Source organism: Streptomyces sp. OZ13, assembly GCF_052068155.1.
In the GTDB taxonomy this organism is placed as follows: Bacteria; Actinomycetota; Actinomycetes; order Streptomycetales; family Streptomycetaceae; genus Streptomyces.
The window spans coordinates 112235-167729 of record NZ_JBQHCZ010000009.1; the positions used below are offsets into that span (position 1 = coordinate 112235).

The 55495-nt window shown below is 71.1% G+C and carries 53 protein-coding genes and 1 pseudogene (1 of these 54 only partly in view); 23 read left to right on the top strand and 31 right to left on the bottom strand.

The features are described from left to right. Positions 1-2: 2 nt before the first annotated feature. From ACTMTU_RS21040 to ACTMTU_RS21060, 5 genes are all read right to left on the bottom strand, one after another. Entirely contained in the window at positions 3-488 is a 486-nt protein-coding gene (locus ACTMTU_RS21040) for a hypothetical protein (RefSeq protein WP_441265041.1), read from the bottom strand. Between the two features lie 317 nt (positions 489-805). Next, positions 806-1108: a hypothetical protein gene (locus ACTMTU_RS21045; RefSeq protein WP_441265042.1), complete on the bottom strand. Its 303-nt coding sequence runs from the start codon at positions 1106-1108 to the stop codon at positions 806-808. Beyond that, on the bottom strand, positions 1105-1872 hold the full coding sequence (locus tag ACTMTU_RS21050; protein WP_441265043.1) for a GntR family transcriptional regulator: 768 nt from the start codon (positions 1870-1872) through the stop codon (positions 1105-1107). Before ACTMTU_RS21050 ends, ACTMTU_RS21045 begins: the two co-directional genes overlap by 4 nt. After that, positions 1869-2093: a hypothetical protein gene (locus tag ACTMTU_RS21055; RefSeq protein ID WP_441265044.1), complete on the bottom strand. Its 225-nt coding sequence runs from the start codon at positions 2091-2093 to the stop codon at positions 1869-1871. Before ACTMTU_RS21055 ends, ACTMTU_RS21050 begins: the two co-directional genes overlap by 4 nt. 532 nt (positions 2094-2625) lie before the next feature. After that, entirely contained in the window at positions 2626-2904 is a 279-nt protein-coding gene (locus ACTMTU_RS21060; RefSeq protein ID WP_441265045.1) for a hypothetical protein, read from the bottom strand. Between the two features lie 78 nt (positions 2905-2982). Here ACTMTU_RS21060 and ACTMTU_RS21065 point away from each other — a divergent pair, with 78 nt between their 5' ends. Continuing rightward, the gene (locus tag ACTMTU_RS21065) at positions 2983-3744 is read left to right on the top strand and encodes a GntR family transcriptional regulator (protein ID WP_441265046.1); all 762 of its coding nucleotides are present in this window, start codon (positions 2983-2985) and stop codon (positions 3742-3744) included. 1098 nt (positions 3745-4842) lie between these two features. On the opposite strand, the gene amaP is transcribed toward ACTMTU_RS21065, so the two are convergent. From amaP to ACTMTU_RS21090, 5 genes are read right to left on the bottom strand one after another with little or no spacing between them, the layout of a single operon-like run. Continuing rightward, positions 4843-5436: an alkaline shock response membrane anchor protein AmaP gene (amaP, locus tag ACTMTU_RS21070; protein WP_441265047.1), complete on the bottom strand. Its 594-nt coding sequence runs from the start codon at positions 5434-5436 to the stop codon at positions 4843-4845. 10 nt (positions 5437-5446) lie between these two features. After that, entirely contained in the window at positions 5447-6136 is a 690-nt protein-coding gene (locus ACTMTU_RS21075) for a DUF6286 domain-containing protein (RefSeq protein ID WP_441265048.1), read from the bottom strand. Next, positions 6133-6579 (bottom strand): Asp23/Gls24 family envelope stress response protein, encoded by a 447-nt coding sequence (locus ACTMTU_RS21080; protein WP_441265049.1) that lies wholly within the window; start codon positions 6577-6579, stop codon positions 6133-6135. Before ACTMTU_RS21080 ends, ACTMTU_RS21075 begins: the two co-directional genes overlap by 4 nt. Next, on the bottom strand, positions 6576-6803 hold the full coding sequence (locus tag ACTMTU_RS21085; protein ID WP_441265050.1) for a hypothetical protein: 228 nt from the start codon (positions 6801-6803) through the stop codon (positions 6576-6578). Before ACTMTU_RS21085 ends, ACTMTU_RS21080 begins: the two co-directional genes overlap by 4 nt. Before the next feature lie 36 nt (positions 6804-6839). Continuing rightward, positions 6840-7271 (bottom strand): Asp23/Gls24 family envelope stress response protein, encoded by a 432-nt coding sequence (locus ACTMTU_RS21090; RefSeq protein ID WP_441265051.1) that lies wholly within the window; start codon positions 7269-7271, stop codon positions 6840-6842. Positions 7272-7948: 677 nt separating this feature from the next. Here ACTMTU_RS21090 and ACTMTU_RS21095 point away from each other — a divergent pair. Beyond that, on the top strand, positions 7949-8278 hold the full coding sequence (locus ACTMTU_RS21095) for a hypothetical protein (protein ID WP_441265052.1): 330 nt from the start codon (positions 7949-7951) through the stop codon (positions 8276-8278). Between the two features lie 527 nt (positions 8279-8805). On the opposite strand, the gene ACTMTU_RS21100 is transcribed toward ACTMTU_RS21095, so the two are convergent. Continuing rightward, positions 8806-9495: an NAD(P)-dependent oxidoreductase gene (locus tag ACTMTU_RS21100; RefSeq protein WP_441265053.1), complete on the bottom strand. Its 690-nt coding sequence runs from the start codon at positions 9493-9495 to the stop codon at positions 8806-8808. Positions 9496-9723: 228 nt separating this feature from the next. Between ACTMTU_RS21100 and ACTMTU_RS21105 the strand changes: the two genes are divergently transcribed. Continuing rightward, entirely contained in the window at positions 9724-10623 is a 900-nt protein-coding gene (locus ACTMTU_RS21105) for a LysR family transcriptional regulator (RefSeq protein WP_441265208.1), read from the top strand. Between the two features lie 218 nt (positions 10624-10841). On the opposite strand, the pseudogene ACTMTU_RS21110 reads toward ACTMTU_RS21105, so the two are convergent. Continuing rightward, positions 10842-11258: pseudogene (locus ACTMTU_RS21110) on the bottom strand (3-phenylpropionate/cinnamic acid dioxygenase subunit beta). A gap of 462 nt (positions 11259-11720) precedes the next feature. On the opposite strand from ACTMTU_RS21110, the gene ACTMTU_RS21115 reads away from it, so the two are divergent. Both ACTMTU_RS21115 and ACTMTU_RS21120 read left to right on the top strand, forming a co-directional pair. Continuing rightward, on the top strand, positions 11721-11966 hold the full coding sequence (locus ACTMTU_RS21115; RefSeq protein ID WP_441265054.1) for a hypothetical protein: 246 nt from the start codon (positions 11721-11723) through the stop codon (positions 11964-11966). A gap of 98 nt (positions 11967-12064) precedes the next feature. Next, complete coding sequence (locus ACTMTU_RS21120) at positions 12065-12250, top strand: DUF1737 domain-containing protein (RefSeq protein WP_441265055.1); 186 nt, start codon at positions 12065-12067, stop codon at positions 12248-12250. A gap of 82 nt (positions 12251-12332) precedes the next feature. On the opposite strand, the gene ACTMTU_RS21125 is transcribed toward ACTMTU_RS21120, so the two are convergent. The 4 genes from ACTMTU_RS21125 to ACTMTU_RS21140 form a co-directional block, all read right to left on the bottom strand. Next, positions 12333-12773, bottom strand: coding sequence for a hypothetical protein (locus ACTMTU_RS21125; RefSeq protein WP_441265056.1), 441 nt, complete (start codon positions 12771-12773; stop codon positions 12333-12335). Between the two features lie 169 nt (positions 12774-12942). Further along, positions 12943-13893, bottom strand: a complete 951-nt coding sequence (locus tag ACTMTU_RS21130; protein WP_441265057.1) for an adhesin — start codon at positions 13891-13893, stop codon at positions 12943-12945. A 109-nt stretch (positions 13894-14002) separates the two neighbouring features. Then, positions 14003-15967: an MFS transporter gene (locus tag ACTMTU_RS21135; protein ID WP_441265058.1), complete on the bottom strand. Its 1965-nt coding sequence runs from the start codon at positions 15965-15967 to the stop codon at positions 14003-14005. Between the two features lie 168 nt (positions 15968-16135). Next, positions 16136-18676, bottom strand: a complete 2541-nt coding sequence (locus tag ACTMTU_RS21140) for a serine hydrolase (RefSeq protein ID WP_441265059.1) — start codon at positions 18674-18676, stop codon at positions 16136-16138. Between the two features lie 221 nt (positions 18677-18897). Here ACTMTU_RS21140 and ACTMTU_RS21145 point away from each other — a divergent pair, with 221 nt between their 5' ends. From ACTMTU_RS21145 to ACTMTU_RS21155, 3 genes are all read left to right on the top strand, one after another. After that, entirely contained in the window at positions 18898-19629 is a 732-nt protein-coding gene (locus ACTMTU_RS21145) for a GOLPH3/VPS74 family protein (RefSeq protein WP_159690978.1), read from the top strand. A 300-nt stretch (positions 19630-19929) separates the two neighbouring features. Further along, complete coding sequence (locus tag ACTMTU_RS21150) at positions 19930-20799, top strand: helix-turn-helix domain-containing protein (protein ID WP_441265060.1); 870 nt, start codon at positions 19930-19932, stop codon at positions 20797-20799. A 172-nt stretch (positions 20800-20971) separates the two neighbouring features. Further along, positions 20972-21181 carry a DUF397 domain-containing protein gene (locus ACTMTU_RS21155; protein ID WP_441265061.1) on the top strand — a complete coding sequence of 70 codons (210 nt, stop codon included), beginning with the start codon at positions 20972-20974 and terminating at the stop codon, positions 21179-21181. A gap of 139 nt (positions 21182-21320) precedes the next feature. On the opposite strand, the gene ACTMTU_RS21160 is transcribed toward ACTMTU_RS21155, so the two are convergent. Then, a complete protein-coding gene (locus ACTMTU_RS21160; RefSeq protein ID WP_441265062.1) occupies positions 21321-22202 on the bottom strand; it encodes a hypothetical protein in 882 nt (293 codons plus the stop codon). Positions 22203-22283: 81 nt separating this feature from the next. Between ACTMTU_RS21160 and ACTMTU_RS21165 the strand changes: the two genes are divergently transcribed. Beyond that, entirely contained in the window at positions 22284-23066 is a 783-nt protein-coding gene (locus tag ACTMTU_RS21165) for an SDR family oxidoreductase (RefSeq protein WP_441265063.1), read from the top strand. Between the two features lie 326 nt (positions 23067-23392). Then, positions 23393-24976: a sodium:solute symporter family protein gene (locus ACTMTU_RS21170; protein WP_441265064.1), complete on the top strand. Its 1584-nt coding sequence runs from the start codon at positions 23393-23395 to the stop codon at positions 24974-24976. A gap of 92 nt (positions 24977-25068) precedes the next feature. Here the strand turns inward: ACTMTU_RS21170 and ACTMTU_RS21175 are convergent, their stop codons facing one another. Both ACTMTU_RS21175 and ACTMTU_RS21180 read right to left on the bottom strand, forming a co-directional pair. Continuing rightward, complete coding sequence (locus tag ACTMTU_RS21175; protein WP_441265065.1) at positions 25069-26199, bottom strand: ADP-ribosylglycohydrolase family protein; 1131 nt, start codon at positions 26197-26199, stop codon at positions 25069-25071. A 359-nt stretch (positions 26200-26558) separates the two neighbouring features. Next, positions 26559-29153 (bottom strand): bifunctional FO biosynthesis protein CofGH, encoded by a 2595-nt coding sequence (locus ACTMTU_RS21180; protein WP_441265066.1) that lies wholly within the window; start codon positions 29151-29153, stop codon positions 26559-26561. Between the two features lie 130 nt (positions 29154-29283). Between ACTMTU_RS21180 and ACTMTU_RS21185 the strand changes: the two genes are divergently transcribed. Further along, entirely contained in the window at positions 29284-29937 is a 654-nt protein-coding gene (locus ACTMTU_RS21185; RefSeq protein WP_441265067.1) for a hypothetical protein, read from the top strand. A 155-nt stretch (positions 29938-30092) separates the two neighbouring features. Beyond that, entirely contained in the window at positions 30093-30566 is a 474-nt protein-coding gene (locus ACTMTU_RS21190; protein ID WP_441265068.1) for a carboxymuconolactone decarboxylase family protein, read from the top strand. A 143-nt stretch (positions 30567-30709) separates the two neighbouring features. Here the strand turns inward: ACTMTU_RS21190 and ACTMTU_RS21195 are convergent, their stop codons facing one another. Beyond that, positions 30710-31162: an ATP-binding protein gene (locus ACTMTU_RS21195; protein WP_441265069.1), complete on the bottom strand. Its 453-nt coding sequence runs from the start codon at positions 31160-31162 to the stop codon at positions 30710-30712. A gap of 137 nt (positions 31163-31299) precedes the next feature. Between ACTMTU_RS21195 and ACTMTU_RS21200 the strand changes: the two genes are divergently transcribed. The 3 genes from ACTMTU_RS21200 to ACTMTU_RS21210 all read left to right on the top strand — a co-directional run bounded on the left by ACTMTU_RS21200 (position 31300) and on the right by ACTMTU_RS21210 (position 33557). Next, positions 31300-32166, top strand: a complete 867-nt coding sequence (locus ACTMTU_RS21200; RefSeq protein WP_441265070.1) for a helix-turn-helix domain-containing protein — start codon at positions 31300-31302, stop codon at positions 32164-32166. Continuing rightward, on the top strand, positions 32163-32360 hold the full coding sequence (locus ACTMTU_RS21205; RefSeq protein ID WP_441265071.1) for a DUF397 domain-containing protein: 198 nt from the start codon (positions 32163-32165) through the stop codon (positions 32358-32360). The genes ACTMTU_RS21200 and ACTMTU_RS21205 overlap by 4 nt, the downstream gene beginning before the upstream one ends. Before the next feature lie 333 nt (positions 32361-32693). Further along, a complete protein-coding gene (locus tag ACTMTU_RS21210; protein ID WP_441265072.1) occupies positions 32694-33557 on the top strand; it encodes a helix-turn-helix domain-containing protein in 864 nt (287 codons plus the stop codon). An 89-nt stretch (positions 33558-33646) separates the two neighbouring features. On the opposite strand, the gene ACTMTU_RS21215 is transcribed toward ACTMTU_RS21210, so the two are convergent. Then, positions 33647-34474: an LLM class F420-dependent oxidoreductase gene (locus ACTMTU_RS21215; RefSeq protein ID WP_441265073.1), complete on the bottom strand. Its 828-nt coding sequence runs from the start codon at positions 34472-34474 to the stop codon at positions 33647-33649. A 247-nt stretch (positions 34475-34721) separates the two neighbouring features. Between ACTMTU_RS21215 and ACTMTU_RS21220 the strand changes: the two genes are divergently transcribed. After that, on the top strand, positions 34722-36206 hold the full coding sequence (locus tag ACTMTU_RS21220; protein WP_441265074.1) for a CehA/McbA family metallohydrolase: 1485 nt from the start codon (positions 34722-34724) through the stop codon (positions 36204-36206). A gap of 129 nt (positions 36207-36335) precedes the next feature. After that, positions 36336-36710 (top strand): VOC family protein, encoded by a 375-nt coding sequence (locus ACTMTU_RS21225; protein ID WP_441265075.1) that lies wholly within the window; start codon positions 36336-36338, stop codon positions 36708-36710. Positions 36711-37065: 355 nt separating this feature from the next. Here ACTMTU_RS21225 and ACTMTU_RS21230 read toward each other — a convergent pair whose 3' ends face one another. The 10 genes from ACTMTU_RS21230 to ACTMTU_RS21275 form a co-directional block, all read right to left on the bottom strand. Beyond that, positions 37066-37437, bottom strand: a complete 372-nt coding sequence (locus tag ACTMTU_RS21230; RefSeq protein WP_441265076.1) for a hypothetical protein — start codon at positions 37435-37437, stop codon at positions 37066-37068. A gap of 148 nt (positions 37438-37585) precedes the next feature. Next, positions 37586-39139, bottom strand: coding sequence for an APC family permease (locus ACTMTU_RS21235; RefSeq protein WP_441265077.1), 1554 nt, complete (start codon positions 39137-39139; stop codon positions 37586-37588). Between the two features lie 283 nt (positions 39140-39422). After that, positions 39423-40892, bottom strand: a complete 1470-nt coding sequence (locus tag ACTMTU_RS21240) for an aldehyde dehydrogenase family protein (RefSeq protein WP_441265078.1) — start codon at positions 40890-40892, stop codon at positions 39423-39425. Continuing rightward, entirely contained in the window at positions 40889-42637 is a 1749-nt protein-coding gene (locus ACTMTU_RS21245; RefSeq protein ID WP_441265079.1) for an N-acyl-D-amino-acid deacylase family protein, read from the bottom strand. The genes ACTMTU_RS21240 and ACTMTU_RS21245 overlap by 4 nt, the downstream gene beginning before the upstream one ends. Positions 42638-43197: 560 nt before the next feature. Then, complete coding sequence (locus ACTMTU_RS21250; RefSeq protein ID WP_441265080.1) at positions 43198-44322, bottom strand: LLM class flavin-dependent oxidoreductase; 1125 nt, start codon at positions 44320-44322, stop codon at positions 43198-43200. A 126-nt stretch (positions 44323-44448) separates the two neighbouring features. Beyond that, positions 44449-45201 (bottom strand): SDR family NAD(P)-dependent oxidoreductase, encoded by a 753-nt coding sequence (locus ACTMTU_RS21255; protein WP_441265081.1) that lies wholly within the window; start codon positions 45199-45201, stop codon positions 44449-44451. Between the two features lie 14 nt (positions 45202-45215). Continuing rightward, positions 45216-46136, bottom strand: coding sequence for a TIGR03619 family F420-dependent LLM class oxidoreductase (locus ACTMTU_RS21260; RefSeq protein WP_441265082.1), 921 nt, complete (start codon positions 46134-46136; stop codon positions 45216-45218). Positions 46137-46228: 92 nt separating this feature from the next. Next, positions 46229-46642: a PaaI family thioesterase gene (locus tag ACTMTU_RS21265; RefSeq protein WP_441265083.1), complete on the bottom strand. Its 414-nt coding sequence runs from the start codon at positions 46640-46642 to the stop codon at positions 46229-46231. A 130-nt stretch (positions 46643-46772) separates the two neighbouring features. Further along, positions 46773-47297 (bottom strand): GNAT family N-acetyltransferase, encoded by a 525-nt coding sequence (locus tag ACTMTU_RS21270; RefSeq protein ID WP_441265084.1) that lies wholly within the window; start codon positions 47295-47297, stop codon positions 46773-46775. Between the two features lie 89 nt (positions 47298-47386). After that, on the bottom strand, positions 47387-48607 hold the full coding sequence (locus ACTMTU_RS21275) for an amidohydrolase family protein (protein WP_441265085.1): 1221 nt from the start codon (positions 48605-48607) through the stop codon (positions 47387-47389). A 221-nt stretch (positions 48608-48828) separates the two neighbouring features. Here ACTMTU_RS21275 and ACTMTU_RS21280 point away from each other — a divergent pair, with 221 nt between their 5' ends. The 6 genes from ACTMTU_RS21280 to ACTMTU_RS21305 all read left to right on the top strand — a co-directional run. Further along, entirely contained in the window at positions 48829-49629 is an 801-nt protein-coding gene (locus tag ACTMTU_RS21280) for a polysaccharide deacetylase family protein (RefSeq protein ID WP_441265086.1), read from the top strand. 122 nt (positions 49630-49751) lie between these two features. Further along, positions 49752-52697, top strand: coding sequence for a BTAD domain-containing putative transcriptional regulator (locus ACTMTU_RS21285; protein WP_441265087.1), 2946 nt, complete (start codon positions 49752-49754; stop codon positions 52695-52697). A gap of 262 nt (positions 52698-52959) precedes the next feature. Continuing rightward, on the top strand, positions 52960-53184 hold the full coding sequence (locus ACTMTU_RS21290) for a sigma-like protein (protein ID WP_441265088.1): 225 nt from the start codon (positions 52960-52962) through the stop codon (positions 53182-53184). A gap of 260 nt (positions 53185-53444) precedes the next feature. Continuing rightward, complete coding sequence (locus ACTMTU_RS21295; protein ID WP_441265089.1) at positions 53445-54941, top strand: ATP-binding protein; 1497 nt, start codon at positions 53445-53447, stop codon at positions 54939-54941. Next, positions 54938-55360 (top strand): roadblock/LC7 domain-containing protein, encoded by a 423-nt coding sequence (locus ACTMTU_RS21300; protein ID WP_189468935.1) that lies wholly within the window; start codon positions 54938-54940, stop codon positions 55358-55360. The genes ACTMTU_RS21295 and ACTMTU_RS21300 overlap by 4 nt, the downstream gene beginning before the upstream one ends. Continuing rightward, a protein-coding gene (locus tag ACTMTU_RS21305; protein ID WP_441265090.1) for a DUF742 domain-containing protein crosses the window boundary here: on the top strand, positions 55357-55495 show its beginning. It continues 221 nt past the right edge of the window; 139 of the gene's 360 nt are visible here — the first part of the coding sequence; its start codon is at positions 55357-55359; the stop codon falls past the right edge of the window. The genes ACTMTU_RS21300 and ACTMTU_RS21305 overlap by 4 nt, the downstream gene beginning before the upstream one ends.

A 55495-nucleotide genomic window follows, 5' to 3' on the forward strand; every position in this document is an offset into this window, starting at 1 on the left:
GGTTACTTCATTACCGGCAGGAGATAAATGCCTGCAAGCGCCCACATGATGATTATCGAGGCGAGAATGAACAGCAATACATACGTTTCGTACCAGCGCAGAAAATTGTTCGACTTTGGGCGCTTGCGAAATCCTGGCGCCACCATTTCGTCGACCACATCGCATTCTTCGTTTCGATAATCGAGCCAAGCTATCGCGCCCACGATTATCAGCGTGCTAGTGAAAGCGGCTACCACGGTAGTCAGCGTCAACAGGCCGATAACGCCGTTGCGGGCTACGTCTGCCTCAATTTCCCATTTTCTGTACCCGACAAAGAGAGTCAGAGATGCCCCTACCAGTGCGGTAGCAAGCGCCTGATAGATCGCCAGAAAGCGATATGCATTTTCATTCACAGCATGAATCTGCTGCAGAATGTATCTATATCTTTCCAGCGCAAACTCGCGCCGCGTTGCTCTCTCGTCTGCTCTCGCCTGATCCGACGTTTCCATCGATCCCCCTGCTGATAGCAACTGCTAGGCATGGTAGGGCAGTTCGTAGGCTGATGCCCCTACATCGGGCTATCTGGTGCGTTGACGCGCGGGTCTGACCCCACGGCCCAGCTCGCCTCAGGGCAGGCGAGGGTACGCCCGATGCAACGTCGTGCAGGACGCACTATGAGGGAGACGGTTTGTGTAATGCCTAGTGCGTCGTCTGTTCGTGGGGCGCCGACGGCTTGCATGAGGAAGCGGGGAAGGACCGGATGTACTCCGAACCTCCCCCGCTTGGGTTGAGGAGCGTGGCAGAGGACGGGTGCGTTCGTCCCCCGTCAGGATCGGTTGGGTGTGTTCATCGTGTGGGGGTGCCTGCGGCTTGTCGCGACGCGGAGGGTGTCGGCGAGAGCGCTCGTCAGTTCGTTGGCCAGGAGGCGGAGGTGGCCCGGGGTCGCGTGCTTGTCGCGGAGGGTTGTGGTCGCATGGTCGAGGACTTCGGCCGCCATGCCGAGTTGGATGGATTCGATGCTGTCGGCCAGGCGGGACATGTAGCCGCGCGGGTCGTCGGTGCTGAGGTAGCAGGGCTTGCCCTCAGGGCCCGTCCAGGGCAGGAGTCGGAGGTGGACCGGCTCGGTCATGGTCGGGGCTGCCTCTCGTCGGCGTTGTCCAGGAGGTGGCTGGTGAAGACCGCGTTGACGCGGTCGGCGGGGAAGACCAGTTGGGCCGCTTCGACGATGAGGCCGGTTGCGTCCGTCGTGGTGCGTGTGATGACGAGGACCGTTGTCGTGGGACGGACGTGGAGCGTCGAGGCTTCGTCCGGGGTGGGGAGGCGGGAGCAGACGGTTTCGCGGACTTCCGCCGGTGGAGGGGTCAGGACGGCGAAGCGTGCGGCCGGCCCCTGGTGTGGGGCGTTGTCGGCGACCAGGCCGAGAGCGTCGGGTGGCGACGCCGTGTCGTGGGGGATGTAGGTGCGTGCGAGGCCGTGGGGTACCTCCCCGTCGTAGGTGATGCAGAGGATTTCCGTCAGGGCGGTGCCGGCCGGTCGGGCCAGCAGTGCGGCCGGGTGCTCCGTCGTGCCGGTTGTCTTTGTGGTGCGGATGGTGACGCGCTGGGCCGCGTCGGCAGCGGTGCGCGGGTCCAGCGTTCCCCAGCCGCCGACGTACGTGGTTCTCCGCAGCGGTCGGCGGACGTAGTTCCCCCGGCCGTGGATCTTCTCGATCAGGCCCTCTGCCTGAAGGGTGCCGAGAGCGTTCCGCAGCGTCGCCGTGCTGACGCCGTAGCGCGTGGCCAGTTCGGTTTCGGCGGGCAGGCGTTGGCCCGCCTGAAGCTGCCTGGTGGTGATCTGCGACCGGAGGTCGTCGGCAATGCCGTGCGCCCGTGAGACGTGCATGGGGGTGGTCACCGCCTTCTCGTCATCCGTACGGCGACGAAGTGGGTTCGCACGTGGATGGTCAGGAGTTCTCCGGTGTCGAAGAGGAGCTGCTTCGCACCGTGAGGCAGCTGAAAGAGGTCCTGCACCCGGCAGACGCGGCCGCCGATGTGGAGGATGTCGCCGCGTCGGACGGTGGCCGATGTGATCTCTACGGTCGAGGCCATCTCGTGGGCCGGTGCCCGTTCCCTCATTGCCCCACCTCTGTCCGTGCCGACCGGCCGGCTGCGAAGTGGCAGGTGCAGTCGCAGGTCTCGAAGACGACCGGGAGATCGGGCGAGGCGACGGCTGCGGAGGATGTCCTGCAGGTGAGGTGGGTGCCGATCCGGCAGGACGGCGAGCGATAGAGGGCCGGTGAGAAGCGCGTGACCCCGAGCCGTCGAGGAGGAGGCAGGGAGGTCATCAGCATGCTCCCGCAAGTGCCGACCAGGCGGCAGAGGCCGGGAGGTGGGGTGCGACGACCGTTGGGCGGAGGCATGTGCGCTTGTCCCAAGCCAGAACGTACGGGCGGACGAGCGCGGTCTCCTCGCCCGTGATCAGGCCGGTGTGGTCGGCATGACACGGGTGATGGAGGTGCGGGGCCGGACTGTCGGCCGGCGCCATGGGCAGCGAGGCGGCCGAGAGGCGGGAGGGGGCTAACGGGCGGCGGTGCCTGCCCTGGTGTGCGCCTCGCGCTCTCGCGTGGGCGAGGGCGCGGCGGATACGGTTGAGCATGCTGTTCAGCTCCTATCGCTGATGGCCCGGTCCCCCGACATCGCCCGTCGTGGGGACCGATTCGCGTAAGACGGCCCAGAGGGTGCGGCCGTGCTTGCTGGTGGCGAGGAGGCCGAAGCGGTCAGCCTCAGCGACCACGCCCAAGACCTCCCGCCATGACTCGGCGGAGAGCGCGTCCGGCACGTCCGCCACGACCGTCGTATGCCGGGCGTGCTCTTCCACGCGGGTGGAGAGCCCGAGGGCGGACAGCCGGACGGCGAGGGCCACCGCGGTCGATCCCGAAGCGGGCACAGGGCAGCCTCCGTCACCGGCGATCACTTTGAGTAAAGCTAGTTAACTAGATTAGAGCTAGTGGACTAGATTTTCCATATGCCTGAGCAGCCGCCATACCTGCGCATCGCCGACGAACTTCGGCAGCGCATCGCGGAGCACGTGTGGGAGCCGGGTGACCGCCTGCCCTCACGCGCCCAGATCGGCCAGGAGTACGGCGTGGGCGACAACGTGGTCCGCCGCGCGCAGGAGTTGCTGATCTCCCAAGGCGTGCTGGAGGGCCGTGCCGGGTCAGGCACTTACGTGGCCGAGCCCAGGCAACGGGTGCGGATGGTGCGCTCGGCGGCGCGGGAGCAGCCCGACAGGTCGCCGTTCCGTACCGACATGAAGGCTGTCGGGCGGGCCGGGGGCTGGGAGAGTCGGACCGATGCGAAGGTGCCGGCGCCGGCGGAGATCGCTACACGGCTCGGGATCGCCGAGGGCGAGCTGTGCGTGCGGACGACGTACGAGTTCCTCGCCGACGGGCGCCCGGTGCAACTGTCGACGAGCTGGGAGCCCTACGAGCTCACCGGTGGAACGCTCGTCGTCCTTCCCGAGGGTGGGCCGCATGCCGGGGCCGGCGTCGTGAACCGGATGGCCGAGATCGGCATCACCGTCAGCCATGCCGTTGAGCAGCCGGAGCCCAGGCAGGCGACCGCCGAGGAAGCAACGTTGCTCGGCATCCAGAAGGCCGCACTCGTCACGCACATCCGGAGGACGTACTACAGCGACCAGGGGAGGCCGGTGGAGACCGCGGACATCGTCGTTCCCGCCGCCCTCTGCGAGATCGTTTACGAAATCCCCATTGGCCGGGAAAGGTGAGAGGGGGGTGGGGTCCGAGCCAAGGATCCCGAGGCGTGCAAGCTCAGGGGACCCCTCCTTTGCCACCCCCCCTTGGCCGTCGCGTTCCGTACGGAAACACCGAACCGGCTCAACCGTGCCGATGACGCTACAACCAAGCACCGACAGCCGCGGAGAGTGGATTCGCAGCATGAGTGACCGGTCCCTCCCCTGCCCCGACTGCGGCCGGCCCATGGAGTGGAAGGGACTCGTTCTGAGCAGGCGCCAGGAGGACGACATGCGAGTTTGCCGTTCCGTGTGGCGCTGTCAGGACCGGACTCTCTGGTGGCGCTGGGCCGACCGCGCGGAAGAACCTTTGGAGCTGTGCCCGTTCCCGCGCCTCGTCCGCTGACATCACCAACTGACATCAACGGCACCGCACGCAGGCGGTGTCAGGAGGTCGTCGTCAGCGACTCCGGCCTCCCTCCGGCCCCTGACAGGCCCCGTACGATCGAACTCCTAAAGCGGGTGTCGCAGGTTCGAATCCTGCCGGGGGCACAGCACTAAGGGCCGGCTCAGGAGGGGTTCCCTCCCAGGCTGGCCCTTCGTCGTGTCGGGGGTTGTGCCACAAGCGTGCCAGTACGCACCAACGGTCGGAAGCATCCGCAGCCGACAATGGGCCCAGATGAGCATGATCGCCACGTGAGTGACCGCCGCTCACGAACGCCGCGAAATGCGGGAGATCCGTACGACGAGGCGAAGTTGTTCAACCGGTGATGGGTGCCCGGCTCAGCCCCTGGAGCACGCCCCCAGGAGACAACTGAGTCTCGCAACGTCTCGTATCCGGCATCGACCTCATCCGGGTTCAAGCCTGCCTCTTGCGCCTGGCTACGCAGGTCAGCAAGGTCGATGCATCCCTAAGCGCCTGCTTCGCAGCCTCGGCGTCCTGATGCTGCAGCCGCTTGGCCGGCTTCCTGCTGACCACGCCTCCCCAGGTACCACCCTCCGCCGGCTCCACCTGCAATTCCGCGGCCCCACCAGGGTGGAGGCGACGCCCACCCACCCCAGGGCTCGCTCGGGTTCCAGGATTGGGCGCCTCGCAGCCGATACCTCCATGCGGCTTGGCCCAGGGGGTCCTGGCTAGGTGGCGCGTTCGGCGCGGTGGCGGGCTTCCCGGAGTCGGACCTTCGAGGGGAGGCGGTCCAGGCCGGCCGAGTCTCGTGCGTGGGGGAGTGTGTCGCGGCTCAGTTGCCCCAGAGTCCGCGCCGGGTCCGCGTGAGGCTCCAACAGCAGCCGTACGCGTGCGGTCGGAGCGGTACGTCGGCCCGTCAGCCGGACATGAGCCCGCGAGACCCCGTCCAGGGCTTGTGCCTCTTCCTCAATGACCCTCTCCAGCGTGCGGCCGCTGAGTCGGGCCGCGGCGCCGTCTTCGCTGTCGACGAGGACACGGTCCAGGTGGTGTCTGCGTTGCGTAATGAGCCACCACAGCAGCAGGGCCAGCAGCACGGCGAGCACCGCGATCACGGTCGGCCACCACCAGCCTTCGTCCCGCCACCGGGTGCGTCCCCAGGCACCCAGCACCACATCGTCCGGCCCACGGAAGGGCCACCAGCCCGGCACGTCGAAATCCCAGTGGCGCTGCAGGTCCAGTGCGCCCAGCAGCACGCCGCCGCCCAGGGCGAACAGTCCGAGGCCGAGAAGCCCGAGCAGCACCCGGTTCACCGTCTTGAGCATCAGGATCACCTCAGCCCTTCTTGGGGCGCCGGACGCGCACGGCCAGTGTGGGTTGCCGGGCCAGGCCCAAAGACGTCACGGCTTCGCCCAGCTCGGCGTCCAGGTCCCCGCGGACCTCCTCAAGATCGCGGAAATGGGCTCGTGCCCGGGCTTTGACCTTCCGGCGGCCGACATCGACCTGCGCCGACTGGACACCGGGCACCTGCATGGCCCGGTCGCGAAGAACCAGGGCGGCCGCACGGCGGTCGAGCCCGGCTCGGACATCCTCTGTCCCGGGGACACCGGTGGGCTGCCGCATGGGCAGCAGCCTGCGCAGCCCCGGCGTCACCGCCAGCAGGAAAAGCCACAGGCCGAGGGCCATCGCCACCGCGGCCCCGACGATCATCCAGACGTCGTCCAGGGGCCGTGTGGCCAGTTCCTCGGCGAGCCGCCGCCGCCAACGCATCGCATTCCGGCCTGCCCGCACCGCGACCACGTCGTACAGGAGAAATCCGACGGCCGCGGCGGACAGCAGAGCTACCAAGGCTGCGGGAATCCGCCGCGACGACCAGAAACGGTGCGCCGACCGGCCTGATCCGTCGATCACCTTCGTAGCGCCCTCGGCCGCCCCCGGGGTGCCGTCGGCGGACGGAGCCTTCTGTCCCGGACCGGAGGAGAGGTCGCTGTCACCGGTCGGCTGCCGCGAGGCGTTCGCCCTCATCGCACCCTCTCCTGGTCCGTGTGACGCGTATGCGCCGAGTGCAGTTGCTCGACCGATACCGCGAGGTCGGACACCTCCATGCCGGCCCATGCCCTGATCCGCTCGGTGACCTCCCGGCGCACCGCGGCGCACTGCGCCCCGATGTCGGACGGATAGCCGAGCTCGACGGTGATCCGCAGCCGTGCCTCGCCGAGCGCCGCCTGCCCTCCGGCGGCGGACTCGGCGTCCCGTCCTGCGCTGGTCCGTTCCGGCGCCCGCCGCACGGATGTGATCACGCGTGGCGTCCGGCGGCCGGGTGGTACGTGGTCGGCCGACTCGGCGAACCGGCTCAGCGCCTCGCGCGCCACCCGGGCCGCGATCTTCGCGACGACCCGTTCGGCGACGGCGGTCGCCCCGCGCTCCCCGAGAGGGACGCCCGGACGCTCATCGGCTTCCCCGCTCACCGCCGCCAGTCTCCCCGAGCCTGTCGCCGGTCGTCGCGGATCCGATCCTGCCGGTCCCGGCGGCGGACGAAGTCGCCCGGTTCGAGATCACCCTCCATGAACCGCCCGATGACGAGACCGACGAGGCCCAACCCCAGCACCAGCAGGAAAGCCCAGAAGTCACCGAAATACGCGGCGAAACCCAGCACCATTCCGACCATCAAGCCCACCACGGCCCTGCTCATTTCGCGCTCCTTCACTCAAGCGGGCTGCCGCCCCGGCTACTGGATCCGCTGCCGCTCCTCCCCTTCGTCCTCCTCGTCGGGCAGCTTCACGTCGCTGACCATGATGTTGACTTCCACGACTTCCCGACCCGCCATCCGCTCCACCGCGGAGATCACGTTCTCCCGCACCGCGGCGGCCACGTCCGTGATCGAGACGCCGTAGTCGACGACGAGCTCCAGATCGATGGCCGCCTGCAGCTCTCCGACCTCGACACTGACCCCGCGCGTGGCGGATTTGCCGCCGCCGGCGCCGGGCATCCGCTCCCGCATGGATCCCATCGAGCGGGCGAATCCGCTGCCCAGGGCATAGACGCCGCGTACGTCCCGTGCCGCCATTCCTGCGATCTTCTCCACCACCACATCGGCGATGGTCGTCCGGCCGCGAGAACCGGGCGCAGCGCCGAGCCTGACGCCGGTGTTCTCAGTCATCGGGATATTCCTCCCTCGCGAGGCCACAGAGCACCCATTACTCGGATTATAGTCTTTAGTACCTTTTGCCCGATTATGGAGCGTGGGACGGGGTGGTCCGACGAGTGGCCTGAGGCCCCTGCCCCGAGCTCTCGCGGACACTCCGGGCAGAGCGCCGCGGGAAGAGAACCGCGGCCGTGGAGAAGAAGGGTGAGAGGCCAGTGACCCAGGCGTGGACGCAGGCAGTACGAAGCCAGCTTGACCTGGGCCGGCTGCTCCCGCTCGGCGGGCCCCACGACGGGACGTGGATCACGGAGCAAGCGGCCGTCGAGGTCCTCGGGCGCACTGCCGCCGAGGTCCCCGGTGTCCGACTGGAGTCCCTGCGCATCGGGTCGGCGCCGCTCCAACCCGTGTCCGTGCCAGCCGTCCGTCCGCCGGCCAGCGCGCTACCGCCTGGCCCACTCACCATCGAGGCCGCCTTCACCGCATCCCTCGTGCGGCCGCTGCCGGAGACCGCCGACGAATTGAGGAGCACACTGCTGGGCGCGGCCACTGAGCGGCTCGGGCTGGCCACGGTGACGGCTGACATGCGCGTAACGGATCTCCATGAGGTCCCGGAGGCAGGCGTGACGTCTCGGACCGCGGCGACGGCCATGAGGCCCACGCCGGAAGCTGCGGCCACGCGGAGCTCGCCCCCGGTGACCGGAACAGGGTCCATGCGGGGACTCGTCGGGGAGCTGGCGGACGTCGCAGCGGGTGTGCCGGGCGTCGCCCACCTCACCGCCGTGCTGGGCAGCCGCCCGGTCAGGGTGGAGGACCATGATGATCCACCCGGCCGACACATCGAGGTTCACCTCGCGGTCGGCCCCGGACACCATCCATTGCAGGTCGCCCGCGCCGTCCGGGAGGCGGTGGCCGAGGCAGCCACCACTGGCACCCCGGGCCCGGTCACCGTCGCCGTCCTCATCACGGAAACCGCGGCCTGGCGACAGACCTCGCCGGTCACCGTGATGAGTGCCCCTCAGTGATCAGCCAGCCCCCTTCACCGGCCGTCCCCGGTTCTTTCCCGAAAGTGCGCGGACCGCTCCGCCAGCCCCGTCCTGCCACGGTGTGAGACCTGCCTGGCAGGGAACCCGCGGATCGGAAGGACGATGGCACGGGAAGTTGGCCGGCAAGTACGGTGCACTCATGGCGTCCGATTCCCCGCCCCTGTGTCCCGAGTGCGGCCGGCCGATGCGATTCGGGGCGTTCGCGCTCAGCCGGCGGGAGGACGACGACAAGCGCGTCTGTCGCAGTGTGTGGGGCTGTCCCCAACGCCACATCTGGTGGCAGTGGGCCGATCGGCCGGAGAGTCCGCCGGAGCTTTGCCCGTACCCCGACCTCTTCGGCGGCTGACATCGGTCGTTGACAACTCAGCTACAACCTAAGCGCCGAGGCGACAGGAGGCGGGAAACGCGTCCTGCTCGATGACCTGCCATTGAGCGACATGATCAGTCGCCGCCGGCCGACGCCGTGGCCGGTCCGGTTGCGAGCGGCAGCATGCCCGGCGACCGGCTCACGCCGGTGGGTGTTCGCCGTGGTGGACGACCGTGATGAGGTGGTCGGGGCCGGGGGTCTCGAGTTCGTCGAGCACGGCGACGGCCAGGTCCTCGGCGCTGATCCAGGAGCGGCCGTCGGCGCCTATGAGCAAGGTGTCGGTGCCGCGCCGATAGCGGCCGGTCCGTTCGCCTGGTTCGAGGAGGGCCGGGGGACTCAGGTAGACGCAATCGGCCGCGGCATGGGCCTGGCAGGTTCGCAGCTGAGCGATTCCGGCGGCGGCGACGGCCTTGATATCGGCAGGCACGTACGCCGGGTTGTCGGCGACCAGCAGTTCGCGGTCCCCGGGGCTGCGCAACGCGCCGGCGCCGCCGACCACGAAGACGCGGATCCCGAGCTGTGCGGCGATGTCCAGCACCGTACGGGTGGCGCCGGCCAGGAACTCCTCATCGACCGGCATGGTCCGCACGGTCAGCACGACGGCGTCCGCGGCACCGCGGGAAGCGGAGCCTGCGAGCGCTTCGCGCAGAGCGTCCGAGTCGTTCGCGTCGGCCGCGATCGGCGTCACGCTCGGGCTCCTCGGGTCCTCACTCGCGGGTTTCCGGGACAGGGCGAGCACCTGGTGTCCGCGTGCGCCCGCCTCGTCGACCACCCGCCTGCCGACCATCCCGGTGGCGCCCAGTACGGCGATCGTCATGCCTGTCTTCATCGGGTCCGTCCTTCTCGTATGTGGTCGGCGCGCATCGGGTCTTCTCGGATCCGGCTTCGGCCGGTGGACCGCGTCCCACTCGTCCCGACGGTTTCGGGCATGGCGCTGAACCGCGAGCAACGCGGCCCGGGCGGGAAGAGGTGGGCATGTGATGAAGTCTCAGACCCGCCTCATCAATGAGTCCAACACATGCTTGTCATCGCAGCCATGAACCAGAACGATGACGAGGTGGACCTTCAGCAGATGCGCTACGTCGTCGCCGTGGCCGAAACCGGTAACTTCACCCGGGCCGCCGAGCGTTGCTTCGTGGTGCAGTCGTCGCTCAGTCACCGGATCGCCGGCCTGGAACGGGAGCTCGGCGTCAGGCTGTTCGCCCGGTCCAGCCGCCGCGTCGAGCTGACCGCTGCGGGAGCGGCGTTCGTCGCCGGCGCACGCGATTGCCTGGCCGCCGCCGACCGCGCTGCTGCCGACGCCGCCGCCGCGACCGGCTTGGTACGCGGCCGGCTCGCCGTGGGCGTGATCGTGACGACGGCCGCCGTGGATGTACCGGAGCTGCTGCGGCGGTACCGCGCCCTGCACCCGGACGTCCACGTCGCCCTCCGTTCCGGACGCAGCGATGAACTGGCGGCGGCGGTCAAGAACGGCGACCTGGACATCGCCTTCCTCGGCATGCCGGAGAGCGAACGGCCTTCCGGCGTGGAGTGCGTTGTTCTCGCTCATGACGAGCACGTGCTGGTGGTGCCGGCCGGACACCGACTGGCGGGCGTTTCCCGGGTCACGTTGCGGGAGATCGCGGAAGAGACGTTCGTGGACTTCGTGAGCGGGACGCCCGCGCGGGCCCAGTCCGATCAGGCGTTCGCCGCCGCGAGCCTGGTTCGCCAGGTCGCGTACGAGGTCGGCGTCGTGGAGCTGATCACCAGGCTGGTCGGGCGCGGGCTCGGCATCGCGCTGCTGCCGTCGGCGTTCATCCGGCCGCGGGCCGCCGACGACCCGGAACTGGCGCTGGTTCCGGTGGTCGACGGGCCTCACCGCATCGAGTACCTGGCGTGGAGCCGCTTCAACCCGAGCCCGGCCACCCGAGCGATGCTCGACGTCCTCGGGGTCGGGCCGCGGGCGACAGCATCCTGACCCGCGACCGCTTTTTCACGAGTGGCCTCCGCCTTCGCATCCGCCGCACAGGGCGGGCCGGTTGCCGGGGTCCGCGCGGTGGCCTGTCGGATCGACAGCCGCGGCGGCTTTCCAGAACTCGCGGACAGCCGACTCACCGGGCGGCGGACAGGCCAGCAGTCTGTCCGCCGCCCGGTGAGCGGGGCGGCGGTCCGGACCAGACGGACGTCGGACGGACGTCAGACGAAGATCGAGAGGTTCTTCGCCATGAGGACGGACTGGTCGAGCAGGAGCCGGCGGCTCACCACGCGCCAGCCGTCCTCGGTGCGCCGCAGCGTGTCGCGGCGGCGGCCGACGAGGAAGTCGGTCTCGTCGGCGACGCGGTTGCGCTACACCAGGAACCGGCAGCTGACGCGCACCTCGGGCAGCTCGACGTGATCGAGGCGCACGTTCGTGACCAGGTGCGAGACGCGGGAGACCGGCTCCTCCGCCCAGTGCTTGCCGGTGGCGAGCTGGGCGACGCGGAGTTCGGCTGTGTGCTTGTCCTCGTCGAACCACTGGACCTCGCCGGGGCGGGTGTTCTCCCGCTCGGCGACGTCGTCGTACTGGACGTTGAGCCGCAGCGGGACGCTGTAGTGGTAGTCGTCCGCCAGCAGGCCGAGCCACTCCTAGTAGCGGCGCTCGTCCAGCAGGTCGGCCTCCCGGTAGAGGAAGTCGGAGACTTCCCGCTCCAGGAGCAACTGCTCGATGAGCTTTTCGTCGATGGCCATGGGCCCTCCCTCGGTGGTCAGTTGTCCTCTTCGCGGCGGCCGATCTCAGGGACCGCCTCCTGGGAGATCCCGCCGGCCCGGTCGTCGACCTTGGCCAGCTGGTTCCGCCCTCAGCGCAGCCTTCGCGGTGAGCTCCCTGGCGCGCCGGGGACGGGAACGACGGGCGGAACCGGAGCCGGCTCCGAACCCCCGCCAGGCCGCCGAGGACACCGAGGACACGAACGATTCCGAGGGCGCCGAGGACGCCGAGGACACCATGGCCGACCAGTCCGAGGCCGACCACATGTTCTTCGCCTCGCTGAGCCGCGAGGCCTGGGCGGTTTCCCTCGCTACCTCGCCGCCTTCTTCGTGGCCCTGTACGTGTTCGGCCTGTATGTCGCCGCGGCGGTCTTCACCGTCGTCTACCTGCGGTTCCAGGCCAAGTCCTCCTGGCTGTTCTCCGGGCTGTACGCGGCCGTCCTGGTCGCGGCCGTCCACGCCCTGTTCGGACTCGTCCTGACACCGGTGCCTCCGCCGAGGACGGCCACGAGGTCGGTCTGGCGGGGGAGACCGTCCGCGTACATCGACCTGCTCGAGGAGGCCTACGGCCGGTGAGCTGACGGGCGGTCCGAAGCCGCGACGCCACCCGACCACCGCGGGGGCCGTACGGGATGCCGTACGGCCCCCGCGCGGGCTTTGGGATGCTTGGGTCCATGAGCACACCTCCCGACGGTCTGCCCGTCTATCGCGTTCTGACAGGTCCCGACGACGCGGCGTTCTGCCGTCGCGTCAGTGAGGCACTCGAGCTGGGGTACCGGCTGCATGAAGGGCCGGCCGTCACGTTCAACGGTGACCGGGTCGTCGTGGCCCAGGCCGTGGTCTGGCCGGCGGAACGGTAGGAGGGGCGCAGCCCCGGGGCGACGACCGGGGCGTCCGGGATGTTCGGGGCGTTCGGGGCGTTCGGGGCCGGGGAAGGCCCCGTCACCAGTCGCAATCGTCGTCGCGGTCCCAGCGGCCCCCGCCCGGATGGTCGCGGTCGTCGCGGCAGTCGTCGCGGTCGCGCCAGGTCTGGGACGGGGTGGGGGTGGGCGTCGGCGTGGCGGCCGTGGTGGCGGGGGACGACGGCGACGAGGCGACCAGGGCCGACGCCGTCGCCGGGGCCGGGGAGGCGACCGGCGAAGAGACCGGGGAGGAGACGGGGGACGAGGACGGCCGCGTCCCCGCGGCGGTCGAAGGATTCGGGGTGCTCGGGGTGGGCGACGGGACGTCCGTCGGTGTGATCAGGTTGGGGCGTCCGCCGACTTCGACGTCGGCCACGGGAGCGGGCTCCCCCACGGTTTCGCCGCTGTCGTCCCCGAGCATCAGCATCGCGCCGCCGAGCAGCGCGCCCGCGCCGAGCACGGCGCAGAGGCCGAGCAGCACCTTGGGGCGTGACGGGGCCCGGTGACGCCCTGGTGTCCGAGCGCCGGGCGCCGCGCACGCCTCGCACGCGCGTCCGTTGGGTCTGCATCCCTCACAAAGCATGACGGACACTATGCAGCACTGCCGTACCCGCCCGCAGGCAAGGGGTCTCTTCGTTCCGCGAGGGGGCTCACGCGCGGCACTCGGCCCGCATCTGCGCCGCCGCGTGGTGCGCTCCGCCGCGGCCGTCGCCGCCCACGTCCTCGCCCCTGTCGACGAGTTGGACGGTCAGCCGCTGGTCGTGGACCGGCACCTTCTCGACGACGAGGCCGCTGCCCCGCAGTTCGGTCTGGTCGATCTCGAAGACCTTCACCACGCTGCCCGGATCGTCCGGGTCCGACAGCACGTGATAGGTGGTGGGCCGGCCCGCCACGTCGCGGTCGCGTCCGCTGTCGGGTACGACGACGGCGACCGAGCACGTGTCGTAGCCGCTGCCGACGTACCAGGACCAGGTCCCCCGCCCGTCTCCGTCCTTGGTGCTCCTGCCGGACATGGGGACCGCCGTGAAGCTGCCGTCACAGCCGTCGCCCCGGTGGCCGCCGGAGCTGACGGTGTACCAGCCGCTGTCGCCGTCGCTGAAGCGGTTCTCCTCCCGGTAGAGCCCGCCTCCCGTGCAACCGGGCCCGGCCCAGGCGGAGTACGCGGGTCCCCGGGCCTGCTCGGGCGGCCGGACCTTCGCGGGTGGCTTCGGGGTGGCGCGCACGGGCGGCGGGGAGCCCGCGTCGCTCGGCGGGTCCGCGGGGGCGATGCGCTGCGGCGCGCCGCCCAGGTCGCCGATGTCGCCCGCGCCGGGGGCCGGGCCGTCGCCGGATGCTTCCGAGGCCTGCGAGGTGTTCCCGAACAGGTCCGCGGCAGAGACGGTCAGGGCGGCCACCGCCACCACGACGGCCCCTGCCAGCAGGAGTCTGTTCCTGCGGGAGGCCAGGAACAGGCGTCCCGGCAGGGCCCTTCCCGTCGACCGTCCGGGGCCGGGGTGCCCGGCCGACTCGCGCCTGGCCGTCTCACCGGCCTTCCCGCACCTCGGGCAGTTCATTCCCGGGAGGGCCTGTGTGCCGTCGCCGCCGCATTGTTCGCACGCCATGTATTCGCACCTGCATCAGTGGACCGACCGATCGGTATGCCGAGCGCGTCCACTATGCACGAGCAGCGGAGGGTGAGGTAGGTGTTAACGCGGGTAAGGGCGAAAGGATCTAGCGGAGTTCGTCAGGGCAGGGAGTACCGCGGGGGAACTGGTACGGGGCGGCGAGCCGGTAGGTGCCGGGCCGCGGGGCGAGGAGTTCGGTCCACTCGTCGCCCTCCGTGTCCTCCTCCGCCTTCAGCAGACAGCCGTTGGTGTTGACGAAAGTCCTGGGTCCGTCCTCGCGGGCCTGTGACTCCGGCGTCTCCTGCGGGCCTTCGACGCCCTTGCCCTCGTCGTCCACGAGACTCAGCCACGGAGAGTAGGGGACGCGGATCAGCACCCGGCCGGCGTTCTTCACATGGATGGTCAGCTCGCCCGCGCCCGCATGGTCCACGGTCGCCGGCGGTTCCGCCATCGGCGTCGGGTTCTCGACCGCGAACAGCTGCCAGTTGGCGTCGCCCCAGATACGGGTCAGATAAGGCTGGCCCGCGCGGACGAGCTCCGCCTCCTGCTCGGCTCCGCTCGAGTCCGGCGCCCCCTTCGGCAGCACCACGTAATGCACCGCCCACCGGTGGAGCCATTCGCGGTAGTCCGCGGAGGTGAGGACGTTCTCCTTGTCGTAGAAGAGCGGGTTGCGCTTCATGTCGGCCTGACGGTTCCAGCCGCGGGCCAGGTTGACGTACGGGGCGAGGGCGGACGCCTCCCGGTGGCTGCTCGCCGGCACGACCTCGACCCGCCCGCGTTCGGCGTTCACCTCCTGGAGCCGGTTGACCAGCGGCGCGAGCTCGCGGTTCCAGGAAGCCGTCGGGGCCGTACGGACGATGTCGTCCACGCCCTTGTAGCCGATCCAGGTGTTCAGTCCGACGACGGCGATGACGACGGCGTACCACTTACGGGAAAGGGGCACGGTGTACGGCAGGGCGGCGAGCAGCACCACGCCCGCGAAGAGCATCGGCAGCCTGGACACGTTGGACCCGATCTGCGAGTCGATCGCCCAGGTCAGCAGCGTGCCGACGGCGTAGACCGCGGCGCCGGTGCGGACGGTGCGCCACTCCTTCGGTACGAGGAGGAGCACGAGGACGCCGTAGAGGAACGGGAGCGACGTCGACCCGATCGACATGGGCTGTGTGCCGGAGAACGGGAACAGCCACGCGGAGAGGGCCACGACGAGCACCGGCGTGAGGCCGATCGTGTACGCCCCCGGCCGGCGGCCGTTGAGGAACAGCGCCGCGGCCACCACGCCGAGGAACAGGCCCGCGACGGGGCTTGCCGCGGTGGCGAGACCGGCGAGCGGCGCGGCGACGGCGGCCTTCGCCCAGCGGTGGTGCCGCAGGCGGTGCGGCCAGCAGAAGACGGCGCCGACCGCGCCGAGCGCGAACATCATGCCGAGACCGAAGGTGACCCGGCCGGACAGCGCGTTGCACAGGAACGCGAAGACGCCCACGAGGGAGCACGCCACCGGGTTGCGCACGGCACGCACCCGGACCAGCATCAGCGCGGTCAGGGTGGCCGACACGGTGCCCGCGAGCATCATGGTCGTCCGCACGCCGAGGACCGACATCAGGTACGGGGAGACCACGCTGTACGAGACGGGGTGCATACCGCCGTACCAGGCGAGGTTGTACGCCGAGTCGGGGTGGCGGCCGACGAACTCGGCCCAGGCGTCCTGGGCCGCGATGTCGCCGCCGCTGTTGGCGAAGAAGAAGAACCAGAGCAGGTGCACGAAGGCGGCCGCGGCCGTCGCGAGGGCGACGGGGTGACGTGAGAGGCGGTCGCGTACGCCCACCGACCGGGTGGGAGCGGGAGTGGGGGCGGAGGTGGAGGTGGGGTTGGACGGGAGTCGTGGCTCCGGCAACTGCGGCTTCGACGGCGCATTCGACCTCGACTGCTGACGGAGCGGTATTCGCGGACCGGTGCCGATGGTGTTGTCGTCGGCGGCCGCGGAGCCGTCGACCGGCCGATCGCCGCTGGTTCCAGCCGTGTTCGTGCCGTGGGTGCTGCTGCCGTCCGTCCGTGTCGGCTCAGCGGTGGTCACTGCGGCTCTCCCCGTCCTGTCCTGCTGTCCGCCGTCGTCCTCCCGGCCGGCCGCGCCACGATGCTCGCTGTTCGCTTCTCGTTCCACAAGACGCTGCCCGGGCGCCCGAAGTTGCCCCGGGACGCTAGCACGCGGGCGCCCCGGTCTCCCGGGACGCCCGCGCGGCGGTCAGCCGAGGCGGGTGAGCTTGGCGCCGACGCCCGGCTCCGAGAGGTCCCGCTGCAGGGCGACAGGTGCGCTGACCTTGCCGACGCCCTCGCCCACGGACACCTGGCCGACGACCGTTCCGGCCTTCGCCGCGTGCGGGACCGCGCTGCCGTTCTCCGCGATCTCGATCTTCACCTGGAGACCGGCCCAGCCGACGGCCTTCAGGTCCTTGGTGGCGACGACGGGCGTACGGCCGCCGAGTCCGTCGTCGACGTGCCCGACGACGTCACCCTTCTTGACCACCGTGGCCGAGGTGACGGCCTCCTGGGCCGGCGGGATCAGGGCGATGCTGTAGTCGATCGCCTTCTCCAGCTTCTGCCACAGCTGAGGAGCGTCCTGCGCGCCCATCACTATCCCGACGATGCGCCGGACCTCACCGTCGACGACGGCGTTCGCGGACCAGAGCAGATTGCCGCCGGCCGGCGTGGACGAACCGGTCTTGATACCGCCGACACCGTCCATCAGCAGGGCCCGGTCGTTGTTGTTGCGGATCTTGCCGTCGATGCCCGGGATCTCGACCTGCGTCGTGTTCACGATCTCCCTGAACACGTCGTTCTCCATGACCGCCTTGCCGAGCTTGATCTGGTCCAGCGGGGTGGAGACGGTGGTGGCCTTGAGACCGCTCGGGTCGGTGTAGGTGCTGTTCGTCATGCCGAGTTCCTTGGCGGCGTCGTTCATCTTCTTGACGAACGCCTCCTCGGAGCCGGCGTCCCAGCGCGCCAGCAGACGGGCCGCGTTGTTCCCCGAGGGGATCATCAGCAGCTGGAGCATCTGCTTCTCGGTGAACTGCTGGCCTTCCTTGATGGGAGCCGTCGACTCGCTCTTCGCCTTCGACTCCTCCTCGGCCTTCTTGTCGACGGTGATCTTCGGGCCGACCTGCTTGCCGGTGATCGGATGGTCCCTGAGGATCACGTACGCCGTCATCGTCTTCGCGACGCTGGCGATGGGAGCGGGCTTCTGGGCGCCGTACTGACCGAGACTGCCGACGCCGACGACCTCGGCCGCGCCCTGGCCCTCCGCCGGCCACGGGAGTTCGAGCTTGCCGCCCTCGAAGCTGTAGGTCTCCTCCGCGGACAGCGCGAGCGTGGGGTCCGGAAGCGGACGCACGAGCTGTACGACCGCAAAGACGATCAGGAGGAGCAGGACCAGCGGCGTCCAGATCTTGACCCGTCGCACGACCGTGCGGACCGGCGTCGGCGGCGGCGGAGGCGTGTTCGTCAGCTCGGCGAGCAGGTCGAGCGGCGGCAGCGGCGGCAGCGGCTGCTGCCTGGTCCGCTCGGCCTCGGCGAGTGACGCGGGAGTCCCGGACGCGGCCGGGAGCGGCTGCGCCGGCGCGGGGGCGGGCGCGGACGGCGCGGGGGCCGCCGGTGCCGGCGCGGAAGACGCAGCGGCCTTGGGCGTCTTGGGCGCGGCGGCCGGGGGACGTACGTCGTCGCGGCGCAGCGGCACGAAGGTGCTGGTGCGCTCGGCGTCCGTCTCCGGCTGCGATGCCGGCTCGGGACGGGACTCCGGACGGGACTCGGGCTTCGCGGCGGGCGTGGCCCGCGGGGGCATCTTGAGGGCGGTGGTGGGCTGGTCGACGGCCGGACGCCGCAGCGCCTTGAACATGGTCGTCGGTTGGTCGACGCCGTGCCCGTCGGCCTCGGCGGGGGCGTCGGCTTCGCTCTTTGCTTCCGCACTGACCGGGGCTTCCGCTTCGCCGTCTTCGGCGTCTTGGCCGTCTTCGGCGTCGGGGCTCGTGCGCCCGGCCTCGTCCTCGTCCTGGCCGTCGCCGTCGACGTCCCCTGCCGACGAGCCGTCGGCGGACCGTTCCGCCGCCGGCGCATCGGTGTCGTCCGTGGCTGTAGCTGTGGCCGCGTCAGAAGCCTTCACGTCGGCAGGCTCGGCGCCGTCCGACGTGTCGGCGGCATCGGCCGTGGCGACCGCAGCCGCGTCCTCCGCCTCGTCGCCGTCGGGAGTGGCGTCGCTGGACGGGTCCTTGGCGGGCTCGTCGGCCGTGGCGGCCTCCGCGACGGGCTCCGTGGCGGACGACGCCTCCTCGGAGACCTCCGCGCTTCCCTCGGCCTCTTCCTCCTGCCGGACGCCCTCAGAGCCCTCCTCAGAGCCCTCCGAGTCCTCGGAAGCCTCGGGCTTCTTCGAGCCGTCGGAGTCCTCCGAGCCGTCCTCCGGTTCGTCCGCCGTCGCCACCCACGCCGCAACCGCGGCGCGCAGGCGTGCGTCATTGCCCGAAGGGGCCGCGTCCGGCTCCTCGGGCGGCGGCGTGGTCCTGAAGACGGCCGTCGCCTGGTCCACGGGGGCCGGGCGCTCCGTCGCCTCGTCCGTCGTCGTCGTGGAGGTGTCATGGCCGGAGCCCTGTCCCTGCACGGCGTCGCGCCCGGGAGATGGCCGGCGGAACACGGTGAGACGCGGATCGCGCTCCTCCTGAGTCGTCTCCCCCGACGACTTCCGCTGCTCCGACTTGTCGGGGGACTCGCCCGCCACCGTGCCTCCTCCATGAGTCATGTGCCATGCGCCATGCGTATGTCTTCACGAACACCAGGAACCGGCGGCCCGCCGACGGCCCGTGGTGTCCGAACCATCTACCAGTGTCCTGTGTGAGCGCTTGGCTCCCGTGCTAGACGAGAACGACATACCTATCGGTTCCCTAACAAAGCACCCAGGCGCCCTCGACAGACCAATGTGAGAGGGGTCACCCTGTCATTCATCCACGCGGGGAGGCATGGATGGGCAGGAGCCGCAGAACACTTCCGGAGGAGCTTCTGCTGCTCGCTCTGGACCCGGCAACGGGTACCACAGCGCAGCCGCAGTCGCTCGACCTCGGCCTGGCCGGGGCACAGCTAGTAGAGCTGGCTCTGGCAGGACGGATAGCCCCAGACGGGGATCGTATCGCCGTGGTGATGCCACGGCCGACAGGAGATCCGACCCTGGACTCCGCACTGGAGCTGCTGCGCAGACGCGGCAGTCCGGTACGGGCGGTCCACTGGATCGGCGGGCCCCGGCTGGGGCTGCGCCAGATTTACCTCTCGCATCTGGAGCGGTGCGGCATGGTGCATGCCGTTGCGGGCCAGATGTGCGGAGTTCTGCCGACGACTCGCTACCAGGCGACGGACACGGCGATCAGCCGGGACATCAGGGCCCGGCTGGACAGTGCGATCCGCACCGGTGTACCACCGGACCCGCGGACCGCGGCGCTTGCCGCACTGGCCCACGCGGTCGGACTCGGCAAGCACCTGTACCCGGGCAACGAAGGGCGTTCCTCGCGGTCCCGTCTGCGGGACCTCATCAGGCACGACCCGATGGGCGGCCTCGTCGCGCACGCGGTGATGGACGTCCAGAACGGTGTGGCCGCCCAGCCGCGCCGTGCCCAGCCGACGGCCCCCGCAGGCCGCCAGCCGGGACCCGTACCGATGCAGCCACGCCGCAGCAGCATGGCGGCACGTGTCGTCGCGCACTGAGCACGGCACCACAACACCGCACCACCCGACACCCCTTGAACGGCACCGCGGAACCGGGGCGCTGAAGCGCCGTAGCCGGAACCGCGGTGCCGCACAGCAGGACCGCCGCACCGTCGTCCCCAACGGCCGGTTCGGGAGCCGCAAGTGAACGCGCGGGGCAGCCAGGAGGCTGCCCCGCGCGTTCGTATGTGCAGCCGCGGCGTTCGCGCGTGTAGCCATTTGGCAGCGCAGCGACCACCATTGGTGGCAATCTGCTCAGCAGTAGATACGCACAGCTACACAGTCGGAGGTGCAGTACCCGTGGCGTCCAACGTCAATCCCACCGTCAGGAGACGCCGATTGGGGCAGGAGCTGCGCCGGCTCCGGGAGCTGAAGGGCATGACGGCGGAGGAGGTCGCGGAGCGCCTGCTCGTCTCCCAGTCGAAGATCAGCCGTCTGGAGAACGGCCGTCGCTCCATCAGCCAGCGCGACGTACGCGATCTGTGCGGGGTCTACGAGGTGGAGGACCACCGGATCGTCGACTCGCTGATGCAGATGGCCAAGGACTCCCGCCAGCAGGGCTGGTGGCACGCCTTCGGCGACATCCCGTACAGCGTGTACATCGGTCTGGAGACCGACGCGGCCAGCCTGCGGGTGTACGAGCCGCAGGTCGTTCCCGGTCTGCTCCAGACGCGGCAGTACGCGGAGGCACTCATCGCCGGTGCGCTGCCGGAGAGCGGCACCACCGACATCGAGAAGCGCGTCAGCGTCCGTCTGCGCCGCCAGGAGCGGATCAGGGACGCGGAGCACCCGCTGCGGATGTGGGCGGTGATCGACGAGGCGGCGCTGCGCCGGCAGGTCGGCGGCCGGCAGCTGATGCGCGAGCAGCTCGAGCACCTGGTGGAGCTGTCGCAGCAGCCCCACGTCACCGTGCAGGTCCTGCCGTTCGAGATGGGCGCGCACCCGGGCGTCAACGGTCAGTACGCGATCCTGGAGTTCCCGGACACCTCCGACTCGAGCGTCGTCTACATCGAGGGCGTGACCAGCGACCTGTACCTCGAGAAGGCCAACGACGTGCAGAAGTACAGCGTCATGTACGAGCACCTGCGCGCGCAGGCCCTGAACGTGGAGCAGACGCGTCAGTTCATCGCGTCGATCGCCAAGGAATACACGGAGGGAGACGCCGCCTGACCCAAGGCGGCGGAACGGTACACCAGAGGCACCGTGTGACGGAAGAGTCGCATGGAATATGCCATCCGGTCGAGTGAACGCCCGTCTCGCGCCCCTCTGTCGGCGAGTAGCGTCGATCACGCCAGCAAGAACGTTGGCTCGGATCACACCACTTGCCGGAAGCGGAGCGAACATGGCAATCCTTCAGGGCGCGACGGAGAGCTGGACGAAGTCCTCCTACTCCACGGGAAACGGCGCTTGTGTCGAGGTCAAGTCCCCTGTAGTCCACGCGATCTCGGTCCGGGACTCGAAAGTCCCCGCAGGCCCGACGATCACCTTCGTCCCCGACTCGTGGAACGCGTTCGTGAATGAAGTGGGCGACGGCGCGTTCGATCTCGGCTGAGCGCGTCGCCGCCCGCGGTACGAGCACGCGAAGACACGAGCGACACCCCGCACAAGACAGTACCGAGAGCCCTCTCGACTGGATCGCCGTCCCGGCCGAGGGGGCTCGGCCGTACCCCGGACCGCGTCGGCAGCGTGCCTCAGCGCAGATGGTCGACATAGCGGTCGGTCCCGGGGACGGTCGGCACGAAAGGCGCCACCAGCTCCACCCGTCCCAGCCCCGACTCCGCCACCGCCGTGTCCAGCCCGGCGAACGTGTCCTCCCACCGGTCCCTCGGGTCCTCCTCGAGGAACCACAGCAGCGTCAGTCGGCTGTCCACGCCCTCCACCTGCTTCACATAGGTCATCCGGTCCCCCGGCAGCGGTGTGGGCCGGAAGACCGTCACCATGGCGGCGCACGAGCCCGCCAGCCTCCTCGGCAGATGCTTCGCCCGCAGCCACCGCAGCAGTTCGGCCCGCCCGGCGGGGCCTTCGGCGTCGATGACCTCCAGCACCAGGCCGGCGTACGGATGGTCCAGCGCGTGCAGGTCGCGCGGGCCCGCGGCGCCGTCGCGGTAGACGGTGGCCTCGTGGTCCTGGAAGGCCGTGAAGACGTGCGTCCGCCGCTGGTGGACGCGCCCGTCGCGGCCCAGGCGCTTGTTGATGGCGACGGTCCATCTCATGTGATCGTCGTAGCGGCCCTCGGTGATCCAGTACGTCGAGAGGTAGCACCCGGCCGTCACCGGCTGCGCCACCGCCGACTTCTCCGGGTAGCGCAGCAGTTGCAGGTCCCGTGTCGCCACCCAGCGCCGGCCGGCGCTGATCCAGGGCATCGCCATCGCGCCCGCGTAGTAGTGGTCGTCCTCGTACCAGCGGTTGTACGCGTACTCGTGGCCCGGATGCGGCTCGACCATCGTGATCAGCGCGTGGCCGGGGCGCACCCCGTACGGGCCGACGGACGCCAGTTCCGCGTACATCTCGCTGCGCGTGTCCTCACCGCGAGTGCCGCGGTCGCCACCGTCGTCGGTCCTGTCCTCGCTCATGGCGCTCCCCTTCCTTCCTGGGCCGGACCGACCTACTCTGACGCTCCGTCAGGTAATCCGCCAGCCTCGGGAGGCACCGGGATGCTGCTTCGGGACAAGGTCGTCGTCGTGTCGGGCGTGGGCGCCGGGCTCGGTCTCCAGGTCGCGGCGGCGGTCGTCGAGGAGGGTGGCAGCGCCGTACTGGGCGCGCGCACGCAGGCGCACCTCGCGAAGACGGCCGGCGGGATCGACCCCGGGGGCGCCCGTACCGCGTACCGGGCCACCGACATCACCGACGAGACCCAGTGCGAGGCGCTGGCCGCGCTCGCCGTGGAGCGCTTCGGGCGGATCGACGCCGTGGTGCACGTCGCCGCCCTGGACAGTTCCTTCGGCGGCCTCCAGGACGCGGACTTCGCCACCTGGCAGCGCGTCCTGGACGTGAATCTCCTCGGCACGCTGCGGATGACGCGGGCGTGCCTGCCGGGACTGCGGGAGCGGGGAGGCTCCGTCGTGTTCATCGGCACACAGTCGGCTCTCGCCGCACCCTCACAGGTGCGGCAGGCCGCGTACGCGGCGTCCAAGGGAGCGCTGACGTCCGCGATGTACTCGCTGGCCCGGGAGCTCGGCCCCGACCGTGTCCGGGTGAACACCGTACTGCCCGGCTGGATGTGGGGGCCGCCGGTGCGGGCGTACGTCCGGTTCACGTCCGACGCCGAGGGAGTGGCGGAGGACGAGGTGCTCCGGCGGCTCACCGAGCGGACGGCCCTGCCCGACCTGGCCACGGACCGGGACGTCGCCCAGGCGGCGGTCTTCCTCGCCTCCGACCGCGCCCGGTCGATCACCGGCCAGTCGCTGCTCGTCAATGCCGGTGAGCTGATGCGGTAGTTCGAGGACCGGTTACCTCACCTCTTCCTGGCCGCACGGGACCCGCATCCCGTGCGGTCTCTTCTGTCTGTCGGACTCGACGAAGTGCCCGCTCATCGTGTGGCCCACGTCTCGTTCGCGACAACGCCCCTCAAGGTCAAGAACGAGTAAAAATCGTTCGCCTTACTGATCCTTGTTCACATTTATGACCGCCAGAGGCCTTGACCACCGCACGCGGCAGCCTGTTCAATCCGGGAAGTCCCCAACTCCCGCATGGGGGCGCCGCTCAACGGACGCAAAGACGAAGCGCGCTCCTCGTTCACAAGGCGGACCCCTCTGGAGGGGACATGAACAGTCTCGACTGGGCCGTGCTCATCGGCTACTTCGGCGTGATGGTCGCGATCGGCGTCTGGTCCCACAAACGCGTGGACAACGTCAGCGACTTCTTCACCGCCGGCGGCAAGATGCCGTGGTGGCTGTCCGGCATCTCGCACCACATGTCGGGCTACAGCGCGGTGATGTTCACCGGCTACGCGGCCATCGCCTACACCTACGGCGTCACCTCGTACGTCACCTGGTCCTTCCCCATCGCGATCGGCATCGCGATCGGTGCCAAGGTGTTCGCGCCGCGGCTCAACCGGGTGCGGTCGCGACTGCACGTCGCCTCGCCGCTGGAATACCTCAAGAACCGCTACAACCTGCCGACGCAGCAGGCGCTCGCCTGGTCCGGCGTACTGCTGAAGATCGTCGACGTCGGCGCGAAGTGGGCGGCCATCGCCACGCTCCTCTCCGTCTTCACCGGCGTCTCCCTCAACATGGGCATCCTGATCACCGGTGCGGTCACCGCCGTCTACTGCACCGTCGGTGGCCTGTGGGCCGATGCCCTCACCGAACTGGGCCAGTTCGTCATCCAGTTCGTCGCCGGTATCGCGATGCTCATCGCCGTCATGGCCGAGCTCGGCGGCTTCAGCAGCCTGTGGACCGTGTGGGACGAGCCCAAGCTGAAGGGCCACGCCGAGCCGCTCGCGGGCCCGTACATGATGGTGTTCCTGATCGCCTATCTCTTCATCAAGACCTTCGAGTACAACGGCGGCATGTGGAACCAGGCCCAGCGCTACATGGCCACCGACTCCGCGAAGTCCGCACAGCGCTCCGGCATCCTGTCCGCGGTGCTGTGGCTCGTCTGGCCGGCCGTCCTGTTCTTCCCCATGTGGGTCGCCCCGCTGCTCATCGAGACCGACGTACCCGCCGACAGCTACGCGCTGATGGCCGAACAGCTGCTGCCGCACGGTCTGCTGGGCCTGGTCATCGTCGGGTTCTTCTCCCACACCATGGCCATGTGCTCCTCCGACGCCAACGCGATCGCCGCGGTCGTCACCCGCGACATCATGCCCGCGGTGTCCCGCAAGGCCCGGGAGTGGGACACCCGCGTCGGCCTGCTCGCCGCCCGCTGGGCCACACTGCTCTTCCTCGGCCTGTCGATGGCGATCGCGACGCAGGTCAACTCGCCTTTCTTCGGCGACATCATCACCGTCGTCATCAAGTGGGTCGCCGGACTCATGGGCCCGATCGCCATTCCGCTGATGCTGGGCCTGCTCCCCTGGTTCCGCAAGAGCGGACCCACCGCCGCCCTGCTCAGCTGGGGCGTCGGACTGCTCGCCTTCTGGCTGGTCAACTACCCGATCAGCTGGAGCGTCGAGGGCGGTGTGCCGCTGCAGTACCAGGTCTCGGTGCCGCTGGTCGTCTCCCTGGTCCTCTACATCGTGATCGGCTGGATCAAGCCCGAGGACACCCCGGAACGCGACGAGGTCCTCGCCAAGATCAACGGCGACGACGAGGGCGGCACCGGTACCGCCCGGCTGATCCCGTCGCCGGCCGCGGCCGGCGACGCGGACGTCAAGGTGCTCGGCCGCGAGGGCGCCGACAGCTGAGGCGCGCCTCTTCACATGCACCGACCGTGCGAGAGCCCGGCTCCCGAGGAGGGGGGCCGGGCCCTCGTCGCTCCGGGAACGGGCGGAACGGCTCAGGTCAGCTCGGCCGCCGCCCGCGGATACCGCTGGATCCAGCCCGGCGCGGTCACCGTGGGGCTGTGCAGTGCCGGGCCCTGGGTCATCTCCATCGCGAAGTCGTCCGCGAGCTCGAGCAGCGTCGGACGGCCCTCCAGTTCGCACAGCCAGGCCGGCGGCAGCGCGGTCTCCCCATGCATCGCGCCCAGCAGCGCGCCGCACACCGTCCCGGTCACCTCGGACGGGCCGTCGTGATTGACGGCGAGACGCAGCCCGTGCCGGATGTCCTCGCCGACGAGGGCGCAGTAGACGGCGATCGCGAGGGCGTCCTCCGCCTGCCTGGCGTCGCCGAGGGACGCGATCCGCGCAGGGCTCGGGATGCCCTGCCGCACGGCGCCGAGAGCCTGCTTGAGCGCGTCCGTGACCGGCTGATGGCCCGGCCGGGACGCCAGCTGCGCCAGCGCCCGCTGCACCGAGCCGTCCAGCGTCTCGCCGCGCGCCAGACCGTGCACGATGACGGCGAACGCGCCGGCGGACAGGTACGCGGTCGGATGCCCGTGCGTCTGCGCCGCGCACTCCACGGCGAGCTGGCACACCAGCTGCGGCTCCCAGCCGACCAGCAGCCCGAACGGCGCGGAACGCACCAGCGCGCCCGCGTCACGGGCGGCCGGGTTCTTGGGGGTCTGGAGGGTGCCCATGTTCGCGTCGCCGAGGCCGGTGACGGTGTCACGGGGCGGGTTGCGGCGGCTGTAGAGCCACTCCTCGCGGGCGAGCCAGCCGTTGTCCTTGCGCCGCTCGTCGGGGCCCCAGTCGCGTTGCGTGGCGGCCCATCTCAGATACGCGCGGTGCACATCGGTGGGCGGGTGCCAGGCGCCGGTGTCACGGCGGACCTGGGCCCGTATCAGGCCGTCGACGGTGAAGAGCGTCAGCTGCGTGGCGGCCGTCACCGCGCCGCGGCGGCCGTTGACCGGCTCCAGGTCCGTCAGCCCGTCGGGGCCGTGGGCGGCGCGGATCTCCTCGATGGTGAGCCCACCGACGCCGGCGCCGAGCGCGTCGCCGATGGCACCGCCGAGCAGCGCGCCGCGCACCCTCGCGCGGAAGTCCTGCTGCTCGGCACGGCCCCACACGCCTGCGGCTGCTGCGCTCACCGCGCTCCTTCCCCGACGTCGTACGAACACTGCCCGGCCCAGCACTGTAATCGAACGGGAACGGCGTGCTCAGGGGGCGAGGACCGGTCCCGGCCGGGCCGTGCGCGGCTCGCACCGGTATGTCGCGGGACGAAGGCAGGCGCGGCGTACCGACCCGTATGCCCCGCCATGCCGGGCACCGGCGCGGGCGCGGCCCACGGCCGGTTTCGCGCGGGCGCGTCGGCGGTCGGACCCGGACCTCGGGCCGGGTCCGCCGACGACCGGCCCGACCGGTGGGCGGTCCGCCGGCGGTCCGTCCTCCCGTGGTCGGTCCGGTGGGCCGTCTGCCCGTGGTCGGTCCCGTAGGCCGTCCGCCGTGGTCAGTCCGGCAGCAGGGGCAGCAGCTCCGGCAGGTGCCCGTCGGACGCGCTCGCCGCCTGCCGGCGCTCGGCCGGGACCTCCCCGTACAGCGTCGTACGCGGCCGGGACGGCCGCCCCGCGGCCTCCGCGATGGCGGTCAGGTCGCGGACGGAGCGGTACGAGCCGTAACTGGAGCCCGCCATACGGGAGATGGTCTCCTCCATCAGCGTGCCGCCGAGGTCGTTGGCCCCCGAGCGGAGCATCTCCGCCGCGCCCTCCGCCCCCAGCTTCACCCAGCTCGTCTGGATGTTGGTGATGTGCGGATGCAGGAGGATGCGGGCCATCGCCGTGACGGCGCGGTTGTCGCGGGTGGTCGGGCCGGGCCTGGCGATGCCCGCCAGGTACACGGGTGCGTTGGTGTGGATGAACGGCAGGGTCACGAACTCCGTGAAGCCGCCGGTCTCCTGCTGGATGCGGGCGAGCGTACGGAAGTGGCCGAGCCAGTGGCGGGGCTGGTCCACATGCCCGTACATCATCGTGGACGAGGACCGGATGCCGAGCTCGTGCGCCGTCTTCACGACCTCGATCCAGGTCGCCGTCGGCAGCTTGCCCTTGGTGAGGACCCAGCGGACCTCGTCGTCGAGGATCTCGGCGGCGGTGCCGGGGATCGAGTCGAGGCCCGCCTCCTTCGCCGCCGTCAGCCACTCGCGGACGGACATGTTGGTGCGGCTGGCCCCGTTGACGACCTCCATCGGCGAGAAGGCGTGCACGTGCATGCCGGGGACGCGTTCCTTGACGGCCCGCGCGATGTCGAAATACGCGGTGCCGGGCAGGTCGGGGTGGATGCCGCCCTGCATGCACACCTCGACCGCGCCGACGTCCCACGCCTGCTGCGCCCGGTCCGCGACCTGGCTCAGCGAGAGGGTGTAGGCGTCGGCGTCGGTGCGCCGCTGGGCGAAGGCGCAGAAACGGCAGCCGGTGTAGCAGACGTTGGTGAAGTTGATGTTCCGCGTGACGATGTACGTGACGTCGTCGCCGACGACCGACCTGCGGAGCTCGTCGGCGATGCGGGTGAGCGCGTCCAGGGCCGGCCCGTCGGCGTGCAGCAGGGCCAGGGCCTCGTCGTCCGTGAGCCTGGTGGGGTCGTCGGCGGCCGTGGCCAGTGCGGCCATCACGTCGGTGTCGATGCGCTGCGGCACCATGCCGGGCGCGGCGGCCTCCCGCAGGGCGTCCCAGTCGCCGTAGACGGCGTCGAAGTCGTCACGCCGGTCGTGCGTACGGCCGTCGGTGTCGATGGTCCGGTGCAGATCGGTGCGCCCGGTGGCGGTGAAGCCCTCGTCGGGCTCCTGCCAGGGCAGCCCCGTGGGAGAGGCGTCGCTCTTCGCGAGGCCGGTCTCCGGGTCGGCGAGCGCCCGTACGTGCGGCAGCAGCCGCGGGTCGAGCCACGGCTCGCCGCGCTGCACGAATTCCGGGTAGACACAGAGCCGTTCGCGGAGCTCGAAGCCTTCGGCCGCCGACTTCTCGGCGAGCTCGTCGATCCGGGGCCAGGGCCGCTCGGGATTGACGTGGTCGGGGGTGAGCGGGGACACGCCGCCCCAGTCGTCGATCCCGGCGCGGATCAGCCGCGCGAACTCCTCGTCCACGAGGTTCGGCGGTGCCTGGAGGCAGGCGGAGGGCCCCATGATGTGGCGCGCGACCGCGACGGTCGCGACCAGCTCGTCCAGCTCGGCGTCCGGCATGCCCCGCATGGCCGTGTCCGGCTTGGCGCGGAAGTTCTGAAGGATCAGCTCCTGGATGCCGTGGTACGCCCGCGAGACGCGGCGCAGCGCGAACAGCGACTCGGCGCGCTCCTCGTACGTCTCGCCGATCCCGATCAGCAGCCCGCTGGTGAACGGCACGTTCGTCCGTCCCGCGTCCTCGAGGACGCGGAGCCGGACGGCGGGCTCCTTGTCGGGCGACCCGTAATGCGGCCCGCCCGGCTCGCTCCACAGCCGGGTCGCCGTCGTCTCCAGCATCATGCCCATCGACGGCGCGACGGGCTTCAGCCGCTGGAAGTCGGTCCAGGACATCACCCCGGGATTGAGGTGCGGGAGCAGCCCGGTCTCCTCGAGAATCCGGATGGCCATGGCCCGCACGTACGCGATCGTGTCGTCGTACCCGTGCGCGTCGAGCCACTCGCGGGCCTCGGGCCAGCGGTCCTCCGGCTTGTCACCGAGGGTGATCAGTGCTTCCTTGCAGCCCATTTCGGCGCCGCGCCGCGCGATGTCCAGCACCTCGTCGGGCGACATGAACATCCCGTGGCCGGCGCGGCGGAGCTTGCCGGGCACGGTCACGAAGGTGCAGTAGTGGCACTTGTCGCGGCACAGGCGGGTGAGCGGGACGAAGACGCTCTTCGAGTACGTGATGACCCCGGCCCTGCCGGCCGCCTCCAGCCCCGCGTCCCGGACCCTCGCCGCGGAGGCCGCGAGGTCCTCCAGGTCCTCACCGCGCGCCTGCAACAGCACGGCGGCCTCCGCGACATCGAGCGCGACCCCGTCCCTGGCCCGCTTGAGCGCCCGGCGCATCGCGTTCTCTGTCGGCCGTGCCGGATGGGGTCCGCCCTGGTGATCGGTCATGCGTCGAGCATACGAGCGGTCCCGGACAACCGGCCGGGGACGGTGCCCGGTCGGCTGAGTAGTCGTGCTCATCCGACTTGAGTCGGTTGACGGGTACGGCCGTGCCGGGCCTCCTCGTAGCGTCGTACCCGTGACCGAAGACCTCGCGCAGCCCCGCACCAGCACGTCCGCCGCCAAGTGGCTCGGCATCGCCCTGGCGACGATCGTCGGCATCCCCGTACTGCTGATCCTTGCCCTACTGGTGACGTACGGCGTGCAGCGCGCGACCCCCGAGGACTATCCGAAGGTCGCGCCGGAGACCATGGCGGACCGGGCGGGGGCCCGGTCCCAGGAGTCGTACGACGTCCTCGGCTTCGACGCGCAGCTCCCGTCGGGCGAGTTCAACTCCCTGTCGTCCGGCTACTGCTACCCGGACGGCCTGGAGAGCGTGGCCGATGAGCACGTCGACAACGCCTACGCCCTCTCCCACGAGTGGCGACTCACCGACGTCACGGAGTCGGAGGCGCTCCCCGCCATGCGCCGTCTGCGCGACCACCTCAAGGCTGAGGGCTGGGACATCGTCTCGTTCGACTCCACGCCGTCGGGCGACAACTGGACGCTGCGCACGGAACGCGACGGGGACGGCCGGCAGGTCTACGAGTGGTACGCGGACGGCGGCCGCTTCCACGGGGGCGTGCACGCGGAGTGCGCCTACCTCCCGACCCCGCCGACGGACCCGTACGCGAGCCCGGACGACGCGACGACGGGCCTGTCGGCCCCCACACTGCGACCGGCGTCGCGCTGACGGCCGGTGTCCCATGTGATGCTTCGCTGCCCGCAACGGTGAGGCGCGACAGCTCCAGCCAGGGCGTGACGCGGGTCACATCCGATCGTGTCACATCCTCGCCCGGTCGTTCCGTCGGAGAGGTGTAACCATCGGCAACGGCACAGGAGCTCACCATGGACGCTCGCTTGAACCTCTTCGCCAACCCGACCGCCCTCCAGTTCATCAAGCACCTCAACGCCGCGGGCAAGGTCGTCTCGGACTCGACGCTGCCCCACGCGACGCAGGAGCTGGTGAAGCTCCGCGCCAGCCAGATCAACGGCTGCGGCTTCTGCACCGACATGCACTCCAAGGACGCCGCGCACGCCGGGGAGACCTCGGTCCGCCTCAATCTGGTCGCGGCCTGGCGTGAGGCCACCGTGTTCACTGACGCCGAGCGTGCCGCCCTGGAGCTGACCGAGCAGGGCACCCGCATCGCCGACGCCGCCGGTGGTGTCACCGACGAGGCGTGGGCGAACGCCGCCAAGTTCTACGACGAGGAGCAACTCACCGCCCTGGTCTGCCTCATCGCCCTCATCAACACCTACAACCGCGCGAACGTGATCGTCCAGCAGCCCGCCGGCAGCTACCAGCCCGGCCAGTTCGGCTGACGACCAGCACACGGCCGGGAACGGCCGGTGCCGCCCCGTAGGAGAAGCAGCACCACCCGCCCCGGGCCGCCTCGTCGCAGCCCGGGGCGGACTTCGTCCGGGCCGCCGGCACGCCCGGCACCGCTTCCGAAGGCGATTACGATTCAGCCGGGCGTGGCCGGACCCGCTGCGTCGCGGGCGGCGACGGTCGCCCAGACCGTCTTGCCCACGCAGCGCGGCGTGACACCCCACGCGTCCGCCAGGGCCACGACCAGCAGCAGGCCGCGGCCCGACTCGGCGTCCGGGGTCGCCGGCTCGGGCACGAGGGGCGGGAGGCGCTCGGAGCGGGTGTCGGAGACCTCGATGCGCAGGATGCCCGGCTCCGACAGCAGCAGGCGCAGCTCGAAGTCGCGGCCCGGTACCTGCCCGTGTGTGGCCGCGTTCGCGGCCAGTTCGGCGACGATGTGGCCCACCGCCTCCGACGTCTCCGTGCCGTAGCCGTAACCCCAGTCCTCGAGCTGGTGCAGCGCCAGACGGCGAGCGAGGCGAGCACCGCGGCGGGTGGCAGTGAAGCGCTGGACGAACTCAGCCTTGCAGGTGGTCGTTTCCGTATTCACGTCACCGAGCGTGTCCGCCCCTGCCTACCCTGACCAGGGGTTGCCGGTCGACGGGGCGCAGTTGTGCGGGTGCGGGTGCCGTCGTGTACGGGTCGTCGGGAGTGACCCGACGGCGGCGAGCGAGAGGCAGGTCGGGCATGGCGGACGCGGATCGCGACGAACGGCCGGATCGGCCGGCCGAGGTGGACGGAACGACACACCTCTTCCGTGCCCTCGGGAAGCAGATCAAGGTGCTGCGCGAGGCCGCCGGGCTGAGCCAGAAGGAGCTGGGCGCGGCGACACACTGCGGGGAGGCGCTGATCTCCGCGATGGAGCGCGGCGTCCGGACGCCGCAGCCCGACTTCCTGGAGCGCGCGGACGACTTGCTGGACGCGCGGGGCGTGCTGAGGGCAGCGGTGCCGGACGTGCGGGAGGCGCAGACGAAGGCGCGGACCCGGCACCCGGAGTGGTACCGGAACTACGCCAAGCTGGAGGCGGAAGCCGTTCAGCTGTACGTATACAACAACCAGTCGGTGCCCGGGTTGCTGCAGACGGAGGCTTACGCGCGGGCGGTGTTCACGCAGTGGCGGCCACTTCTCGATGAGGCCACTATCGAGAAGCGGGTCACCGACCGCCTGGCACGCCAACAGGTCTTCACCCCATGGCCATCACCCACCTTCAGCTTCGTCATCGACGAGAGCGTGCTGCTCAGGCCGATCGGAGGCCGTCAGGTCCACCGGGAGCAACTGCGCAAACTGTCGGAGATGGGACAGCTCCGGACAGTGCAGTTACAGGTGATGCCGCTCGACCGCGAGGAGCAGCCAAGCTTGGACGGGCCTTTCACGCTGGTGACGCCGAAAGGGCAGTCCCAGGTGGCCTACCTGGAGACGCATACGTATCCGCGCCTCATCACTGGCCTGGAAGAGGTCCAAGTGCTCTCCGTACGCTATGGGATCATCCAATCGCAGGCCCTCCGGCCTGGTGAGTCCCTGGCCCTGATCGAGAAGATGCTGGGAGAGCGATGAACACCGAGCAGCAGCTCCACTGGTTCAAGTCCAGTTACAGCAGCGGCGGGGGCGGGGAGTGCGTCGAGATCGCTGACGGTCGCGGCACCGTCCACGTCCGCGATTCCAAGGATCCGGCCGGACCCCGGCTCGCCGTGCGCGCCTCCGCCTGGGCCGACTTCGTCGCGTTCACCGGGGCTGCTCCCACGCCCTGAGGAGCAGAAGCGCACCGACGGCGGAACACTCGCCCCCGCTGGGGGCGATTTGTCACGGTAGGGCCGGATCGGGGGTTCCCCGGTCCCGGTTCTCCTGGACCTCGACGCGCCCGCTTCAAAAGCTTTAAGAACCAGGGAAAGAACCTTCCCCACCCCAACCTCACCCCCGCTCACTCGGACGGGTGACGCACCCCAACTCAACTGGCGCATATGCCATGACGCGGTGCAAGCTCAGCCTCGACAACAGAACACGACCGCAGAAATGCGGCGGCCCCCGGCCGGGACTGGCATCCCGATCGAGGGCCTCACCAACGAGGAAGAGACACCTTCCACATGGCTGTACCGCAGCTTAACGCGCCCCTGTGCGCGTCGCCGCCCGTTCCCTCGGTCGGCATCCGGCACATCAACCTGCCGCACAACGAACGCTTCGTCGTGGTCGGCAATCACCTCGCCCAGCACGACCGTCTCTCACTGACCGCGATCGGGCTGTCCGTGCACATCCAGTCGCTGCGCACCGGGACGAGGATCTCGGTCAAGAAGCTCGCCGAGCGGTTCCCCGAGGGCGAGGACCGCATCTCGGACGCGCTCAACGAGCTGGAGCGGTACGGCTATCTGCGGCGTACGCGGGTGCGGCTGCCGTCCGGGCAGCTGATCACGACGACCGAGTCGTTCAACAACCCGCCCGCGATGCGGGTCCGTGTGCCGGGGCAGGCCGTGCCCGCCCCCGTACGGGAAGCGCCGCCGCCCCGGCCCACCGTGGAGCGACCCGCGCCGGAACCGGTCGCGTCCCGGCCGGCACCTCTGCGGCAACCGGCCGCTCCCGGCCCCGCGAGCCCCGTCCCCGCCGCGCTCCTCGCGGACCTGCGGCGTCACGATCCCCGGCTGCTGCTCTCGGAGCGGGACATCGGCCGCCTGGCTCCGGCCGTGGACGCCTGGCTCGAGCGCGGCGTCGCGCCCGACGCGGTACGGCGGACGCTGACGGCCGCGTTGCCCGCCGGCGAGCTGCACCGCCCGGCGGGTCTGCTCCGGCACCGGCTGACGGAGCTACTGCCGCCGCCGCTCCCGGCCGTCCCGCCCTCCGCACGTCGCCCGGACCCGTTCCAGACGTGCGACGCCTGCGACCTCGCGTTCCGCGCGCCCGAGCCGGGCCTGTGCGGCGGCTGCGCCCACGCAGCAGTCGACCTGACCGCCGCTTGACCGCAGCACGACGTGCCCTGATCGCCTTACCCCTCCGCAGCCCGGAGTCGCACCCGGCAGTCGAGCGTGCAGGGCCCTGACCGGCCTCGCTACAGATACTGCGCGTACTCGTCCAGCGCCCGCAGGACCTCCGGCTCGGCCGCCGGCGGGAGCTGGAGGACGACCTCCTCCACGCCCAGCTCCGCGTAGTGCGCCAGCTTCCCCGCGGAGGGGCGGACCGCGTACGGGACGACCTGGAGCGTCTTCGGGTCGCGGCCCGCCGACTCCCAGGCCGAGCGGAGCTGCGGCATCGTCTCCGTGAGGCCCCGGCCGCCGATCGGGAGCCAGCCGTCCGCATACTCCGTGATGTGGGAGAAGAGCTTCGGACCCGCCGCGCCGCCGACCAGGATGCGCGGGGCGCCGCCGGCCGGTTTGGGGAAGGCCGACGAAGGGCGGACCGAGCTGAACTCACCCTTGTAAGGAGTCGGTTCGGGCGCCCACAGCGCCCGCATGAGGCGCATCCGGTCCAGCGTGAGTTCGCGGCGCGTCGACCACTCGACCCCGTGGTCCGCCGCCTCCTCCTTGTTCCAGCCGAAGCCCACGCCGAGCGTGAAGCGGCCGCCGGAGACATGGTCCAGGGTCGCGATCTGCTTCGCCAGGTCGATGGGATCGTGCTGCGCGACCAGGGTGATGCCCGTGCCGAGGGCCAGCGTCGACGTCACCGCTGCGGCCTGCGCGAGCGCCACGAAGGGGTCCAGCGTGCGTCCGTACTCGCGGGGCAGCTCGCCGCCCGCGGGGTAGCCGGTGGTCCGCTCCACCGGGATGTGGGTGTGCTCGGGAACGTAGAGGCCGGCGAAGCCCCGCTGCTCCAGCTCGCGGGCCAGCCGCACCGGGCTGATCGTCTCGTCGGTCAGGAAGATGGTGGTCGAGATCCGCATGCGCCCAACGTATGCCGTCAGGGCCCGCACCGTCTCCGGTCATGACCGCGCCGTCCGTCGAACCCCTTCCCTTGGCCGCTCGTTCACGGCTGAATACCAGGGTTCGACCGCGAGGCCGCAAGCTGCATCACTCCTGTCCTTCTCGACACCCTGGGGAGCAGACGGCATGTGCAACGAGGAAGCGAACGACGAAGTACCAGCGGGACACGCAGCGCACGCAGAACACGCGGGACACGCAGGACACGCCATGGCGCGGCGCGGGCTGCTCGTGACCGGGGCCGCCGCCGCGCTTACGTTGGGGACCGTGAGCTTCGCGAGCGCCGCGCCGCGCGACGGCGGCCGGCGGACGGAGGTCGTACGCGGCACGCTGCCGCCGGGCTCCCCCGACTACGTCTACCTGCCGGTCGAAGTGCCGCGCGGGGTGCGGGAGATCCGCGTCTCGTACCGGTACGAGCGACCGGCGCAGCCGGCCGGGACGGCCGGCAACGCGCTCGACATCGGCATCTTCGACGAGCGCGGCACCGCCCTCGGCGGTGCCGGCTTCCGCGGCTGGTCGGGCGGCGCCCGGACGGAGTTCTTCATCCGCGCGGACGAGGCGACCCCCGGCTACATCCCCGGCCCGGTCCGCCCCGGCACCTGGCACATCGCGCTGGGCCCGTACACGGTCGCGCCGCAGGGCCTCCCGTACGAGGTGAGCGTCACGCTGACGTACGGCGAGCCGGCCCCTGCCACGGAGGTGGTCCACCCGCCCGAGCGGGCCAAGGGCCGCGGGCGTGCCTGGTACCGCGGCGACTGCCATCTCCACTCCTGGTACTCGGACGGCAGGCGCACTCCCGCCGAGATCGCCGCCCTCGCCCGCGCCGCCGGGCTGGACTTCATCAACTCGTCCGAGCACAACACCCACTCCGCGCACGCCCACTGGGCGGCGGAGGCCGGGGACGATCTGCTGATCCTTCTCGGGGAGGAGGTCACGACGCGCAACGGGCACGTGGTGGCGCTCGGTACCGATCCCGGCACGTTCATCGACTGGCGCTACCGTGCCCGCGACAACCGCTTCGGGCACTACGCCCGCGAGATCCGCCGGGCCGGCGGGCTGGTGGTCCCCGCCCATCCGCACGCCACCTGCATCGGCTGCAACTGGAAGTTCGGCTTCGGGGAGGCCGACGCTGTGGAGGTCTGGAACGGGCCCTACACGCCCGACGACGAGGTGTCGCTCGCCGACTGGGACAGCACGCTCGCGCTCGCCGCCCGTACCGGCAAGCGGTGGACCCCCGCCATGGGCAGCAGCGACGCGCACCGCGACCCCGACCCGGTCGGCACACCACAGACCGTCGTCCTCGCCGACGACCTGACCCGCGAGGCGATCCTCGACGGGATCAGGGCCGGGCGCAGTTACGTCGCGGAGTCCAAGGACGTCTCGCTCGCCTTCTCCGCGGCCGGCGGGCGCGGCCGGCACGCGGGCATCGGCGAGCGGCTCCCCGTGGACGACCGGGATCCGGTGACGGTACGGCTGGAGGTCGAGGGCGCGCCCGGCTGCACCGTCCGGTTAGTCACCGACCAGGGGGTGCTGCACTCGGCGGCGCTCCCGCCGGACGGGTCCGGGACGGTGGAGTGGCGCACGACCGCGCGGTACGCCACCTACGTACGCGCCGAGGTGCGTCACGCGCCCGTGATGCCGCCGATGCCGGGGGCGCTCGCCGCGTTCACCAACCCCGTTTTCCTGGGCGGTTGAGCCTGCGCAGGGCGGAGTGACGTCCGGGCCGCCGGCGGTGCGGGCGGCCCGGCCCCCGGACCCTATCGGCCGTCCCCGGCCGACGGAAAATGAAAGGTGCGGCCGGGGCCCGCGGCCTACGCTCCGGGCATGGGATCACTTGTGCGCCACATCACCATCGACTCCGCCGACGCCTACCGCCTCGCGACCTTCTGGGCCGCGGTGCTGGACGCGAAGGTCTCCGACGAGGACGCTCCCGGCGATCCGGAGGCGCTGGTCGAGTCGAAGAGCGGCGCTCTGCTGTTCGTCACCGTCCCCGAGAAGAAGACCCTGAAGAACCGTGTCCACCTCGACATCGTGCCGGCGGAAGGCACCCGCGACGAGGAGGTGGAGCGGCTGCTGGCGCTCGGGGCGACGCTCGTCGCCGACCACCGCGTGCCCGACGGGAGGGGCTGGGTGACGCTGGCGGACCCGGAGGGCAACGAGTTCTGCGTCGAGCGCGGCGCCGCCGAGCGCACGGCCTGACGGCTCAGCGGCCACGGGGGCGGCCCGGCCGCCGCGACCCCCCGGCCCGGCCGCCGTGGCCGCCCCCGGCCCGCCGAGTGGCCGCAGGGGGCCGGACCTCGCGCCGCGCCCGGATCGCCGCAGGGCCGCATGGCCGCCGCCCGGCCGCTGCCGCGCGCCCACCGCCGCAGGGCCGGACGGCCGCCGCCCGGGCCGCAAGGCCGGTACCGCCTGACCGCCGAGTGTGGCCGCAGGGGGCCGGCCCGCCGCCATGTTTCGTCGTCCCAGGCCGGGCGGCCGCCGCCCCCGCATGGCGCCGCCCCGGCCGCAACGCCGGAACCGCCGAAGCCGTGGTCATGCGGGCCCCGGCGCGGGCTTACCGCCCGTCCTTGCCCGCCGGGAAGAGCGGGGTCCACGGCAGCGCCGTGCGCCAGGTGTCGCCGCCGCGCATCCAGTCGCCGATGACCTTGGCGACCGGCTCGGGTCCGATGACGTCCCCCTGCCACGGCACATGCGCCTCGAAGTGCAGGTGGTCACCGCCCTCGCGGTACTCGACCTGGTAGCTGAAATCGTCGTTCAGATACACCTGCATGAAGTGCTGGCCGACCGGCTCCCTGTCGGTCCGCTCGACGATCACGAACGGGTGCGACAGGTTCATGTCGGCGAGCAGGTCGTGGACGGCCACCTCCGACGGATCGTCGAGGGACCTCCCGCCCGCTTCGGTGGCTCGGATCAGCGGCTCGGTCATACGGCTGACTGTAGGGCCCGGGTCGGACAGCGGGGCCGGCCATACGGTCGGACCGGGCCCTGGCAGCCCGGCCGCTGATCAGGGGCCCGGACAGCCGAAAGCCGGGTCTGCGGCGCGCGACGCGCACCGCAGACCCGGCAGAGGTCGTTCAGTCGGCCAGTTCCAGCGCCGGGGTCTCCTTGGTGAGGACCTCGCCGCGGAAGAACGCCGGGCTGCGGCGCTGCATGAGGAGCATCAGGAAGAAGCCGAGGACCAGCAGGCCGACTCCGATGACGAAGACCGAGCCCATGCCGAGGACGGAGGATCCGGAGCCGTAGGCCGGGTCCCACATGTCGTAGAGGGTCTTGCCGAAGACCGCGGTGAGCATCAGGCCGCCGACGCCGGGGAGGATGCCCTTGACCAGCAGGTTGCCGGTCGAGCGGGTCAGTTCCTTGCGGAAGAACCAGACGCAGGCGAAGGCCGTGATCGAGTAGTAGAAGCAGATCATCAGGCCGAGCGCGTAGATCGTGTCGACGAGGACGTTCTCGCTGACGAGGCTCATCACCGTGTAGAAGACGCCGGTCGCGACGCCCGCGGCGACCGTGGCCAGCCCGGGGGTCTTGAAGCGGGGGTGGACCTTCGCGAACGCCGCCGGCATGGCGTCGTACGCGCTCATCGCGAGGGCGGTGCGGGCGACCGGGATGAAGGTGGTCTGGAGGCTGGCCGCGGCGGATGCGAGGACCGCGACGAAGAGCAGGATGCCGAGACCGGAGCCCATGATCGGGTCGGCCAGCACGGCGAACACGTTGTCGGAGGTGTCCGGGTTGCCGAGGCCGGTGCCCTTCTCGCCGATACCGGCGTACATCTGCACGGCGATGGCGACCATCAGGTACGAGGCGACGATGACGACCATGGCGAGCATGGCCGAGCGGCCCGGTGTGCGGGCGCTGCCGACGCTCTCCTCGTTGATGGACAGGCAGGCGTCCCAGCCCCAGTAGATGAAGATCGACAGGGAGAGCCCCGCGGTGAAGGCGGAGAAGGACTCGACGCCGAACGGGTTCATCCAGGACAGGGAGAAGTCGAGGGAGCCGGCGACCTCGTCGGACTTGGCGATCGCCATGGCCGCGAAGATCACGATGACGGCGAGCTGGAGGCCGACCAGGGCGTACTGGACCCACTTGGTCGCGGTGATGCCCCGGTAGCTGATGGCCGTCGCAACGGCGATGAAGCCCAGGGTGGTGAGGATGTGGACGGCCTTGTTGCCGTCGAGGGCGGCGACATCGGCACTGCCCGTGATCTCTCCGGCGGTGAGCCAGAAGAAGGACGTGGCCACGCCGGCGAGGTTGGAGAGGACCACGACGGTGGCCACCAGCAGTCCCCAGCCGCACATCCAGCCGATCTTGGGGCCGAAGGCCTTCACCGACCAGGTGAAGGAGGTGCCGCAGTCGGGGACGGCCTTGTTGAGTTCCCGGTAGGCGAAAGCGACGAGCAGCATCGGCAGGAAGCCGGCCAGGAAGATGGCGGGCATCTGGAGTCCGACCTCGCCGACGGTCGGTCCGAGTGTCGAGGTCAGGCAGTAGACGGGGGCAACCGTCGAGACGCCGATGACAGCTCCACCCATGAGGCCGACGGAGTTCCCGCCCAGGCCCTTGGTGCGGACACCCCCGTCGGGGGCGCTCCGTACCGTGTCTCCGGCCTGTGGCCGCGCATCCAGCTGTGTCATGGAGAGGACGTTAAGTGCTGCGGTTTCCACATCCGGATGATCGAAGTCCGGACACTCCTGGATCTACGGCGCTCGATTCCAAGGTCAAGACTGGCAGTTCCCTGTCATTCACAAGACACACTGCGGTTACCAGCGGTATATCTCAAGGCAGTCGCGCCACTCTTCCGAGATGCGAGAACCGCAGCGACATCCGTTTTGTCCGGTTTCAAAATTTCCCGTGCGTTTTTCCGGCCCGGCGCCGGGCCAGTCGCCGCAAGGGACTTGAGCCACGCGCCGCCCGCCGTCAGCCCGGCCACACCACCGACTGGAGCTCGCTGTACGCATACAGCGCGTACGAGCCCACATCCCGGCCCACGCCGCTCCGCTTGAAGCCGCCGAACGGCGCCTCCATGTTCCGGCCGACGGTGTTCACCCCGACCCCGCCCGCCCGCAGCCGGCCCGCCACCCGGAAGGCACGGGCCACATCCCCGGACCAGACGTAGTCGATCAGGCCGTACTCGCCGTCGTCGGCGAGCGCGACGCCCTCCTCCTCGTCGTCGAACGGGATCACCACGACCACCGGGCCGAAGATCTCCTCACGCACGACGCGCATGTCCTTCGTACAGTCGGCGAAGAGCGTGGGGGCCACGTAGAAGCCCTTCTCGAAGGCGGGCCGCCCGCCGCCCGCAACCAGTCGCGCGCCCTCCTTCCTGCCCAGCCCGACATACGATTCCACCCGCTCGCGGTGCGCCGCCGAGATGACCGGCCCGACGACCGTCGCCGGATCGCGCGGGTCTCCGACGCGCAGGGCCCGCGCCAGGCCGGCCAGCCCCTCCACCAGCCGGTCGTACACACCGCGCTGCGCGATCACCCGCGTCGGCGCCGTGCAGATCTGACCGCTGTAGAAGGAGAACGTCGTACCGATCCCGCGCACCGCGGAACCGATGTCGGCGTCGTCGAAGACAAGGGCCGCGCCCTTGCCGCCCAGCTCCATCAGCTGGCGCTTCATCCCGCGGCCACAGACCTCGGCGATGCGCTGCCCGACCGCCGTGGAGCCGGTGAAGCTGACCATGTCGACGTCCTCGCAGTCGACGGCCGCCTCGCCGACGGCCGGCGCGGAACCGGTGACGACGTTCACCGTGCCGGGCGGGGCGCCCGCCTCCTCGAGGGCCGCCGCCATCCGGTAGACGGACAGCGGATCCTGCGGGGCGGGTTTCACCACCACCGTGTTGCCCATGGCGAGCGCCGGCGCGACCTTGCCGGCCGGGTTCGCCCACGGATTGTTGTACGAGGTGATGCAGGTGACCACGCCGACCGGCCGACGCACGGCGACGGCGCCGAGCACGCCCCCCTTGCCCATCGGGCCCGCCGCGCTGATCTGCGGCGGCAGGGCCCGCTCGACCGGCTCCAGCGCACCCTTGGCGTACCGGGCGAAACGCGCCGCCGCCACCGCCACCTGCATCCCGCGCGCCGTGGCCGTCGTCGCGCCGCTCTCGGCACGGGCGAGCTCCGTGTGCGCCTCGCGGTCACGCAGGACCAGGGCGGCCGCCCGGTCCAGGACCGCGGCGCGCTCCTCGGGCCGTGTACGGGACCAGGTGATGAAGGCCTCGCGGGCGGCGGCGGCCGCGGCGTGGACCTGGGCGCGGCTCGCCTCGGCCGCCAGGCCGACGACCTCCTCCGTCGCCGGGTCGATCACCTCGTAGTGCCCGTTGTCCGGTTCGACCCACTGCCCGCCGATGAACAGCCGCCGGCCGGCCCGCTCCGGTGCCGTCACCGGGTCGACACCGTCCTCGTGTCACGGCCGGAACGGAGCACCCGGCCCGGCACGGCGCCGGTGACCTCGTCGTTCCGTATCGTCTCGACACCGTTGACCCGCACGGACACGATCCCGACGGCCTTCGCGTCCAGGCGCGGGCTCTCGCCGGGGAGGTCGTGCACGAGCGTCGCCGGGCCGGCGTCGATACGTTCCGGGTCGAACAGGACGAGGTCCGCGTGGTGGCCCTCGACGACGCGGCCGCGGTCGCGCAGACCGAAGAGACGGGCCGGATCGTCGGTCAGCATCTTCACCGCCTCCTCCAGCCCGACGAGCTTCCGGCCCCGCAGGCAGTCCCCGAGGAAGCGGGTCGTGTACGGGGCGCCGCACATCCGGTCCAGGTGGGCGCCCGCGTCCGAGCCGCCGAGCAGTACGTCCTCGTGCTGCCAGGTCTCCGCACGCAGAGCCCACGAGTCCGGGTCGTTGTCGCTGGGCATGGGCCACAGGACCGTACGCAGATCGTCGTTGGCGCAGATCTCGACCAGGCACTGGAACGGGTCCTGGCCGCGTTCCGCGGCGATGTCCCGCACGACGCGGCCGGTGAGGCCCTCGTTCTCCCGGGTGTACGTGTCCCCGATGACGTACCGGCCGAAGTGGGCCAGCCGGCGGAAGACACCGGCCTCCGGGGAGTCCGCGCGGCGCAGCATCCCGGCCCGGACATCCGGGTCACGCAGTTTCGCGATGCGCTGCGGCACGGGCAAGGAAAGGATCTCGCCCCAGCCGGGGATCAGGTTCAGCGCGCAGAACGTCCCCAGCGACATGTTCATCGGCGTCAGGATCGGCATGGTCAGCGCGACGACACGACCACCGGCCTTGCGGGCCCGCTCGGACGGGACCAGCTGGCGGGGGACGCGGTCGGGGACGGAGGCGTCGATGGTGAGGACGTTCCAGTTCAGCGGCCGTCCCGCGGCGGCGCTCATCTCCACGAGAAGGTCGATCTCCTCGTCCCCGAACCGGTCGAGGCACCCGGCGACGATCGCCTCGAGCTGGGTCCCCTCGTGCTCCCCCACCGCCCTGGAAAGGGCCAGCAGTTCGTGCGGCAGGGCGTGACGGGACGCGACGGGCCTGCCGTCACCGTCGGAGTGCGTCGACGACTGGGTGGTGGACAGGCCCCAGGCGCCGGCCTCCATGGCGTCGTGGAGGAGGGCCAGCATCTGCTCGAGCTGCGCCGGGGTCGGCTGCCCGCCGATCGCGTCCGGGCCCATGACGTGCCGGCGGAGCGCGCAGTGGCCCACCATGAAACCGGCGTTGACCGCTGTGCGGCCTTCGAGGGCGTCCAGGTACTCGCCGAACGTGTGCCAGTTCCAGGGGGCGCCCTGTTCGAGGGCGACGAGGGACATGCCCTCGACCTTGGACATCATCCGCCGCGTGTAGTCGGCGTCCTCGGGACGGTCCGGATTGAGTGGCGCCAGCGTGAAACCGCAGTTGCCGCCGGCGACGGTGGTGACGCCGTGGTTGAGGGACGGGGTGGCGTACGGGTCCCAGAACAGCTGGGCGTCGTAGTGGGTGTGCGGATCGACGAAGCCGGGGGCGAGGACGAGGCCGGTGGCGTCCTCGACGGTCCTCGCGGAGGGGGCGCCGGTGCTGGTGCCCGGCTCTGCGATGAGGGCTATCCGGCCGTCGTCGCCGATGCCGACGTCGGCGGCGTAGGCGGGGGCGCCGGTGCCGTCGACGACGGTCGCGTTGCGGATGAGGTGGGCGAGCATGGCGTCCCCTTCTGCACGGGGTCGTTGATGTGGGTGGGGTGGGGTGCTGTGGTGTGGCCCGGCCGGGGTGTGCGGCGGCCGGCCGCGGCCACGCGCGCCGCCCCGACCGGGCCCCGACGGGCGACGGTCCGGGAAGACGCCGCCCGTGCGTGTGGGGGTGGGGCGGGGGGCCGCTGCGCGGGGCCGTTCCCCCACCCCTCCCCTCCCCGAAACCGGGCTCCGCCCGGACCCGGCACCGCGCTCCGCGCGGTGTTTCGGGGGCTCTGCCCCCGCACACCCGCGCCTCAAACGCCGGCGAGGCTGAAGTTGCCATCGCCGCCGACGTGGCTGGATGCCGCGCAGCGGCATTTCCAGCCCGCCTGGAGGCACCTCCCACGGCTCCAGGCCGTAGGAGGAGATTGAGGGCACCGCGCGGAGCGCGGTACGCCGTCCGCAGGGCGGTACGGGGTCCGGGCCTGCCCGCCATGCGGCGGAGCCGCACATCGGTACAGCGGGAAGGGGCGGGGAGGGGAACAGGCCCGCCGCAGGCGCCACGCACCCGCAACGGCCCACCCCCCGCCTCACCTCCCCGCCGACTCCCGGAAACGTGTCGTCCGATGGATCGGGTCCGTGTCGATCTGCGGGATCACGTGCTCGCCGATCAGGCGGATCGTCGTCATCGTGTCCTCGTAGGACACCCCGATCGGCAGGCCGAACGACAGCTGGTCCGCCCCCGCCTGCTCCCACCGCTTGCACTGCTGCAGCACCTCTCCCGGGTCGCCGCAGATCATCAGTTCCTCCGCTATCAGCAGTTCGATGATCTCCGCCGTGTACTCCGGCAGCAGTTCCGGCCACTCGGGGACGCCCTCGGGGCGCGGGAACGTGTCGTGGTAGCGGAACAGCAGCGACTGGAGGTAGTTGAGGCCGCCGGACACCGCGATCTCGACCGCGCGTTCGTGCGTCTCCGCGCAGATCGCCGTCGACGTCACCATCACGTTGTCGTTGACGAAGGCGCCGACCGCCTTCGCCTCCTTCACGGCCGACTTGTACGAGTCGAGGACCCATTCCATGTCGGAGACCTTCTGGACGCTGAAGCCCAGCACGCCGAGGCCCTTCTTGCCGGCCATGGCGTACGAGGACGGTGATCCGGCCGCGTACCACATCGGCGGGTGGGCGGCCCCGTACGGCTTGGGGAGGACCTTCCGGGGCGGCAGGGACCAGTGCTTGCCCTGGAAGCCCACGTACTCGTCCTGGAGCCACATCTTGGGGAACTCGGCGATCGTCTCCTCCCAGATCTCCTTGGTGTGGTTCATGTCGGTGATGCCCGGCATGAATCCGAGGATCTCGTGGGACCCGGCGCCCCGGCCCGAGCCGAATTCGAAGCGGCCCTGCGACAGGTGGTCGAGCATCGCGACCTTCTCCGCGACCTTGACCGGGTGGTTGACCGGGGCCAGGGGGTTGAAGATGCCGGAGCCGAGGTGGATGCGCTCGGTCGCGTGGGCGAGGTAGCCGAGGAAGACGTCGTTGGCCGACAGGTGCGAGTACTCCTCCAGGAAGTGGTGCTCGGAGGCCCAGGCGTACTTGAACCCGGACCTGTCCGCCTGGATGACGTACTCGGTCTCCTCCATCAGCGCCTTGTGCTCGGCGAGCGGGTCGGTCTCGGCGCGCTTGCCGAGGTATCCCTGAACAAAGAGGCCGAATTCCAAGGGGGTTCACCGCCTATCGTTTCTGACGCACCGTCAGATCTGGATGGGTCCGACTGTTCCACCGGGTGCCTGCGCAGTCAAGAGAGCGGGGGCGCAGCGGCGACGACGACGCCGGGCGGTGCCGCCTCACAGGACGCTGACGCCCGCCAGCCATCCGCCGTCGATCACGAACGGCTGGCCGGTGATGTACGAGGAGTCCTCGCCGGTCAGGAACAGGGCGAGCTTCGCGACCTCCTCCGCCCGCCCGATCCGCCCGAGGGGCACGAGCGTGCGGTACAGGTCACCGACCGCTTCCGGGTCCGCGCCCTCGGGATTGCTCATGGGGGTGTCCACGGCCCCCGGGCACACGGCGTTGACCCGGATGCCCTTCCCCGCGAGCTCGAGCGCGGCCACCCTCGTCAGGCCGAGGACCGCGTGCTTGGAGGCGGCGTACGCACCCACATGAGCCATGCCGGTCAGCGCCGTGTACGAGGCCGTGTTCACGATCGTGCCGCCGCCGGCCGCTTCGATCTCCGGGGCGACGCCGCGGATTCCGAGGAAGGTGCCGATCTGGTTGACCTGAGTGATCAGCTGGAACTCCTCCAGCGGGGTCGTGACCAGTTCGTTGAAGCGCAGGATGCCCGCGTTGTTGACCAGTCCGTCGATCTTGCCGAAACGCTCCTTCGCGGCGGCGACGGCCGCGGTCCAGTCGGCCTCGCGGCTCACGTCGAGGTGGACGTAGAGACCGCCGACCTCCTTGGCGAGCGGTTCACCGAGCTCGTCGAGGACGTCGGCGAGGACGACCTTCGCCCCTTCCGCGGCGAAGAGTCTGGCCTCCTGCTCCCCCTGCCCGCGCGCCGCGCCGGTGACGAGTACGACACGTCCGTCCAGCTTGCCCATGCCTGCTCCCTTGGTCAGTCGAGGTGCGGGGCGACGTCGGCGGCGAAGGCCGCCATCTGGTCGGTCAGTTCGCTGCGACTCCGGCTGCGGAACCGCACCTGGATCTGGTCCACACCCATCAGGGCGTAGGCCCGCAGGGACTCCGCGATCGCCGCGGGCTTGCCGGAGACCGTCCGGCGGCCGACCTGCCGGCCGGGGTCGCCGATGTACAGCGGTTCGGTGATGGCGCCGATCACGAAGGGCTCCTCGATGCCCGCCGCCTCGCGCAGCTGCCGGATCCGGGCGATCCGCGTCGGCAGCTGCTCGCGCGGATCGCCCTGCGGCAGCCAGCCGTCGCCCTTGAGCGCGGCCCGTCGCACGGCGGCCGGCGAGGAGCCGCCGACCCACAGGGGGACACGGGACTGGGCCGGCCGTGGCCGCTGCCCGAGGTCCTTGAACCGGAAGCGCTCGCCGTGGAACTCCGGATACTCGCCGGGCCCGAGCGCCGCGCGCAGTGCGTCGACACTCTCGTCGAGGACGGCTCCGCGGGCGTCGAAGTCGACCCCCAGGGCCTCGAACTCCTCCCGCACGTGCCCGGCCCCGACGCCGAGAACGAGCCGCCCGCCGGAGAGGTGGTCGAGGGTCGCGTACTGCTTGGCGGACGCCAGGGGGTGGCGCAGCCCGACGACCGCGACATGGCTGAGCAGCCGCACCCGTCCGGTCACCCCGGCGAGGAACGAGAGCGTGGCGACCGGGTCGTACCAGACCGTGGACATGGTGTCGGCGAGGCGGCGCGGCACGGCGACGTGGTCGCAGACGGCGATGTAGGAGAAGCCGGCCCGGTCGGCCGCCACGGCGACGGCGGCCAGGTCGTCCGGGCCGGCCCCGGTCTCCCAGGGCTCGGCGTAGAGGGTGCTCTGCGACTGGACCGGGAGCTGCATCCCGTACGCCACCATGGCGACTCCTCGAAGCTGACGGACCGTCAGAGATGACGGCTGCCGCCATCGTCAGGTCTGACGCTCCATCAGGCAAGGGTGGCGCAGGGGCTTCAGCCGAGCAGCGCGTACACCGTCGAGGCGCGGGCCGCGGGCTCAGGGGCACCCTGGGCGGTCATGGTGATGTCGGCGAAGGCCATGCGCTTGCCCAGCTTGGTGATCCGGGCGTCGACCAGGACGTCGGCGCCGACGACGGCGCGCATGAAGCTGGTCGACTGCTGGACCGTGGTCATGGGGACGAAGCCGCCCCGGGCCGACGACACGGCGATCACCGTCGCCGTGTCGGCCGCGGCCATCAGCGCCTGCCCGGACATCCCGCCGCCTTCCCGGGCGAGCCGGTCGGACCAGGGCAGCCGCAGCACGGCGTGCAGGTCGCCCGCCTCCTCGACGGACAGACCGAGTTCGAGCACCCAGGGCGCGAAATTGTCGGAAAGGATCTTGTCGGCTTCTGCGGTGGTGAGCGTCATGCCCCGATGGTGCCGGTCGCCGGGCCTTCCCGGTAGCGGGCGGGGCGCACGGGCGTCGCCGGAGCCCGCCTCCCGCAGGCAGGCCCCGGACGCCGGCGGAGCCCGCCCTGCCCCACGCCCGTCGCGGACGTCAGCGGAGTTCGCCCTCCAGCAGGCCCATCGTGAACCGGTCGTACCACTTTCCGTCGCGGCGGAAGGACTGACGAAGGCGGCCTTCCTCGACGAAGCCGACCTTCTTGTAGACCTGCTGCGCGGCCAGGTTCTCGGTGACCACCGTGAGCGAGATCTTGTGCAGGCGCATCTTGTCGAAGCCGTACCGGCACACCGCCCGCATGGCGTCGGTCGCGTAACCCTTCCCCCAGTAGTCCTTCTCGCCGAGATAGATGTCCAGTTCCGCGATGCCGGTCTCCGGTTCCGCGTCGCGCAGGGCGACGAGCCCGATCAGCCGGCCGTCGCTCAGCACCTCGACCCCGAGGAGCAGGTCGCCGTAGGTGTTGCGCGGGCGGTCGGCGAGCCACTTCTCCACGTGCTCCAGGGACGAGGGGTGGTTGTCCTCCATCCAGCGCATGACGTCCGGGTCGTGGTTCCACCGCCACAGCGCCGCCGCGTCCGCCGGGCCCATCGCCCGCAGCTTCACCAGTTCTCCGAGCACCATGCCCGCCGCCCCCCTGTCGCTTCCGTGTGATCACGTCAGAAGTAGCACGCGGCGGGCGGGACGCTCAACGCGATTGGCGCGGTGATGCCCTAAGGGCCCGCCCACAGCCCGTCGTCGGTGAGCCCCAGCAGGTCGATCGCGTTGCCCGCCACGATCCTTTCCACCACGTCCTGCGACAGGTGGCCCATCTGGGACTCGCCGACCTCCTTCGACTTCGGCCAGGTCGAGTCGGAGTGCGGGTAGTCCGTCTCGTAGAGGACGTTCCCCGCCCCGATCGCGTCCAGGTTCCGGAGGCCGAAGGCGTCGTCGAAGAAGCAGCCGTAGACGTGCTCGGCGAAGAGTTCGGACGGTGGCCGGGTGACCTTGTCGGCGACACCGCCCCAGGCGCGGTTCTCCTCCCAGACGACGTCCGCGCGCTCAAGGATGTACGGGATCCAGCCGATCTGGCCCTCCGCGTACATGACCCGCAGGCCCGGGAAGCGCTCGAACTTGCCGCTCATCAGCCAGTCGACCATCGAGAAGCAGCAGTTGGCGAAGGTGATGGTCGAACCGACGGCGGGCGGCGCGTCCGCGGAGGTGGACGGCATGCGGCTGGAGGATCCGATGTGCATGGCGATGACCGTGCCGGTCTCGTCGCACGCCGCGAGGAACGGGTCCCACGCGTCGGTGTGGACGGAAGGGAGTCCGAGGTGCGGGGGTATCTCGGAGAAGGCGACGGCGCGCACGCCGCGCGCCGCGTTGCGGCGGACCTCCGCGGCGGCCAGTTCCGCGTCCCACAGCGGGATCAGGGTCAACGGTACGAGCCGGCCCTGCGCCTCGGGGCCGCACCACTCCTCCACCATCCAGTCGTTGTAGGCCCGGACGCACAACAGCCCGAGCTCGCGGTCGGCGGCCTCCGTGAAGGTCTGGCCGCAGAAGCGCGGGAAGGTGGGGAAGCAGAGCGCGGACCGGACGTGGTTGACGTCCATGTCGGCGAGCCGCTCCGGGACGCTGTAGGAGCCCGGCCGCATCTGCTCGTAGGTGATGATCTCCAGCTTGATCTCGTCGCGGTCGTAGCCGACGGCGGTGTCGAGCCGGGTGAGCGGCCGGCGCAGGTCCTCGTAGACCCACCAGTCGCCTACCGGCCCCTCGTCGCCGGGGGCTCCCATGACGGGGGCGAACCTGCCGCCCAGGAAGGTCATTTCCTTCAGGGGGGCGCGGACGATGCGGGGGCCTGTGCCTGCGTACTTCGACGGGAGCCGGTCCCGCCAGACGCCGGGGGGCTCCACCGTGTGATCGTCCACCGAGATGATCTTGGGGAAGGTCTCCATCGTCTCAAGGTAGCGCCGATCTGACGACCCGTCAGCTATCGGTGCGGGTTCCTTCGGGCCGCCATCGGTGCGGGTTCGGTCGGCCCCACCCACTATGAACCCCGTGTATACATGCTGTGTATAGTCACCGGCGAGTACGGACGACCACCGGCCCACGGCCGCATTCCGTACGACCGGCACACCGCCGCACCACCGCATCACCACGAACGGGGAGATCCGCCATGCCTTCGAAGACGTACAAAACCGGGTCCAGGGTTGTCCCGGCTCTCGCCGCGGCCCTCACGCTGACCTTCGCCCTCGCGGGCTGCTCCGTCGACAGCACCTCGCCCGCGGACGCCCGCTCCGACGCCGCCGGCTCCGACGGGAAGCCGCTCGCGAGCGATAAGGGCCAGGGCTCCGATTCACCGTCCGTCGACTGCGAGAAGGCCAAGTGCATAGCGCTCACCTTCGACGCGGGCCCCGGCAAGGACACCCCCGAACTGCTCGACCACCTCAAGAAGGAGAAGGTGCCCGCCACCTTCTTCCTCCTCGGCAAGAACCACGTCCTCAAATACCCCGCCGTGGTGCGCCGCCTCGCCGCGGAGGGCCACGAGGTCGCCAACCACACCTGGACCCATCAGCGGCTCGACAAGCTCGGCAAGGAAGAGATACGCGCCGAACTCGGCCGCACCCAGGACGCCATAGAGGAGATCACCGGCGAGAAGCCGCGGCTGATGCGCCCGCCGCAGGGCCGCACCGACGACGAGGTGAAGGCCGTCAGCAAGGAACTCGGCCTCTCCCAGGTCCTGTGGAGCGCCACCGCCAAGGACTACTCCACCACCGACAGCGAGCTCATCAAGAAGCGGATCCTCGACCAGGCCGGATGCGACGGCATCATCCTGCTGCACGACATCTACGACGGAACGGTCCCCGCCGTGCCCGGGATCGTCTCCGAGCTCAAGAAGCGCGGTTACACCTTCGTCACGGTCACCCAGCTGCTCGCACCGGCCGTACCCGAACCCGGCACGGTCTATCGCCCCTGATCAGAGCGGGCCGGACGGACCGGCGGACGGGCAGCAGCCGCAGCCGCCCCGCTGCTGACGCGGCCACCCCCAACAAGGCAGACTGTCGAGGGCGATTCCGGCAGTACCGGCAGGGGGCACCTATGGACCGTGACAGCGGGCCACGCGTACCGAACCAGCGCGCTCCGCTCGGGAGCGAGGACGCCGAGCTGTACTTCAGCGTGCTCGGACCGGTACGGGTGCGGCGGGGCGGTCAGACCCTGCCGCCCGGCTCGCCGCAGCAGCGCGCCCTGCTCGTCGCGCTGCTGCTCCGCGACGGGCGCACCGCCACCGCCCACGAACTGATCGACGCGATCTGGGGCGAGGAACCCCCGTCCCAGGCGCTGGCCGCCGTCCGCACCTACGCCTCCCGGCTGCGCAAGGCACTCGACCCGGACACCCTGGTCAGCGAGTCGGGCGGCTACGCGCTGCGCATCGGCCGGGACGCCCTCGACCTCGCCGTCGCGCAGGAACTCGCGGCGGAGGCGTACAAGGCGAACGCCGCCGGCGACCGCGCCCAGGCGCGGGCGCTGCTCAACAAGGTGCTGAACCTGTGGGACGGCGAGCCGCTCGCCAACGTGCCGGGACCGTACGCGGAGAACCAGCGCACCCGGCTCGTCGAGTGGGGTCTGCAACTGCTCGAGACCCGGCTCGACATCGACCTCGAGGTCGGCCGGCACGCCGAGGCCGTCTCCGAGCTGACGGCGCTCACCGCGACCCACCCGCTGCGTGAGCGGCTGCGTGAGCTGCTGATGCTCGCCCTGTACCGCAGCGGCCGCCAGGCGGAGGCACTCGCCGTCTACGCCGACACCCGCCGGCTGCTCGCCGAGGAACTGGGCGTCGACCCGCGCCCCGAACTCTCCAGCCTCCAGCAGCGCATCCTGCGGGCCGACGCCGAACTCGCCCGCCCGCAGGAGGAGACCGCACCCGCTCCGCAGACCACCCGGCCCGCCCAGCTGCCGGCCACCGTGCCGGACTTCACCGGCCGGTCGTCCTTCGTGCAGGAGCTGGGCAGCCAACTGGCGACCGCAGAGGGCTCGGTGATGGCGGTGTCCGCCCTCGCCGGCATCGGCGGCGTCGGCAAGACCACCCTGGCCGTCCACGTGGCCCACCAGGCGCGCAAGCACTTCCCCGACGGACAGCTGTACGTCGACCTCCAGGGCACCGGCAACCGGTCCGCGGAGCCGGAGACGGTCCTCGGCGCGTTCCTGCGCGCCCTGGGCACGGCCGACTCGGCGATCCCGGACACCCTGGACGAACGAGCGGCCCTCTACCGCTCCGCCCTGGACGGGCGGCGGATCCTGGTGCTGCTCGACAACGCCCGCGACGCCGCCCAGGTCCGGCCCCTGCTGCCCGGCACGGCCGGCTGCGCCGCGCTGATCACCAGCCGGGTGCGGATGGTCGACCTGGCGGGCGCGCACCTGGTCGACCTGGACGTGATGTCCCCCGAGGAGGCCCTCCAGCTGTTCACCCGGATCGTCGGGGCGGAACGGGTCGGCGCGGAACGCGACGCCGCGCTGGACGTGGTTGCGGCATGCGGCTTCCTGCCGCTCGCCATCCGTATCGCCGCCTCGCGGCTGGCGGCCCGCCGCACCTGGACCGTCTCGGTCCTCGCGGCCAAGCTGGCCGACGGACGGCGCCGCCTCGACGAGCTCCAGGCCGGCGACCTGGCGGTGAAGGCCACCTTCGAACTGGGCTACGGCCAGTTGGAGCCCGCACAGGCCAGGGCGTTCCGCCTGCTGGGCCTGGCGGACGGCCCGGACATCTCGCTCGCCGCCGCGGCGGCCGTGCTGGAACTGCCGCCGCACGAGACGGAGGACCTGCTCGAGGCACTGGTCGACACGTCCCTGCTGGAGTCCGCGGCGCCGGGCCGGTACCGCTACCACGACCTGGTGCGGCTCTACGCGCGTGCATGCGCGGAGCGGGACGAGGCCCCTGAGGCACGGGAGGCCGCCGTCTCCCACCTGCTGGACTTCTACCTGGCGACGGCGGCCCGCGTCTTCGCCATGGAACGGCCCGGCGACCGGCTCGTGGTCCACCTGGAGCCGACCGGTGACGCCGGTCTGGAATTCGCGCACCTCGACGACGCCCAGGACTGGCTCTACGCGGAGGCCCACTGCCTCCTGGCCTGCGCCCGGCAGGCCTCCCCCGGACCGCAGTTGCGTCGGGCGGTGGATCTGCTCTGGGCCGTCCAGAACCTCGCCGAGTCCGGAGCGAACTCCAAGGTCTACGAGTCCGTGGCCTGCGGAGCGGTCGAGGCCGCACGGGCCGCCGGCGACACCCGGACCGAAGCCCGGGCCCGGACGTCGATGACCAACGTCCACCTCACCGCGGGCCGTTACGACGAGGCGGACGAGGAGGCCGCCCAGGCGGCGGTCCTGGCCCGCTCGGTGAACGACCCGGCGCCGGTCTACTGGTCGGACAACGACCGGGGCATCATCGCCTTCATACAGGGGCGCAACCAGGAGGCCGAGGAGCACCTGCGCCGCGCAATGGAGGGTTCACGCCTCGACGGCAACCTGCCCGGCGAGGCGAGCGCGCTGTCCAACCTCTCCCGCATCCACGTCGCCACCGGCCGCATCACCCAGGCGATCTCCCTCGCGGAGCAGGGCATCGCCCTCTACGACCGGATCGGCCACACCCTGCGGCTGGCCAACGCCCGCTACGCCCTCGGCGTCGCGCTGACGCAGGCGGGCCGCCACACGGACGCACTGGAGCAACTGACGGAGGCGCTGCGCCTGTTCGAGTCGAACCGGCAGCGCCTGTGGGAGGGCACGGCCCACTTCCGCATCGCTCAGGCGCATCTGTCCGCGCGCCGCCCGGCACGGGCGGCGCAGCACGCGGAACAGGCGCTCGCGACGGGCTGCATCGGCGGAGACCGTACCCGTGGCAACGTGCTGACGACGCTGGGACTGGCCCTGGACGCGCTCGGTCAGGCGGACCGTGCGCGTGCGTGCTGGCGTGACGCGCTGTTCCTCCACGAGCAGACGGGCGCGGCGGAGGCGGAAGAGGTCCGCGCGCTGCTCGAGCCGCTCAGCGGCGCCGCCTGACGGCGCGCCGTGCACGCCCGGTCCCGGCCGGTCCGAAAAGAGAAGCGCGGGAACACGGCAGGGGCGGGGGCAGGGCGTTCATCGAATGTTTATGCTCGTCCGACATGCTTCAAGCATTCGATCCGTCGCGTCGGGGGGCAGACGGATCACACGGGCCGGCGCCTCAGTGGGTGACAGGTCCACCGGCCTTCCGTCCGGCGACCCTCGGGGGAGTCGCCGGCCGGAAGGCCCTCCGGTCATCGGACATCCCATGGGGGACGACATGAGCACGAACAAGCAGAACCGCGAAGAGATCACCACGATGGGCGACCACCACGCGCCCGCGCCGCCCGCCGACGGCATCACCACCATGGGTGACCACCACGCCCCGGTGCCGCCCGCCGACGGCATCACCACGCTGGGCGACCACCACGCCCCGGTCCCGCCCGCCGACACCACCATCACGACCATGGGTGACCACCACGCCCCGGCGCCGCCGAAGGGCTGACACGAAGCCAACCACGACGGGGAACGGCCGCGGCGGCGCGGAGGGGGAGCCGCCGCGGCCGTGGCATGTCCGCGAACGAATCGCCGGTCCAGGACTGTGTTCTGAGCCACACTCAGACACTTCGTAAACAATGGGCCACCGACCGGACAAAACCAAAGGATCTTCGACGGAAACCGAGCGCAACCGCTCAGCGGCAGTGTGTACTTGGCTGGCGCGCCTCACGGCGCCCCCCACACCCTGCTCTCCCGAGGTCTAATTCGATGATCGAGATACCGGACCTGGCCGCCGGCGGCCTGGCCGCCGGGACGCTGTCGGCGCTCGTCCTGGGAGGCGGGCTCATCCGCTCCCGGCGGGAACGGGCCCGGCAGCGCGAGGAGATCGCCACGCTCCGGTCGCATCTCGACGCCGCCCGGCACGAAGTGGACCGCGCGGCCCAGGCCTTCGCCGCCGAGATCGCCCACCTCGCCGCGGAGCGGATGCCCGCGGAGGCCACCCGGACCGCCCACCCGCACGTCCGGGTGCCCGGACCGCTGGGGCCGGCGGGTGCGAGGACGGAGGCCGTGCTCGAAGCGCTGCGCACCGCCATGGCCCAGGAACGCAAGCGTGTCGACGCCGCCGCCCGCGCCGGTATGCGCGGCGCGACGCGCGAGATCCAGGCGGGGCTCTACCGGCTCCAGGACGTGCTGCGCGGGCTCCAGCAGCGCTACGACGACCCGGAGCTGGCGCAGACCCTCTTCGCCCTCGACCACGAGAACGAGCAGTCGCTGCGCCGCGCCCAGGTCGCCGCCGTGGTGTGCGGGGCATGGGTGGGGCTCGCCCGCGAGGAGTCGCACCTGGTCGACGCCGTCACGGGCGGACAGGCCCGGCTCGTGGGCTATCACCGGGTCCAGGTGCACAACCATCTCGAGCCGGGCACCGCGCTCGTGTCGCACGCCGTCGAGCCGGTGGCGATCATCGTCGCCGAGCTGCTCGACAACGCGCTGCGCCACTCCTCGCCGGACACCGCCGTGGTGGTGAACCTCGAACGCGTCCACCACGGCGTCTCGGTGACGGTCGACGACGCGGGCGTCGGCATGGCGAGCGACGAACGGGCCGCGGCGCAGCGGCTGGTGGCCGGGGACGACCCGATCCTGCTGTCCGACCTCGGCGACCCGCCCCGGATGGGACTGGCGGCGATCGGCCGGCTCACGCGGCAGTTCGACGTGTCCGTGGACCTGTCCACGCCGTCGCCCTACGGGGGTGTACGGGCCGTGCTGCTCATCAAGAGCCATCTGCTGAGCCGTATCGACCCCGTCCTGCACCCGCCCGCCGTCAGCGCCGCACGCTCCACCCGGAGTTCGGCGGAGCCCGAGCTCGCGGCCGAGCAGGCAGGGCACACGGAGCAGACCCCGCCGGCCCGGCAGGACCGGACCGACCGGCAGGCGCAGCCCGCCGGCCCCGAGCAGCCCCGCCCTGAACCGCACCCCGCGACGCAGCTCCCGGCATCCGCCGCGCCCCCGGCCGCCGCCCCGTCGTCGCACGGCGACGAGCCCGTCCACGAGCCGGTGCCCGACCCCGCCCAGGACGGCGACCAGCTCCCGCAGCGCCGCCGCCGGGTTCGCGCCGAAGCATCCTCCGCGGCGCCCGCCCCCGAACCGGCAGCGCCCGCGGCACCCGCCCGCACCCCCGAGGAGTCCGCCGCGGCGCTCGGGGCGCTGCAGTCCGCAACAGCCGCGGCGCGCAACGCCGCAGAGATCGAAGGGAACGACCCCCGATGACCAGCCGCGACCCCGGTGAAGCCGCCTGGGTGCTCGATCCGATCCTCGAAATCCCGCATGTCCGGGCCGCCGCGCTGCTGACCAGGGACGGGCTCGTCTCCGGTTACTCCGCCGCGCTCTCCCAGGATTCGGCGGAGCGCGTCGCAGCGATCATCAGCACCGTCCAGGGGGCGTGCCGTACGGCAGCCGCCGCGTTCGCCGACGAGGACGCCGCCCGGCTGCGGCAGGTGGTCATCGAGTCCGACCACGGCTACATCCTGGTCGCGCCCACGGACCACGGCACGTGCGTGGCCGCGTACGGCAGCCCGGAGGTACGCCTCGACCTGCTGGGCCACCGGGTCCACTCCCAGGTCGCCCGGCTCGGTGAGAAGGCCATGGCCGCGGCGCCCCGGGTGGCCGACGGCGGCACAGCGGTATGACCGGCCGCCGGAGCGGCCGCCCCCTGGTGCCCGCCTACCTGTCCACCGGCGGGGTGGCGCGGCCGAGTCGCAACAGCCTGGAGCGCCTGTCGGTGCTGACCGGCGCCGGCGGGCCCGCGCCCGGCGGCCTGCCCG

Excerpts from the sequence above, each read along its gene's own strand:
- ACTMTU_RS21040 (WP_441265041.1), bottom strand. The coding sequence starts at position 488 with ATGGAAACGTCGGATCAGGCGAGAGCAGACGAGAGAGCAACGCGGCGC.
- ACTMTU_RS21045 (WP_441265042.1), bottom strand. The coding sequence starts at position 1,108 with ATGACCGAGCCGGTCCACCTCCGACTCCTGCCCTGGACGGGCCCTGAG.
- ACTMTU_RS21055 (WP_441265044.1), bottom strand. The coding sequence starts at position 2,093 with ATGAGGGAACGGGCACCGGCCCACGAGATGGCCTCGACCGTAGAGATC.
- ACTMTU_RS21065 (WP_441265046.1), top strand. The coding sequence starts at position 2,983 with ATGCCTGAGCAGCCGCCATACCTGCGCATCGCCGACGAACTTCGGCAG.
- amaP (WP_441265047.1), bottom strand. The coding sequence starts at position 5,436 with ATGCTCAAGACGGTGAACCGGGTGCTGCTCGGGCTTCTCGGCCTCGGA.
- ACTMTU_RS21075 (WP_441265048.1), bottom strand. The coding sequence starts at position 6,136 with ATGAGGGCGAACGCCTCGCGGCAGCCGACCGGTGACAGCGACCTCTCC.
- ACTMTU_RS21085 (WP_441265050.1), bottom strand. The coding sequence starts at position 6,803 with ATGAGCAGGGCCGTGGTGGGCTTGATGGTCGGAATGGTGCTGGGTTTC.
- ACTMTU_RS21090 (WP_441265051.1), bottom strand. The coding sequence starts at position 7,271 with ATGACTGAGAACACCGGCGTCAGGCTCGGCGCTGCGCCCGGTTCTCGC.
- ACTMTU_RS21100 (WP_441265053.1), bottom strand. The coding sequence starts at position 9,495 with ATGAAGACAGGCATGACGATCGCCGTACTGGGCGCCACCGGGATGGTC.
- ACTMTU_RS21120 (WP_441265055.1), top strand. The coding sequence starts at position 12,065 with ATGAGCACACCTCCCGACGGTCTGCCCGTCTATCGCGTTCTGACAGGT.
- ACTMTU_RS21130 (WP_441265057.1), bottom strand. The coding sequence starts at position 13,893 with ATGGCGTGCGAACAATGCGGCGGCGACGGCACACAGGCCCTCCCGGGA.
- ACTMTU_RS21140 (WP_441265059.1), bottom strand. The coding sequence starts at position 18,676 with ATGACTCATGGAGGAGGCACGGTGGCGGGCGAGTCCCCCGACAAGTCG.
- ACTMTU_RS21145 (WP_159690978.1), top strand. The coding sequence starts at position 18,898 with ATGGGCAGGAGCCGCAGAACACTTCCGGAGGAGCTTCTGCTGCTCGCT.
- ACTMTU_RS21155 (WP_441265061.1), top strand. The coding sequence starts at position 20,972 with ATGGCAATCCTTCAGGGCGCGACGGAGAGCTGGACGAAGTCCTCCTAC.
- ACTMTU_RS21160 (WP_441265062.1), bottom strand. The coding sequence starts at position 22,202 with ATGAGCGAGGACAGGACCGACGACGGTGGCGACCGCGGCACTCGCGGT.
- ACTMTU_RS21165 (WP_441265063.1), top strand. The coding sequence starts at position 22,284 with ATGCTGCTTCGGGACAAGGTCGTCGTCGTGTCGGGCGTGGGCGCCGGG.
- ACTMTU_RS21170 (WP_441265064.1), top strand. The coding sequence starts at position 23,393 with ATGAACAGTCTCGACTGGGCCGTGCTCATCGGCTACTTCGGCGTGATG.
- ACTMTU_RS21180 (WP_441265066.1), bottom strand. The coding sequence starts at position 29,153 with ATGACCGATCACCAGGGCGGACCCCATCCGGCACGGCCGACAGAGAAC.
- ACTMTU_RS21190 (WP_441265068.1), top strand. The coding sequence starts at position 30,093 with ATGGACGCTCGCTTGAACCTCTTCGCCAACCCGACCGCCCTCCAGTTC.
- ACTMTU_RS21200 (WP_441265070.1), top strand. The coding sequence starts at position 31,300 with ATGGCGGACGCGGATCGCGACGAACGGCCGGATCGGCCGGCCGAGGTG.
- ACTMTU_RS21205 (WP_441265071.1), top strand. The coding sequence starts at position 32,163 with ATGAACACCGAGCAGCAGCTCCACTGGTTCAAGTCCAGTTACAGCAGC.
- ACTMTU_RS21210 (WP_441265072.1), top strand. The coding sequence starts at position 32,694 with ATGGCTGTACCGCAGCTTAACGCGCCCCTGTGCGCGTCGCCGCCCGTT.
- ACTMTU_RS21215 (WP_441265073.1), bottom strand. The coding sequence starts at position 34,474 with ATGCGGATCTCGACCACCATCTTCCTGACCGACGAGACGATCAGCCCG.
- ACTMTU_RS21220 (WP_441265074.1), top strand. The coding sequence starts at position 34,722 with ATGGCGCGGCGCGGGCTGCTCGTGACCGGGGCCGCCGCCGCGCTTACG.
- ACTMTU_RS21225 (WP_441265075.1), top strand. The coding sequence starts at position 36,336 with ATGGGATCACTTGTGCGCCACATCACCATCGACTCCGCCGACGCCTAC.
- ACTMTU_RS21230 (WP_441265076.1), bottom strand. The coding sequence starts at position 37,437 with ATGACCGAGCCGCTGATCCGAGCCACCGAAGCGGGCGGGAGGTCCCTC.
- ACTMTU_RS21235 (WP_441265077.1), bottom strand. The coding sequence starts at position 39,139 with ATGACACAGCTGGATGCGCGGCCACAGGCCGGAGACACGGTACGGAGC.
- ACTMTU_RS21245 (WP_441265079.1), bottom strand. The coding sequence starts at position 42,637 with ATGCTCGCCCACCTCATCCGCAACGCGACCGTCGTCGACGGCACCGGC.
- ACTMTU_RS21255 (WP_441265081.1), bottom strand. The coding sequence starts at position 45,201 with ATGGGCAAGCTGGACGGACGTGTCGTACTCGTCACCGGCGCGGCGCGC.
- ACTMTU_RS21260 (WP_441265082.1), bottom strand. The coding sequence starts at position 46,136 with ATGGTGGCGTACGGGATGCAGCTCCCGGTCCAGTCGCAGAGCACCCTC.
- ACTMTU_RS21265 (WP_441265083.1), bottom strand. The coding sequence starts at position 46,642 with ATGACGCTCACCACCGCAGAAGCCGACAAGATCCTTTCCGACAATTTC.
- ACTMTU_RS21270 (WP_441265084.1), bottom strand. The coding sequence starts at position 47,297 with ATGGTGCTCGGAGAACTGGTGAAGCTGCGGGCGATGGGCCCGGCGGAC.
- ACTMTU_RS21275 (WP_441265085.1), bottom strand. The coding sequence starts at position 48,607 with ATGGAGACCTTCCCCAAGATCATCTCGGTGGACGATCACACGGTGGAG.
- ACTMTU_RS21280 (WP_441265086.1), top strand. The coding sequence starts at position 48,829 with ATGCCTTCGAAGACGTACAAAACCGGGTCCAGGGTTGTCCCGGCTCTC.
- ACTMTU_RS21285 (WP_441265087.1), top strand. The coding sequence starts at position 49,752 with ATGGACCGTGACAGCGGGCCACGCGTACCGAACCAGCGCGCTCCGCTC.
- ACTMTU_RS21290 (WP_441265088.1), top strand. The coding sequence starts at position 52,960 with ATGAGCACGAACAAGCAGAACCGCGAAGAGATCACCACGATGGGCGAC.
- ACTMTU_RS21295 (WP_441265089.1), top strand. The coding sequence starts at position 53,445 with ATGATCGAGATACCGGACCTGGCCGCCGGCGGCCTGGCCGCCGGGACG.
- ACTMTU_RS21300 (WP_189468935.1), top strand. The coding sequence starts at position 54,938 with ATGACCAGCCGCGACCCCGGTGAAGCCGCCTGGGTGCTCGATCCGATC.